Source organism: uncultured Campylobacter sp. (genome assembly GCF_938045205.1).
Taxonomy (GTDB): domain Bacteria; phylum Campylobacterota; class Campylobacteria; order Campylobacterales; family Campylobacteraceae; genus Campylobacter_B.
The window spans coordinates 1-56,335 of record NZ_CALIMY010000159.1 but is presented as its reverse complement, the minus strand read 5'-3'; the positions used below and the strand labels follow the sequence as shown (position 1 = coordinate 56,335).

General features: G+C 48.9%; 62 protein-coding genes and 2 pseudogenes (1 of these 64 cut by a window edge). 12 read left to right on the top strand and 52 right to left on the bottom strand.

The window, feature by feature from the left end; genetic code table 11:
- From tkt to infA, 15 genes are all read right to left on the bottom strand, one after another.
- A protein-coding gene (gene tkt, locus Q0198_RS09915; protein ID WP_297897620.1) for a transketolase crosses the window boundary here: on the bottom strand, positions 1–61 show its 5' end (the start). Its footprint begins 1,868 nt before the window's first position; the window shows 61 of its 1,929 coding nt (coding positions 1–61); the start codon lies at positions 59–61; its stop codon lies beyond the left edge, outside the window.
- A gap of 3 nt (positions 62–64) precedes the next feature.
- Positions 65–916: a polyprenyl synthetase family protein gene (locus Q0198_RS09910; RefSeq protein WP_297897617.1), complete on the bottom strand. Its 852-nt coding sequence runs from the start codon at positions 914–916 to the stop codon at positions 65–67.
- A 591-nt stretch (positions 917–1,507) separates the two neighbouring features.
- Positions 1,508–1,837, bottom strand: coding sequence for a YbaB/EbfC family nucleoid-associated protein (locus Q0198_RS09905; RefSeq protein ID WP_297880275.1), 330 nt, complete (start codon positions 1,835–1,837; stop codon positions 1,508–1,510).
- 2 nt (positions 1,838–1,839) lie between these two features.
- Entirely contained in the window at positions 1,840–2,187 is a 348-nt protein-coding gene (gene panD, locus Q0198_RS09900) for an aspartate 1-decarboxylase (protein WP_297897614.1), read from the bottom strand.
- 16 nt (positions 2,188–2,203) lie between these two features.
- Complete coding sequence (locus tag Q0198_RS09895) at positions 2,204–3,514, bottom strand: UDP-N-acetylmuramoyl-L-alanyl-D-glutamate--2,6-diaminopimelate ligase (RefSeq protein WP_297897611.1); 1,311 nt, start codon at positions 3,512–3,514, stop codon at positions 2,204–2,206.
- Positions 3,492–4,040, bottom strand: a complete 549-nt coding sequence (locus Q0198_RS09890; protein ID WP_297897608.1) for a histidine kinase — start codon at positions 4,038–4,040, stop codon at positions 3,492–3,494. The genes Q0198_RS09895 and Q0198_RS09890 overlap by 23 nt, the downstream gene beginning before the upstream one ends.
- Entirely contained in the window at positions 4,030–4,296 is a 267-nt protein-coding gene (locus tag Q0198_RS09885; RefSeq protein ID WP_297897605.1) for a NifU family protein, read from the bottom strand. Before Q0198_RS09885 ends, Q0198_RS09890 begins: the two co-directional genes overlap by 11 nt.
- Before the next feature lie 509 nt (positions 4,297–4,805).
- The gene (locus Q0198_RS09880) at positions 4,806–5,366 is read right to left on the bottom strand and encodes a L,D-transpeptidase family protein (protein ID WP_297897602.1); all 561 of its coding nucleotides are present in this window, start codon (positions 5,364–5,366) and stop codon (positions 4,806–4,808) included.
- A gap of 30 nt (positions 5,367–5,396) precedes the next feature.
- Positions 5,397–5,753 (bottom strand): 50S ribosomal protein L17, encoded by a 357-nt coding sequence (rplQ, locus tag Q0198_RS09875; protein ID WP_297897599.1) that lies wholly within the window; start codon positions 5,751–5,753, stop codon positions 5,397–5,399.
- On the bottom strand, positions 5,754–6,779 hold the full coding sequence (locus Q0198_RS09870; protein ID WP_297897596.1) for a DNA-directed RNA polymerase subunit alpha: 1,026 nt from the start codon (positions 6,777–6,779) through the stop codon (positions 5,754–5,756).
- A gap of 11 nt (positions 6,780–6,790) precedes the next feature.
- Entirely contained in the window at positions 6,791–7,417 is a 627-nt protein-coding gene (gene rpsD, locus Q0198_RS09865) for a 30S ribosomal protein S4 (protein ID WP_005869858.1), read from the bottom strand.
- An 18-nt stretch (positions 7,418–7,435) separates the two neighbouring features.
- Positions 7,436–7,828, bottom strand: coding sequence for a 30S ribosomal protein S11 (rpsK, locus tag Q0198_RS09860; protein WP_177387174.1), 393 nt, complete (start codon positions 7,826–7,828; stop codon positions 7,436–7,438).
- Between the two features lie 10 nt (positions 7,829–7,838).
- Positions 7,839–8,207, bottom strand: a complete 369-nt coding sequence (gene rpsM / locus Q0198_RS09855) for a 30S ribosomal protein S13 (RefSeq protein ID WP_005869856.1) — start codon at positions 8,205–8,207, stop codon at positions 7,839–7,841.
- Between the two features lie 3 nt (positions 8,208–8,210).
- Complete coding sequence (gene rpmJ / locus Q0198_RS09850; protein ID WP_005869855.1) at positions 8,211–8,324, bottom strand: 50S ribosomal protein L36; 114 nt, start codon at positions 8,322–8,324, stop codon at positions 8,211–8,213.
- A 172-nt stretch (positions 8,325–8,496) separates the two neighbouring features.
- Positions 8,497–8,715 (bottom strand): translation initiation factor IF-1, encoded by a 219-nt coding sequence (infA, locus tag Q0198_RS09845; RefSeq protein ID WP_005869854.1) that lies wholly within the window; start codon positions 8,713–8,715, stop codon positions 8,497–8,499.
- 186 nt (positions 8,716–8,901) lie between these two features.
- Here infA and Q0198_RS09840 point away from each other — a divergent pair, with 186 nt between their 5' ends.
- A complete protein-coding gene (locus Q0198_RS09840) occupies positions 8,902–9,774 on the top strand; it encodes a neutral zinc metallopeptidase (protein ID WP_297897593.1) in 873 nt (290 codons plus the stop codon).
- 252 nt (positions 9,775–10,026) lie between these two features.
- On the opposite strand, the gene Q0198_RS09835 is transcribed toward Q0198_RS09840, so the two are convergent.
- The 19 genes and pseudogenes from Q0198_RS09835 to dnaG form a co-directional block, all read right to left on the bottom strand.
- Complete coding sequence (locus Q0198_RS09835; RefSeq protein ID WP_297897591.1) at positions 10,027–11,745, bottom strand: AAA family ATPase; 1,719 nt, start codon at positions 11,743–11,745, stop codon at positions 10,027–10,029.
- Positions 11,738–12,250, bottom strand: a complete 513-nt coding sequence (locus Q0198_RS09830; protein WP_297897588.1) for a hypothetical protein — start codon at positions 12,248–12,250, stop codon at positions 11,738–11,740. The genes Q0198_RS09835 and Q0198_RS09830 overlap by 8 nt, the downstream gene beginning before the upstream one ends.
- A 177-nt stretch (positions 12,251–12,427) precedes the next feature.
- Entirely contained in the window at positions 12,428–12,955 is a 528-nt protein-coding gene (locus Q0198_RS09825) for a hypothetical protein (RefSeq protein WP_297897586.1), read from the bottom strand.
- Between the two features lie 121 nt (positions 12,956–13,076).
- Positions 13,077–13,676 (bottom strand): hypothetical protein, encoded by a 600-nt coding sequence (locus Q0198_RS09820; RefSeq protein ID WP_297897583.1) that lies wholly within the window; start codon positions 13,674–13,676, stop codon positions 13,077–13,079.
- Positions 13,677–13,800: 124 nt separating this feature from the next.
- A complete protein-coding gene (locus tag Q0198_RS09815) occupies positions 13,801–14,691 on the bottom strand; it encodes an NTF2 fold immunity protein (RefSeq protein WP_297897581.1) in 891 nt (296 codons plus the stop codon).
- Between the two features lie 121 nt (positions 14,692–14,812).
- The gene (locus Q0198_RS09810; RefSeq protein ID WP_297897578.1) at positions 14,813–15,793 is read right to left on the bottom strand and encodes a hypothetical protein; all 981 of its coding nucleotides are present in this window, start codon (positions 15,791–15,793) and stop codon (positions 14,813–14,815) included.
- Between the two features lie 106 nt (positions 15,794–15,899).
- Positions 15,900–16,574: a phosphoribosyl-ATP diphosphatase gene (locus Q0198_RS09805; protein ID WP_366112068.1), complete on the bottom strand. Its 675-nt coding sequence runs from the start codon at positions 16,572–16,574 to the stop codon at positions 15,900–15,902.
- Positions 16,566–16,886: pseudogene (hisI, locus tag Q0198_RS09800) on the bottom strand (phosphoribosyl-AMP cyclohydrolase); the annotation flags it as partial. The gene Q0198_RS09805 and the pseudogene hisI, both read right to left, overlap by 9 nt.
- Before the next feature lie 291 nt (positions 16,887–17,177).
- Entirely contained in the window at positions 17,178–18,257 is a 1,080-nt protein-coding gene (locus Q0198_RS09795; RefSeq protein WP_297897575.1) for an SPFH domain-containing protein, read from the bottom strand.
- 8 nt (positions 18,258–18,265) lie between these two features.
- A complete protein-coding gene (locus Q0198_RS09790) occupies positions 18,266–19,192 on the bottom strand; it encodes a branched-chain amino acid transaminase (protein WP_297897572.1) in 927 nt (308 codons plus the stop codon).
- Positions 19,193–19,670: 478 nt separating this feature from the next.
- Positions 19,671–20,795, bottom strand: coding sequence for a phospholipase A (locus Q0198_RS09785; RefSeq protein ID WP_297897569.1), 1,125 nt, complete (start codon positions 20,793–20,795; stop codon positions 19,671–19,673).
- Complete coding sequence (locus Q0198_RS09780; protein WP_297897566.1) at positions 20,785–21,330, bottom strand: molybdenum cofactor guanylyltransferase; 546 nt, start codon at positions 21,328–21,330, stop codon at positions 20,785–20,787. Before Q0198_RS09780 ends, Q0198_RS09785 begins: the two co-directional genes overlap by 11 nt.
- Positions 21,331–21,411: 81 nt before the next feature.
- Complete coding sequence (locus Q0198_RS09775; protein WP_297897563.1) at positions 21,412–22,188, bottom strand: hypothetical protein; 777 nt, start codon at positions 22,186–22,188, stop codon at positions 21,412–21,414.
- 254 nt (positions 22,189–22,442) lie between these two features.
- Positions 22,443–22,802, bottom strand: coding sequence for a nitrous oxide-stimulated promoter family protein (locus Q0198_RS09770; protein WP_297897560.1), 360 nt, complete (start codon positions 22,800–22,802; stop codon positions 22,443–22,445).
- Between the two features lie 101 nt (positions 22,803–22,903).
- Positions 22,904–23,911, bottom strand: a complete 1,008-nt coding sequence (locus Q0198_RS09765; protein ID WP_297897557.1) for an AI-2E family transporter — start codon at positions 23,909–23,911, stop codon at positions 22,904–22,906.
- A gap of 101 nt (positions 23,912–24,012) precedes the next feature.
- Positions 24,013–24,219, bottom strand: coding sequence for a hypothetical protein (locus Q0198_RS09760; RefSeq protein WP_297897554.1), 207 nt, complete (start codon positions 24,217–24,219; stop codon positions 24,013–24,015).
- Between the two features lie 204 nt (positions 24,220–24,423).
- A complete protein-coding gene (locus tag Q0198_RS09755) occupies positions 24,424–24,588 on the bottom strand; it encodes a hypothetical protein (RefSeq protein ID WP_297897552.1) in 165 nt (54 codons plus the stop codon).
- A 37-nt stretch (positions 24,589–24,625) separates the two neighbouring features.
- Entirely contained in the window at positions 24,626–25,609 is a 984-nt protein-coding gene (locus Q0198_RS09750; protein WP_297897549.1) for an argininosuccinate synthase domain-containing protein, read from the bottom strand.
- 9 nt (positions 25,610–25,618) lie between these two features.
- On the bottom strand, positions 25,619–27,739 hold the full coding sequence (dnaG, locus tag Q0198_RS09745; protein WP_297897546.1) for a DNA primase: 2,121 nt from the start codon (positions 27,737–27,739) through the stop codon (positions 25,619–25,621).
- Between the two features lie 60 nt (positions 27,740–27,799).
- Here dnaG and Q0198_RS09740 point away from each other — a divergent pair, with 60 nt between their 5' ends.
- The 6 genes and pseudogenes from Q0198_RS09740 to Q0198_RS09715 all read left to right on the top strand — a co-directional run bounded on the left by Q0198_RS09740 (position 27,800) and on the right by Q0198_RS09715 (position 33,693).
- The gene (locus Q0198_RS09740) at positions 27,800–28,825 is read left to right on the top strand and encodes a tetratricopeptide repeat protein (RefSeq protein ID WP_297897543.1); all 1,026 of its coding nucleotides are present in this window, start codon (positions 27,800–27,802) and stop codon (positions 28,823–28,825) included.
- A complete protein-coding gene (gene rnhA / locus Q0198_RS09735) occupies positions 28,803–29,225 on the top strand; it encodes a ribonuclease HI (RefSeq protein WP_177387132.1) in 423 nt (140 codons plus the stop codon). The genes Q0198_RS09740 and rnhA overlap by 23 nt, the downstream gene beginning before the upstream one ends.
- 398 nt (positions 29,226–29,623) lie before the next feature.
- Positions 29,624–30,286, top strand: a pseudogene (gene rnc / locus Q0198_RS09730) (ribonuclease III); the annotation flags it as partial.
- Positions 30,287–30,531: 245 nt separating this feature from the next.
- Complete coding sequence (gene aroC / locus Q0198_RS09725; protein ID WP_297897539.1) at positions 30,532–31,647, top strand: chorismate synthase; 1,116 nt, start codon at positions 30,532–30,534, stop codon at positions 31,645–31,647.
- A gap of 130 nt (positions 31,648–31,777) precedes the next feature.
- The gene (locus Q0198_RS09720) at positions 31,778–33,070 is read left to right on the top strand and encodes a hypothetical protein (RefSeq protein ID WP_297897537.1); all 1,293 of its coding nucleotides are present in this window, start codon (positions 31,778–31,780) and stop codon (positions 33,068–33,070) included.
- Positions 33,070–33,693, top strand: coding sequence for a hypothetical protein (locus Q0198_RS09715; RefSeq protein WP_297897535.1), 624 nt, complete (start codon positions 33,070–33,072; stop codon positions 33,691–33,693). The genes Q0198_RS09720 and Q0198_RS09715 overlap by 1 nt, the downstream gene beginning before the upstream one ends.
- Before the next feature lie 179 nt (positions 33,694–33,872).
- Here Q0198_RS09715 and Q0198_RS09710 read toward each other — a convergent pair whose 3' ends face one another.
- Complete coding sequence (locus tag Q0198_RS09710; protein WP_297897532.1) at positions 33,873–34,139, bottom strand: hypothetical protein; 267 nt, start codon at positions 34,137–34,139, stop codon at positions 33,873–33,875.
- 16 nt (positions 34,140–34,155) lie between these two features.
- On the opposite strand from Q0198_RS09710, the gene Q0198_RS09705 reads away from it, so the two are divergent.
- The 3 genes from Q0198_RS09705 to Q0198_RS09695 all read left to right on the top strand — a co-directional run bounded on the left by Q0198_RS09705 (position 34,156) and on the right by Q0198_RS09695 (position 36,611).
- Positions 34,156–35,007: a hypothetical protein gene (locus Q0198_RS09705; protein ID WP_297897529.1), complete on the top strand. Its 852-nt coding sequence runs from the start codon at positions 34,156–34,158 to the stop codon at positions 35,005–35,007.
- A gap of 77 nt (positions 35,008–35,084) precedes the next feature.
- Complete coding sequence (locus tag Q0198_RS09700; RefSeq protein WP_297897526.1) at positions 35,085–35,699, top strand: hypothetical protein; 615 nt, start codon at positions 35,085–35,087, stop codon at positions 35,697–35,699.
- 519 nt (positions 35,700–36,218) lie between these two features.
- Complete coding sequence (locus Q0198_RS09695) at positions 36,219–36,611, top strand: hypothetical protein (RefSeq protein ID WP_295150746.1); 393 nt, start codon at positions 36,219–36,221, stop codon at positions 36,609–36,611.
- A gap of 579 nt (positions 36,612–37,190) precedes the next feature.
- Here Q0198_RS09695 and Q0198_RS09690 read toward each other — a convergent pair.
- From Q0198_RS09690 to recA, 7 genes are all read right to left on the bottom strand, one after another.
- On the bottom strand, positions 37,191–37,670 hold the full coding sequence (locus Q0198_RS09690; RefSeq protein ID WP_297897523.1) for a hypothetical protein: 480 nt from the start codon (positions 37,668–37,670) through the stop codon (positions 37,191–37,193).
- A complete protein-coding gene (locus tag Q0198_RS09685) occupies positions 37,670–38,758 on the bottom strand; it encodes a methyltransferase (RefSeq protein ID WP_297897522.1) in 1,089 nt (362 codons plus the stop codon). The genes Q0198_RS09690 and Q0198_RS09685 overlap by 1 nt, the downstream gene beginning before the upstream one ends.
- Positions 38,759–39,084: 326 nt before the next feature.
- A complete protein-coding gene (locus tag Q0198_RS09680; RefSeq protein WP_297897520.1) occupies positions 39,085–39,714 on the bottom strand; it encodes an NAD(P)H-dependent oxidoreductase in 630 nt (209 codons plus the stop codon).
- A 9-nt stretch (positions 39,715–39,723) separates the two neighbouring features.
- Positions 39,724–40,914 carry a hypothetical protein gene (locus Q0198_RS09675; protein ID WP_297897518.1) on the bottom strand — a complete coding sequence of 397 codons (1,191 nt, stop codon included), beginning with the start codon at positions 40,912–40,914 and terminating at the stop codon, positions 39,724–39,726.
- Complete coding sequence (locus tag Q0198_RS09670; protein WP_297897515.1) at positions 40,911–41,738, bottom strand: hypothetical protein; 828 nt, start codon at positions 41,736–41,738, stop codon at positions 40,911–40,913. Before Q0198_RS09670 ends, Q0198_RS09675 begins: the two co-directional genes overlap by 4 nt.
- Before the next feature lies 1 nt (position 41,739).
- Positions 41,740–42,990, bottom strand: a complete 1,251-nt coding sequence (gene eno, locus Q0198_RS09665) for a phosphopyruvate hydratase (protein WP_297897703.1) — start codon at positions 42,988–42,990, stop codon at positions 41,740–41,742.
- A complete protein-coding gene (gene recA, locus Q0198_RS09660) occupies positions 42,990–44,033 on the bottom strand; it encodes a recombinase RecA (RefSeq protein WP_297897512.1) in 1,044 nt (347 codons plus the stop codon). Before recA ends, eno begins: the two co-directional genes overlap by 1 nt.
- Before the next feature lie 296 nt (positions 44,034–44,329).
- Between recA and Q0198_RS09655 the strand changes: the two genes are divergently transcribed.
- Entirely contained in the window at positions 44,330–45,226 is an 897-nt protein-coding gene (locus tag Q0198_RS09655; protein WP_297897509.1) for a menaquinone biosynthesis family protein, read from the top strand.
- Positions 45,227–45,841: 615 nt separating this feature from the next.
- A complete protein-coding gene (locus Q0198_RS09650; RefSeq protein WP_297897506.1) occupies positions 45,842–46,633 on the top strand; it encodes a UDP-N-acetylmuramate dehydrogenase in 792 nt (263 codons plus the stop codon).
- A 146-nt stretch (positions 46,634–46,779) separates the two neighbouring features.
- Here Q0198_RS09650 and Q0198_RS09645 read toward each other — a convergent pair whose 3' ends face one another.
- The 10 genes from Q0198_RS09645 to Q0198_RS09600 all read right to left on the bottom strand — a co-directional run.
- Positions 46,780–48,816, bottom strand: coding sequence for a bifunctional alpha/beta hydrolase/class I SAM-dependent methyltransferase (locus Q0198_RS09645; RefSeq protein WP_297897503.1), 2,037 nt, complete (start codon positions 48,814–48,816; stop codon positions 46,780–46,782).
- Positions 48,817–48,854: 38 nt separating this feature from the next.
- Complete coding sequence (locus Q0198_RS09640; protein ID WP_297897500.1) at positions 48,855–49,409, bottom strand: DUF1287 domain-containing protein; 555 nt, start codon at positions 49,407–49,409, stop codon at positions 48,855–48,857.
- 7 nt (positions 49,410–49,416) lie between these two features.
- Positions 49,417–50,346, bottom strand: coding sequence for a phosphatidate cytidylyltransferase (locus tag Q0198_RS09635; RefSeq protein ID WP_297897498.1), 930 nt, complete (start codon positions 50,344–50,346; stop codon positions 49,417–49,419).
- Between the two features lies 1 nt (position 50,347).
- Positions 50,348–50,809: a hypothetical protein gene (locus Q0198_RS09630; RefSeq protein ID WP_297897496.1), complete on the bottom strand. Its 462-nt coding sequence runs from the start codon at positions 50,807–50,809 to the stop codon at positions 50,348–50,350.
- The gene (locus Q0198_RS09625) at positions 50,790–51,428 is read right to left on the bottom strand and encodes a lysophospholipid acyltransferase family protein (RefSeq protein ID WP_297897492.1); all 639 of its coding nucleotides are present in this window, start codon (positions 51,426–51,428) and stop codon (positions 50,790–50,792) included. Before Q0198_RS09625 ends, Q0198_RS09630 begins: the two co-directional genes overlap by 20 nt.
- Positions 51,400–51,657, bottom strand: a complete 258-nt coding sequence (locus tag Q0198_RS09620) for a hypothetical protein (protein ID WP_297897490.1) — start codon at positions 51,655–51,657, stop codon at positions 51,400–51,402. The genes Q0198_RS09625 and Q0198_RS09620 overlap by 29 nt, the downstream gene beginning before the upstream one ends.
- 235 nt (positions 51,658–51,892) lie before the next feature.
- Positions 51,893–52,495: a CDP-alcohol phosphatidyltransferase family protein gene (locus Q0198_RS09615; protein WP_297897487.1), complete on the bottom strand. Its 603-nt coding sequence runs from the start codon at positions 52,493–52,495 to the stop codon at positions 51,893–51,895.
- Positions 52,496–53,012: 517 nt separating this feature from the next.
- The gene (locus Q0198_RS09610; protein WP_297897484.1) at positions 53,013–54,053 is read right to left on the bottom strand and encodes a DUF3137 domain-containing protein; all 1,041 of its coding nucleotides are present in this window, start codon (positions 54,051–54,053) and stop codon (positions 53,013–53,015) included.
- Between the two features lie 127 nt (positions 54,054–54,180).
- Positions 54,181–54,759, bottom strand: coding sequence for a phosphoribosylglycinamide formyltransferase (gene purN, locus Q0198_RS09605; protein WP_297897481.1), 579 nt, complete (start codon positions 54,757–54,759; stop codon positions 54,181–54,183).
- Positions 54,750–56,335 (bottom strand): NAD(P)H-hydrate dehydratase (locus tag Q0198_RS09600; RefSeq protein ID WP_297897479.1); only part of this gene is annotated, 1,586 nt, incomplete at its 5' end. The genes purN and Q0198_RS09600, both read right to left, overlap by 10 nt.

The window sequence follows — 56,335 nt, the reverse complement described above, 5'->3', positions numbered from 1 at the left end:
TCATATCCGCGCTTAGAAATTTGATCGTGTTTGAAATTTTACTTAGCTGCTCGCTCGACATTTTTCATCCTTTCAGGTATTTTTCTATCAAATTTAAAACCAAATCGCGTAGGCTCGCATCATAGCCGCTCATCGCGCCGCTTACCTCATCTATTAGGCGCTGCTTGTAGCTCCTCGCACCCGCAAGACCTAGTAAATTTACGAAGGAATTTTTCGCGCCGTCCGCTCCTACGGGCTTACCTGCACTTACCTCGTCGCTCGTGGCGTCGATGATATCATCCTCGATCTGAAATATGAGACCTAGCTTTAGTCCGATTTTATAAAGCTCATGCGCGAGCTTGTCCTTTAGCCCGCCGATTATGGCGCCTAGCTCAAACGCCGCTGCAATCAGCGCGCCCGTTTTGTGCAGATGCAAAAACTCAAGCTCGCTTTGTTTTAACGGGCTGTTTTCAAAATGACAATCGATCGCCTGACCCAGCACCATGCCGCTGCTGCCTGCGTTTCGTGCTAGAGTTTTAATGCATTTTATCTTAATCTCGTCGCTTAGGTTCGCGCTCGCGGCGATCAAAAACGCGTCTGTATTTAGCGCATCGCCCACCAAAATTGCCGTGACTTCGTCGTATTTTTTATGCAGGCTCGGCCGTCCGCGGCGCAGATCCGCATCATCCATCGCGGGCAGATCGTCGTGGATAAGCGAGTAGGTGTGGATCATCTCAAGCGCCATCGCGATCGCCAGCGCGCCCTCAAAGCGCCGCTCATCCACCACCGAGACGACGCCTAGTAGCAGCTGTGCGCGAAAGTGCTTACCGCCCGCCTGCAGCATGTAATTGAGCGCCTCCTCGAAATACGGATGAAAGCTCGGCGCCTTCAGTTCGTTGCGCTTCAAGTAATCTTTAAATCTTTCTAAAATATCCATCGATCCTACCTTGCGGTTTTGATTTGCTCTGCTTAGGCGCGCCCTTGACGAATGCAAATTCGCGCCCTTCGAATACCTTTTCGTCGCGCAACTTAGACTTTGCTGTCGCGAGCCGTTTGTACGTCGCGTAGAAGTAATCATACCGCTTAAAATTTTAAATTTTAATTTCCCTAGCTTTACGCAGTGCGCGAGGCGAAGGATGCTCCGCTTTTTTGAGCCGCATCTTGTGCTCATTTACTCGCGGATGTCGCACAACGGCTCGCCTTGCTTTGTATTTAAGCTGCGCTAGCTAAATTTTACTTTGCGCCGCAGCTTAGCAGCTCGCCGAAATTTTAGAATTTGCCCTCGTGCCACCCGTTAAATTTGACCGATTTGCTAAGGTTGAAATTTAATAACCTAGCGTCAAATCAAGCGAGCCGTGCTTTATGCAAACCGTATCGCCACAAAATCTAAATTTAACGCCGCCTTATAAAATCGGGCTTCATTTAGTTCGCTATAGAAGCCGCTCGCTCCGTAAAATCCAAACCGCTCGCCAGGCGGGAAGTAGTCGCCCTCTCTAAAAAGCCTATTTTCACCATTTTTGAACTACGCTTAGCCCTTATTGCCAAGCAGATCACCCAATCCGCCGAGCCCTCCTAGCATGGACGCTGCGGCGCCTTTCTTTTCATTTTCGACGAGTTTTATCGCGTCGCCTATCGCCGAAATTAGCAGGATCTGCAAGCTCTCTTTGTCATTAAAAAGGCTATCGTCGATGCTCAGATCGAGCACCTCGCCCGCGCCGTTTAGCCTGATGGCGACCATGCCCGCGCCCGATTTTACGGTAAATTCCTTGCGCGCATTCTCCTCCTCGATCTGCTTAGCCTTGGCCTGCATCTGATCGAGCATCTGCCCCATTTTTGAAAAATCCATTCCCTCAAACATCTTTACTCCGTTATTTGGTTTTTTTCGTTTACTTGCACGATTTTAGGCTTGAAGCTTCTCGCTTTTTTGGCGCTCATCTGTGCGTAAGCCACGATGATGACGATGTCGCCGACGCATACTTTGCGCGCGGCCGCGCCGTTTAGGCAGATCTCGCCTTTTTTATCGCCGCGGATCACGTAGGTAGCGAAGCGCTCGCCGTTATTGACGTTTAGGATCTCGACTTTTTGGTACTCGCAAAGCCCCGCAGCCTCGATGAGCTCGGGTCCGATCGTAATAGAGCCTACGTAGTTTAGGTTGGCGTCCGTCACGCGCGCACGGTGGATTTTGCTTGATAAAATTTCGATTTTCATCGGCCGTCCTTTAAATTTAGTCTAAATTTGACTCGCCTTGCGCCGCGACTAGCTCGCTCACGACCTGTTTGTCGCTGAAAGGATGCTTCACGCCCTTGATCTCTTGGTAGGTCTCGTCGCCCTTACCCAAAATAGCGATCATCTCGCCGTTTTTGGCAAGATCTAGCGCACGCGCGATAGCCTCTTTGCGATCCGCGATCTTTAAAATTTTATCTTTTCGGCGCATCCCCGCGCAAATTTGCTTGATGATCTCATCCGGATCCTCGCTACGCGGATTATCGCTCGTGACGATGCAGATTTTAGCAAAGTGCTCGGCGATGGCGCCCATTTTCGGACGCTTGCCATGGTCGCGATCGCCTCCCGCGCCGAAAACCGCGATGATCTCGCCGCTTGCACGCAGCGCGTTTAGCACCTTTTCGATACCGTCTGGGGTATGGGCGAAATCGACGATCACAAGCGGGTTTTTATTTACGATCTGCACGCGACCCTCGACGCCGCCGAAGTTTGCCAGGGCTTTTGCGATCTTTTCATTCGGCAGCTTGGTTAGAATTTTAACCGCCGCAAACGCCGCGGTAAGGTTATAGAGATTAAACTCGCCGATGAGATCGCTTTGAAGCTGCGTATTATCGCCGTTTGGGGTGCGCACGAGTGCGTCGATACCGCCCTTTAGTCCGTATCCGCTTACGCCGAAGCTTGCGGCATTTTTGATGCCGTAGGTAAGGGCGTTTGCGGGATTAAATTTAATGTACCCGTCATCGGCGTTTATGAGTTTTGGCGCGTCGTCTGCGAAAAACGAGCTCTTGACCGCCGCGTATTCTTGCATGCTGCCATGATAATCGAGATGATCTTGGCTCAAATTCGTAAAAATTTTAAGCGCAAAATTTAGCCCTTCTATGCGGTTTTGCGCGATTGCGTGCGAGCTAACCTCCATGACGAAATACTCGCAGCCCTGCTTGCTGGCTTTGCAAAGATAGCTCATCGTCTTAAAAACTGAGCTCGTCGTAAGCCCCTTCTCATCGATCCTGCGCTCATTTATAAAGGCGCCGCGCGTGCCGCTTAGACCGCAACTAAAGCCTAGATCCAGCAGCGTCGAGTAGATCGCTGCTGCGGTCGTGGTTTTGCCGTTCGTACCGGTGATGCCTACGATTTTGATGCGCGGATCGATCTTTAAAAGCTCCTTTGCTTGCGCGATAGAGATGATCTGCGCTCCTTTTTGCGCCGCTTCAGGTGCAAATTTAGCGTTCGCGCTCGTGTGCATAAAAAAGCAGCCCGCCTCGCACTCGGCGGAGTTGTCGGTGATAAAGCTATTTTCGAGTCGTATTTTCATGATTTTTGATTTTTTGCATTAGCGCTTCGAAGCGCTCATCGCCTGCATACGCGGCAGCCGAGCTCTCGACGTAATTAAGCCCCATTTCGTAGTAGCCGTTTTCTATCAAATTTTCTAAAAATTCTATCATCTCGGTTTTGTCCGAAATGGCGATTTTAGAGGAAAAAATGATCGATTCAAAGGCGTCTTTAAAGCCTCTTTGGCCTACCGCGCGCATAAAATCGGCATAAGCTATAACGGCGATCTCATCCTCGGCGCCGGGTTCGGAGGCTGCTTCGTTCGCGATCTTTTCGTTGATGGAGTTTAAAATTTTAAAAAGCTCCGCGGTTTGAGTTTTGGGGCTGAGGTTGTAAAAATCAAAGAGCATAAGCGCCTCTTCGCGGTCTGCCAGCGCGGTCTGGCAAAGCTCAAGCAAAAATAGAATTTCCTCCTTGCCGCTTTTTTCGTATGCGAGCGAAAAATACAGCTTTGCAAGTTCGAATTCTCCGCGCGAAAAGGCCTTTAGCCCCAGTTTTTTATAGTTCAAACTCTTCGCCTTCGGGGATGTTTACGACGCTAAGCTCGGGGTGAATATCCATGCGAAGCTGGCGCTCGACGCCGTATTTTAGGGTCTGCGCACTTGCAGCGCAGCCGTGGCAATGCCCGGTAAGGCGGACATAGACGACGCCGTTTTTTATGCCTAAAAGCTTCATGTCGCCGCCGTCGTTTTGAAGCATTGGACGGATTAGCTCCAAGCTGCCTTGTACCGGAGTTAAAAGCTCTTCATCGCTAAATGGTATCATTAAAATTCCTTGTTTTGATTTTGGCGAATTATATCCAAAAGCGATAAAAAAAGGCTTATCGGGGATGAAATTTAATCCAAAATTTTGCGCGAGGACGCGGATTTCGCGTAATGGCTCGCAAAGAATTTTATACGGCGCGAACGGCGAGCCGCGATTTTAAAATTTTATCGATTCGGCAAGGATGAAACTCGCAAATCATCGGGCTTGCGTATATTTAAATTTAGACTATTTGCGTTATAAATTTGGGATAAAATTTTAGTTCGGTTGAGGGCTAAATTTGAAAAGGAATTTTGTTTGAGCGGTAGGTAAAATTTAAAGCAAAATGCCTAAATTTAATTAGGATAAATGCCGATACGATTAAATTTTTAGAAAAACAATCCTGCTTTTAATCACAAATTTCGCGACTACAAAAGCCTGGACGACGAATATTATTTTAAAGCTCGTAGATGAAATTTGCGCTATGTTTTATATCGATCGCGGCTGTGAAATTTTAGCGCGGGCGTGTGCAATCACGGCAAAATTTCTATCGGTGTGCCGATTTTTACATGCTCAAAAAGCTCGTCCATATCGTCATTGACGAGCGCTATGCAGCCCTCCGTCCAGTCGCCGAACGCCGCGATACTCTGCCCTAGGTAGCTAAATTTATTCGGTAGCCCGTGGATTTTGATATCGCCGCCTGCGCTCTTACCGAGGGATTTTGCGTGCGCTACGTCGGCTTTGTTCGGATAGGAGATGCCTAAATTTAGATGATACGCCGAGTTTGGATTTTTGCCGTTTATGGTGTAGTTGCCCTCCGGGGTTTTGCCGTCGCCTTGAACCTCTTTATGTCCTTCGGGCTCGCGTCCGAGGGCGATTTTGTAGCTTTTCGCGATGCCTTTTGAGGTCAAAATTTCAAGAATTCGTTTGGATTTATAGACGCGAATTTTAGCGATTTGCTCGCCGTCCAATGCCTGCTTTAGCGGAATCTCGGAGTTAATCGTTTCGATATTTTTATAGCTAAGATAATTGTCCAATGCCCACGCTAGGGCCGCAGCGATGATAACAAGCGGAAGTAAAATTTTAAATTTCATAGAAGAAATTTCGGGAGTGATCCCGAAATTTTATTTGTTGATTAGCTCGATATAAGCCATCTCTGCGGCGTCGCCCTTGCGTAGGCGAGTTCTGAGGATGCGAGTGTAGCCGCCGTTTACGCCTGCGTATTTTGGAGCGATCTCGGTGACTAGCTTATTTGTCGCAGCCTTATCCTGAAGCGCCGCGAAAACAAATCTATGCGCCTCGCTGTCGCCTTTTCGCGCGCGAGTGATCAGCTTCTCGGCATAGCTTCTTAGCTCTTTTGCCTTAGGAAGCGTAGTTTCGATCTTGCCGCTAGTAACTAAAGCGATGGTTAAATTTTTAAGCAGGGCGGCACGGTGAGACGAGGTACGCCCTAGCTTCCTATATCCGTGATTATGTCTCATTTATTGTCCTTCATTCTTTTGTCTTTGAGCCTTCAGCTCATCGAGCTTGCGTTTTAGCTGCTCTTTTTTATCGCCGAGCTCTTGGTTGCCGATAGGATAACCGATCTCCTCCATTACGGCCTTGATCTCCTCGAGCGATTTTTTGCCTAAATTTTTAAGGTCTTTAAGCTCGCTCTCCTCCATAATCGCTAGCTCGCCGATAAATCTAATATCCGCGCGATCCAGGCAGTTGAAGCTTCGTGCGCTTAGGCTTAGATTGCTAACGCTCTCGAAAAGCTTTGCAAACTCGGAATTTGCGGGGATCGCTCTACCGAAAGTATCCGCAGCACTGATATTTACGATGCCTTTGAAAACCGCCAGCTGCTGATACATCGCCTCAAGCGCGTTTTTAAACGCATCTATCGCGCTGATCTGACCGTCGGTAGTGATCGTAAAGATCACCTTTTCGTAGTCGGGATTATCCTCTACGAATACGTTTTCGATATCGTAAACGGCCTTGGTTACTGGGGTAAAAAACGCATCCAGCGCGATAAAATCAGCATCTAAATTTTCTCTGATCTCTTCGCTTGGGACGTAGCCGATACCCTTTTCGATGATGAGCGTAAATTTAAGATCGGCATCCTCGTTTATCGTAGCTAGATAAGCGCTTGGATTTACGATCTCTACGGCGTCGTTATTTAGGTCGCTGCCGTAAATTTCTTTAGGTCCTTTGAAGCTGTATTCTACGACCTCGCGCAGGGAATCGCCCTTGATTTTAAACCTTAAGCCTTTTAAATTTATGATAAAAGCCGCCATATCCTCGAGCATACCGCGCATGCTGTCGAATTCGTGGCTTACGCCTTCGATTTTAACCGCAGTCGGCGCGAAACCGACCGTGCTCGTATAAAGTAGCCTTCGTAAAGGATGAGCTAGAGTGACGGCATATCCCGTTTCAAAGGGATATGCTATGATTTTAGCAACATTTTCGCTGACATTCTCAACCTTTATTTCAGTTGGCATATGAGCTGATGTTGTGATTTTTCTCATATTAGCACCTACTATTTCGAGTAAAGCTCTACGATAAATCTTTCCTCTACAGGAATAACAACTTCTTCTCTCTCCGGAACTCTAGAAAAAATTCCGTATCTTTTCTCTTTTTCTACATCGACCCACGCTACGATGCCGGTCTGTGCAGTAAGATCCAGCGCTCTTGAAATTTGCGGGTTATTTTTACTTTTTTCGATCACTTCGATCTTTTGTCCTGCGCGGACGCTGTATGAAGGGATATCGACGCGCTTGCCGTCTACTAAAATGTGTCCGTGCGTAACTAGCTGGCGTGCAAAGCGTCTAGTCGTAGCAAAGCCCATGCGGTAAACGACATTATCTAGCCTCTGCTCTAAAAGCTGAACCAAGATCGCTCCGGTGTTACCCTCTCTGCGAGCTGCTTCGGCAAATAGTCTGCGGAACTGCTTCTCGCTTACGCCGTACATAAATTTAGCCTTTTGTTTCTCGCGAAGCTGTGAGCCGTATTCGCTTAGTTTGGCGCGTCTTTGTCCGTGCTGACCCGGAGCGTAAGGGCGTTTTAAAAGTGCGCTCTTGCCCGCAAGCCTTCTCTCGCCTTTCATAAATAGATCGACGCCGAGCCTTCTTTCTAATTTTTCAACCGGTCCTGTATATCTAGCCATAAATTTCTCCTTTTATAATTACACGCGACGTCGTTTAGGCGGTCTGCAACCGTTGTGCGCAAGAGGAGTGATATCTTTGAAATACGTAACTTTAATCCCTTCTACGCTACCTACGCTTTTAACGGCGGTCTCGCGTCCACTTCCCGGACCCTGAACCTTGACGCCTACCTCTTTGATGCCGTGCTCTTTGGCTTTGTTTAGCGCGTCCTCGACGGCTTGTTGCGCCGCATAAGGGGTGGATTTTTTGCTGCCTTTAAAATTTAAAGCGCCCGCACTGCTCCACGCGATCGCGTTGCCCATCTCGTCCGTTACGGTAATCATAGTGTTGTTAAACGTAGCGGAGATGTAAACTATGCCTTTGGCGATATTTTTTCTGACGGTTTTTTTCTTAACTACTTTTTTTTGTGCCATATCTCAATCCTTATTTAGCTGCCGCGCCGACGGTTTTGCGTTTGCCTTTTCTGGTTCTGGCGTTCGTTTTTGTTTTTTGACCGCGAACAGGAAGGCCCTTTCTGTGTCTTAAGCCGCGATAGCCGCCCAAGTCCATAAGCGCTTTTATATCCATAGCCACTTGTTTGCGAAGATCACCTTCGACCATATAGTGTTCTTGGATCTCTTTTCTGATAGCGGCGGCTTCATCTTCGCTCAGATCGGCGACTCTTTTATCGTAAGAAATTCCTGCCGCATCGAGAATTTTTCTCGACGTAAATAAACCTATACCGTAGATATAAGTTAGTCCGTATTCAATCCTTTTTTTCTTTGGTAGATCTACACCTGCGATACGAGCCATAACTTATCCTTGTCTTTGTTTATGTTTTGGATTTTCACAAATAACGTGAACAACACCTTTGCGCTTGACAATTTTACATTTGTCGCACATTTTCTTAACGGATGGACGAACTTTCATTCCACTCTCCTAAAATTTTCTCCACTTTAAATGCAAACTGCACCTAGGTTTAATGAAATTTCAAAAGCGAAAGTATCAAACCAACTGTTTTCAAAATAGTGGGGATTTTGAAAACACTTCTTCCTACAGTTTAGTCGCAAAATCGCGAGTATATCTAAATTTAACTTTATCCTTACTTATAGCGGTAGGTGATCCTGCCTTTATCGAGGCTGTAAGGGGTCAGCTCAACTTTTACGCGATCGCCCGGCATTATCTTGATGTAGTGCATCCGCATCTTGCCCGCGATATGGCATAAAATCACGTGTTTGTTGTCCAGCTCGACCTTAAAAGTCGCGTTCGGCAGCGCTTCTATGACGTTGCCGTCGATCTCTATGACGTCGTCTTTTGCCACAAATTCTCCTTTCTTTTAAATTTAAAAAGGGCGATTATATAGAATTTAAAATTTTAAACAGCTTAAAAGAAATTTAAAATAAGCAAAATTTCAGATTTATTTCGCTACGCGCAGTATTTTGCAAAAGCAAGGCGGCGCTCCTTTTAAAATTTTAGTATAATGGCTCAAAAATTTTAAAGGAAAAACATGAAATGGCAAGACGGCAGACGAAGCTCAAACGTGGAGGATGACCGCTCAAGCAGCATGCATACGAGCTCGGGCTCGCTTGGGATGCTGATCCCGCTCATCAGGTTTTTGCTCGGCTCAAAGATCGGGCGCATAGTGCTTGTAATCGGCGTCGTAGCGTATTTTATGGGCTACAACCCTTTGGCGCTTTTAGACGGAGGCGCCAGTACGCAGAGAGAGCCGACGGACAGCCCGCAGGAGCAAGAAAAGCTCGCCTTCGTCTCGGCGGTGCTGGCTCAAACCGAGGACGTTTGGGGCGAGATATTTAAAAGTGCGGGCGCGCGTTACGAGGAACCAGGGCTTCGGCTTTTCCGCGATCAAATCGCAAGCGGCTGCGGCTTTGCGAGCGCGCAGACGGGACCTTTTTATTGCCCGAGGGACCATAAAATTTATCTCGATCTTAGCTTTTTTGACGAGCTTGCGAACAAATACAAAGCGGGCGGCGACTTCGCGCAGGCCTACGTCATCGCGCACGAAGTAGGGCATCACGTTCAAAATTTAGTCGGCACGCTGGAGCAGATCAATGCTCTAAAAAGGCGCGCTCGCAGCGAAGCCGAGCAAAACGCGCTTCAGGTCAAAGTCGAGCTACAGGCGGACTGCTACGCGGGGGTCTGGGCGCACTATCTCGCAAAAACAGGGCGCGTGCTGGAGGCGGGCGACATCGACGAGGCGCTAAATGCCGCCAGCGCGATCGGCGACGATACGCTGCAACGCAAATTTAGCGGTCGCGTCGTGCCCGATTCCTTCACGCACGGCACCTCGGCACAGCGCAAAGAGTGGTTTAAAAAGGGCTTAGCAGGCGGAATCCTAAAGGCTTGCTCGTTTGAGCCGTAAAGCGCGATATGCAAATTTAACGTGGGGCGAGACGAGACACTATATGACACACACTTGTGTGTAGTACAATATGAAATTTTATTCGCTACATATGTGAGTTCTACGATATCACGAGTTTTGACGTGTGATCGCCTACGGCGATAGCAGAGGTGACAAGGAGATGTTGGAGTTTGCCGACGAGGCGCATTATAGGGTGTTTGAGTGAAAAAAAGGAAAAGCCAAGACAAAAAAAGAGATCTTGGCTTTTAGTGGCTAAAATGTTGACAGGTAGTTGAACAGCTCAAAGAACTTGTCTTTGGTTTCTTCGTCTATTTTGATTTTGCCTTGCTCGACTTCATTTTTAAATTTGCTTGACATATCGCTTGATTTTGCATTCATTTCAAATTCATTCCTTAGCTCGGCACTAAAAAAATCTTCTATTTCTTTAAAATTTGGATATTTTTCTTTAAATTGTTCATTGATCGGTATTACTATAAATTTATCGTCATTTAACTGTATCATAGCTTGCCCCGCCTTGTCGCCATCTACTAAAAGTAGCGCTCTGCCGTCTTTTGCCGTTCTGGCTAGCGTTTTTAGTTCATTTGCTATTTTTTCTTGAGTAGGCGTAGCAACTGTATTTCTACTATTTTTAGTTTTATTATCCACCTTACCAAGTCCGCTTATCGGTAAAAACAGTAACTTCTCCTCGCTGTTTCGCTCTTTTTCGTACAAAAAATTCATAGCCGTTAGGTAGTTATAGTCTGTTATTCCCTCGACAAATATAAGCTTATCATTATATCCCACCAGACTAAGATATCCTGTGCCGAGACTTCTTTTTATTTCAGCTAAGGTGTCAGCTTCGTGATCTGGTATGATAGAAAAATCATTTATGATCGTGGAGCCTTTGTTATCGGATTTTACTATCTTTATCTCGTCAAGATGGCGAATATCTAAAATATGATTTGAGTGAGTAGAAACGATAAAGGTTATACCGTGTTTTTGTCCAAATTCTTTTAAAAATTGACGAATATCTTTTTGGGCTGGTATGCTTAGGTGATTTTCTACCTCATCTATTAACACTATATCGCCATTTCTTACGTTGTCTTGGTGTAAAAAATTAAAAAATAAGTTGAAAAATTTTTTGAAGCCAATACTTTGCTCACTTAGGCTTATAGGTTCACCGTTTTTGGTTATACCCAATGAAATACTTTCAGCTTCAAATATCACTTCAAATTCATAAATTTCATTATTTACGGTTTTATAATATACCTCATTAAATCTTTTATTTAAGGCATTTTTTATACGTTCGTTTATATCTTTTTCAGCTCTTTTATAAAAACTAGAGGTTCCTTTTTCTCTAGATTTTTCATAGGAGGTTTGTACCCTGGCTATTTCTACATTGGTGGCCTTAAATAGTGCTTGAAAAAAATGACTATTTGCTATGCTGCTGGGCTTTGTTTGCAAGTCTAAATTTTTAATTTCCTTTTCTTGATAAAAAAATATATTTGGCATTTTTCCATCATCTTTTTTAGTTTTATCCATAGCTATAAGGTCGGATGGAATTTTTCTTTTTCTATTGTCATAGGGGTTTATTGATTCATAATATATATCGGAAACATCCTTATCTTCGCAAGAAGTTACGATAAATCTATAGATATTATCTTTATTTGGCTTCTTGTATATTTTTGATTCATTTTCCCGATGATCTTTTAATTCTTTTGTATTATCAAAATTTTCCATTATAACACCAGTGCATTCTTTGGATATTTGCACATATTCGATACTTGCCTTCCCTGCAGTGTCAAAGAAATTTGGCTCATCACCTTTATTTATAGCTCTGCTTTGTAAAGCATATATGGCAGAAAGCACATTGCTTTTACCGACGTTATTTTCGCCTAAAAGGACTATTAGCCCACCATCTTGCGGTATTTTTAGCTCCGCAGGCGCATCTATTCCTATATTTCTATAGTTTGAGATACTGATTTTACGCATTTTTTTCTCCTTTGATATTTAGCTTAAATCCGAGCGCATTATAAAATTGCTTTAATGCTTCCAGTTTTTTATCATTATCATCGCTTAGCTCTTTTTTTCGAGACCTATTATTTGATGTTATTATTTTTTCACATTCGAGTAAATAACTTAAAATGGGATCGAAAATATCGACTTGAGTTAACTTTTCTATGAAATTTACCTTCACTTCGTTGTCCTTTTTTAGTAAATTTGTGATTTGTTGTTTTTTATCTTCGTTGCTTTGATTTTCTGGCATCGATATATTGTTTAATATAAACGATATGGCATCCATTTTATTAATGTCATTTTGGCATACATAGTCAAAAAATCTCAAAATTTTAGAGTCAAATTTATCTCTTTGTCCGATTTCGTATAGCTCTATAAATTTATAAGCCGTAGGGCGGGAAATTTTTAAAAGCTCCGCTAAATCCACCAATCGCAAATCTATCTCTTTTAATCGCTCTCTTAGCAGCTGTCTTTTTACCATTGTCGCCTCTTTAATTTTTTAGAATCATAGCTTATTTTATATAAAATGTCAATATATATTTTACATATTATGTAAAATATATATTATTAAAAGTTTAAAGAATTTAATAATATAATTAAATCAAGATAAGGTTAAAGCAGTTATACTAAGCTTAAAATTATCCAAGTAAATTCTACGTTATACAAAACAAGAAAGCGGATATTTTGCGGCGTTTTTGTTCGTGAGTGCGGCAAGGACTAGGGCGATAAACTCGTCGAAGTTTTGCGCGATGATCGAGACGTCTTCGTAGATCGGTTCCGCGCCGAATACGATCTTGCCTGCGTCCGCGCCCTGCGTGAGGATGCCTGCGAAGCAGCGTTCGCCCCTGACCGAAAACAAAAACGGCAAGCACCCGCTCCAAAACGCGCTCACGGCGGCTCTTTCCGTATCGTTAGCCGCGCACTCCAGGCTGTCTTTTTCAAAATCTTCGTAGCAAAATTCCGCCTCGTCTGCGCTCGGTGACGCATAATCCCTAGCGGATACGAACCAAACGGCGTCCGCAGCGTCATGCAAAGTCTCAAAAGAGCAAACGAAGCGGTAAAAATCTTCGCTTAAATTTTTAAATTTGCCGCCTAAAAATTCGCTTTGCGGCGGGCAAATTTCATCCCTGCGCCGCATCTGCCAGCCGTTTTGCGCGAGCGCGTCTATAAGTTCGTCAAAAATCATCTCGCCTCCCGTAATTTGGCGCCGATTATAGCATTTTACTCGGCGCAGCGACTAAATGCGGCTAAATTTATAAAATTTTGCCTGCCAGCCGCGCATAAAAAGAGAAATTTTATAAATTCGGCTAAAAATAAAATGACGTTTCCAAATCGCCGCTAAATTTAGGCTCGGCAGAGGGTGTAAGCCGCAGATGAAAAACGGGCGTATCGCTTAAAATAGACGTATCGCCGAGGGGAGTGGGCGCACCGCTAAAATTTGTGCCTCGGTATCCGCCTAAAATTTCCAAGCGGTACCGACCGCGCTTTACGCGAAAACTCAGGCTGTTTTGCTCGCTAATGCAGCTCATATCTTTAAAATAGCCGATGCCTGCGATCTTTAGCGTGCCCGAGGAGTGAAAAACCCAGCCGCGAGAGATGATTTTCGCTTCGTTTTGTGCGAATATCTCCTCGCTCGCCTCGCCCACGGTAACCGCAAAATCGTAATAATCGCTGCGGACGCCCGATATCGGCACCGCGATACCCTCTTCTGTGACCGCGCCCCCGTGCTCGGTCTGCGTAAAATAGGCAAGAACATCGCCGCTCGCAAGCCCGTGCTCATCCAGATAGCGCGCGAGTAGCGCGGGCTCGTACACCACGAAGCCGCCCAGCTCGGAGAAAATTCGCCTTTTCATTCGCACCTTTCTTTGATCGCCGTGCGCGTCGTACGCAGAAATTTTACCGCTCATTTGCCCTCTTTATCTTTGTTTTTGCAGCGCCGATGAAATTTTATCACAGTGCCCGCGGCAGGCTAAATTTTATCTCTGCGATCGCGCCGAGAATGAAATTTAAACCCCGTTTTGCGCTCAAATTTTACAGCCCGCAGTTTTTGCCGTCCATGCCTTGGCATCTGTCTACGAGCCAGCGCCCGTCCTTACGCACGAGTAGGAAGCGTCGCGCAAAGCCATGTTTGTCCTTGGCGTAGATGTAAATTTTATTTTTGCTCTCGCATTCGGCGTCCGTTAGCTCGTACCCACCGTAGGTGCCGCCCTGCATCATCGAAAACGAGATGCCCTCGGGGCGGAAGCCGCTGCGCCTAACGGGCGTACAGTAGCGCGCAAAGAGCTCATCGCATCTGCGCTGCACCTCGCCGTCGTCCAGATCATCAATTCGCGATGTGGCAAATTTCTCCCATTCGCTCATCGCTGCAAAAAACGCGAGCAGCGCATCGCGCGCCGCCGCCAGGTCATATGGATCAAGCTTCTTTTTGCTCTTTGCGACGTCTCTTTGCGCCTGCTCAAACTCCGCAATCTGCTCCTTGCTAAACTGCCCGCCGTCTAGATAAAACTGGATTTTCGTATCCGCTACGGCTAGTAGCCCCGCAAAGCTCACGCGCGAATTGATTAGGCGTAGTGATTTTAGCTTCGGGATTTGCACGATCGCTTTTAGCCCCTCGTCCGTGATGCTGACGTTTTCGATACCGATGTGCTCGAGCTTAGCGTGTGCCGCAAAGTATCTAAAGCCCTCGCCGCTTATCTTATCGCTATCTTGCAAAAACAGATACGCAAGCTTCGGCAGCGTGGCTAGATGCTGTAGTGCCGCGTCCGTAATCGACGTGGCTATAAAGCCCATATTTACGAGGCTTTTTACCTCGCAGATGCGGCGCACCATCTTGTCGCTTAGCGCGACATTTTCGTAGTGATGGCCTTTGCAGTAGCGCTCGCTAACCGCGTCCAAAGCCTCCTGCATCGTGATCTGCCTCATTAGCTATCCTTTAAATTTGATTTTAAAATTTTAGTGAAATTTTATGATTTGCGCAAGCGCTTAAATTTACGCGCGGATTTGCACGCCGTCGATGTGTTTTGAGACGCCGCGCCGACGAGCGCTAAATTTCAGCCGCCGTCCACTCGCCTAAAATTTTACCAAAATCCTCTATCGTCGCGGCGAAATCATACTTAAGCCTGCTTTGCTTTTGCGCGATCTGCTTTAGCGCCGTCAAAAAATACTCGCCCATCTTTCGCTTTTGCTCCATGGGCGCTAGCTCGCTAAACTCGCGCTCGAAATGTATCAGCGCGCCCGTTTTGCCCGTGTCTTTTCTAAACGGCGAATACTCAAATCTATTTCGCAAAAAGTAGCCGCCCGCCCGCCGCTCCTCCTCGCTCATCATCTCGCACAGTAGCTCCCAGGCGCGCTGCGAGCTTAGGCGCGGCTTATCGGGCGCGATGATGTAGTTTGTTTTGCAGCCGTCATCCGAGAAGCTAAATGCGCACGATAGCTTTATGTAGTTGATCGCGCAGCCGTAAATTTCGGGGCGCATTTTGGCATTAAGCGCCGGTTGTAGATCCGCAAAGAGGCTTTCTATCACGGCGCGCGAGTTTTCGTAGCAGTTGCTGATAGCGCGCGTGATGCGGACTGGATTTTTGGCTATCCAGTTGCGCTGGCTGTTTAATTTGACGTCTTGTATGTCCTCTTTTACTGGGCGCGAGAGCGTTTTGCCCGCCGCGTCCGGGCTTTCGTGAAAAAACGTATCGCCGTCTTGCATCGTAAGCCCCGTTTTGCGTTTCGACCACATAGCTTCTACAAAGCGCGCCTCGCCGTGCGCATTTAAAAAATAGGTCATCGCATAGCCGTTGTAAAATTTCCCGCGCAGCGCCTCCAAGCTCTCGCGCTCGCCCCAGCCTACGATCGCTAGGCATTCGCAAATTTTAACGGCCCTGTTCCACTCGCTAGCGTTTTTATAAAAGGCGTAGCGGTCAAATTCGCCCAGCAGCCGCTCGCGGATTAAAATTTGATCCTGGGCGCGCAGAAAAATTTCTAGTTCGGCGAGGTTTTCTATCTCATAAATTCGCTCTAAAATTTCGTTCATTTTCGACCCTTAATTTGCGTTCGCAGCGTAAAATCGCCTCCGAGTTTTATGGCTCGCTTCAGGCGCGCTTTGCTCTAAATAAACTCGCGGTCGCCGCAAGGCAGAATTAGCTTTTTTCGCGGCTGCGCTTTTCCTCGATGCCGCTTTGCCCTTGCCTGCGCGCTAGTTCGTCAAGTAGGGCGTCTGGATGGATATTGTGCGCCGCAAGTGCGAGCAGAAGGTGAAATAAAAGATCCGCTCCCTCGTAAATCACGTCGTATCGCGGCTCGCCCGCTCTGTGCTCGCCGAAGCTTTCGTGCGCTACGTCCGCATAAAGCTCGCTGCGCGAGAGGTCCTTGCACGCCAGCGCGAACTCGCACGCCTCCTCGGCAATCTTTTTGAGATAGGCGTTTTCGCCCTTCGCATAAAGCGAGGCGACGTAGGATAGCGCGGACTCACCGTTTAGCTTGCGATCCAAGCAGACGTGATAAATTTCGTCCAAAATGCCGTACGGGCTTTTTTCTGTAGAGTTTTTTAGCGCATAATTTTGCGAGACGGCGTATAAATTTTGCTCGCTGCACTCTGCGGCGGAATTCGTCGCGATGAAATTTGCCGCCGTAAAATTTTGTGTCGCAGAGCTTTGCCGATCGCAATAGGCAGTGGAATTTTGAGGCATAAAATTTTGCCCTGCGCGGGAATTCGCGGAATTTTTCTGCGCGAGAGAGGCTGCAGAGCCGTGCTCTGCGAAATTTATCGCGCCGCAAGCGCTCGAGCTCCCCACATTTTCGCCGCATTTTTGCAGCGAAATCTCTTTGAAAAAACAGCTTCGCGCGCCCGTGTGGCAGGCGGATCCGCCGCATTGCTCGATTTTAAGCAGCAGCGCGTCGTTGTCGCAGTCCAAAAAGGCGGATTTTACGAGCTGAACGTGCCCGCTCTCTTCCCCCTTTTTCCAGATGCGCCCCTTGCTGCGCGAAAAGTAGTGCGCGTAGCCGGTACGCAGCGTCAGGCTTAGCGCCTCTTCGTTCATATACGCGAGCATCAAAACTGCGCCGTCGCCCGCGTCCTGCACGATCGCTGGGAGCAGCCCGCCTAATTTTTGCCAATCTACCTTCATCTTTGATCCTTAATTTGCGAAGTCGAGCGCCTTAAATTTAGCCGCCGCACGCGGAATTTGAGTTGTGAATTTACGAAGCGGCACGCCTCGCAAATTTAAAGGACAAATCTAGCGGCTAAATTTTAAGCGACCGCTGGGTTTAAACCGCGACGAACGCGAGTTTTGCTCATCGCGAGTTTTTGCATTCGCCGCTAAGCTTAACTCACAAAAACGTGAGTTAGACTTATGCGCTAGGAGCGACTTGCTATCAAATTTAGTTCGCGAAATCGGGGCGCATAACCGCCTGAAATTTTAATGTTCCCGCTCGATGGCGCTTTGCTTCGCCTTATCTTTCGTATCGACCCAGATATTAGGCACCGCACCGCCCGGCGTTAGGAAAATTTTCGCGTCGCTGTTTTCGCGCAACGCCTCGTTAAATTTAGCCTGCGTCTCGATCTGCTTGAGGCTTAAAAGATTTGCGTCCAAGCTCTTTGCGACCTCTTTGTTGGCGTAGGCTTGCGCGTCGGCTTCGATCTTAGCGGCATCGGCGCGACCTTGAGCCTCGATTTTAACGGCGTCTGCGTTACCTTTGGCAAGAGCAGCCTTTTTAAGCGCCTCTTGATTTGCGCGCTCGACCTCGTATTTGGTGCGCTCGGCCTCCTGTTTGGCGATCTGCACGCGCTCGATCTGCTCCTTTACCTTTGCGGGCAGGATGATCTCTCTAAGCTGCACGGCTAGCAGATCCACTGGCGAATTCGCCAGCGCTTCGATATTTTTGCGGATGCCGTCGTCGATCGCTTTAGCGATCTCGTCGCGTTTGGTAGGCAGCTCCTCGGCGGCATAGTTGCCGATGACGCTACGCACGACGTCCTTTACGCGCGGATCGATGATCTTATCCTCCCACAAAAAGCCCCACTCGGCGATCGTGTTGGGCGCCGTGGCTTCATTGAGCCTGTATTGCACGGTGATGTCGATGCTGACGGGCAAATTTCGCGAGTCTAGCACCGAAAGCGAGTTTTTACTAATGATACCGCCCGCGGTGCCGCTTTTAGTAGCGATACCCACGCTCATATCTTCGCTGCTAGTGTAGTTGATGATACGCGTACGAGTATCTACGACGAATACGTCCTGTATGAACGGCACGAAAAAGTGAAGTCCCGCGCCAAGAGGCGTCGGATCGTATTTGCCTAAATTTGACTTGATCCCCACCTCACCCGATTGGATCGTGACGAAGGGTTTTGAGATCACGAGCAGCGCGATTATCGCGATTATCGCGTAAATCACGCCGCTAAACTTACCCATTCCTCCAAAATTAGGAATTTTAAAATTTAAATTCCCGCCTTTTTTGTCGCTATTTTTCTTATTAAAATAATCATTCAAATCCGCTGGCATGCGCGTCCTTATTTAACGTATGTGAGCCAGTGCTCAAATTTGGGGTCTTTGCCCGTGACTACCGCGAAATACACCTTTTGCAAGCGGCTCGTGACCTCGCCCATCTCGCCCTTGCCGATGATCCTGCCGTCGATGTTGCTAATCGGCGTGACCTCCGCGGCGGTGCCGGTAAAAAACGCCTCATCCGCGGCATAGAGCTGATCGCGAGCGATGCGCTCTCTGCGGACCTCGTAACCCAGGCTGCACGCGATTTCGATAACCGAGTTTTGAGTGATGCTCTCTAAGCTGGTGTCGTTCGGCGGAGTGATGATGAGCCCATCTTTTACGATAAATAGGCACTCGCCCGGTCCCTCTGCGACGAAGCCCTGAGGATCGAGCAGTATCGCCTCATCGTATCCCGCATCGACCGCTTCGAAATTTGCCATCTGCGAGTTAAAATAATTCGCGCTCGCTTTGGCTTTTGCCATCATCGAAAATTGCGCCGGCTTCATCCACGATGAAATTTTGGCTTTAATCCCTTTGCGTAACGCCTCTTCGCCCATATACGCGCCCCATTGCCACGCTGCGACGATGACGTTTACCGAGCAGTCCTTGGACGAAACGCCCATCGAGCCGTAGCCGAAGTACGCAAGCGGGCGAATATATACGGTCTGATCGAAGCGGTTTTTCGCGACGACGTCGATCTGGGCCTGACGAAGCTGCTCGAAGCTAAACGGAAGCTTGATTAGACAGAGTTTTGCCGAAATTTCAAGCCTGCGAGTGTGCTCGTCTAGGCGAAAAATCGCGTAGCCTTTGTCGGTCTTATAAGCGCGTACGCCCTCAAATACGGCGTTTCCGTAGTGCAAAGAGTGCGTCAAAACGTGGGTAGTGGCCTCCGCCCATGGGATTAGCTTGCCGTCTTTCCAGATGAGCTCGGCCTCTTGAATTTGTGCCATTTTTTGATCCTTTTGTTTAAAATTTAATCTGCGATTTTAGCTAAAATAATATTAATTTCTAAGAAATTCTATCGGTTGGGCATCCGGTGCGGCAGGCGAAATTCCGTCCGCAAAATTTAAGGCGATTTGCACCGCTAAATTTTGCTTTTTAAAATTTAGCGGCGCGGAGTAAAGAGCTGCGAATTTCAGATTTCGTGCAGATAAAATTCCGCGCCGTTTGGCTAGCGCGTGAAATTTTATGCGGGCACGGAGGAAAAGGCACGGCGAGGATAGAATCCCATCCTCCGTATCTATGCAGCGGATAAAATTTTACCCGAGTAATAGTCGCGAATAAATTTTACGCTCGTGCCGTAGAATAAAATTTCACAGATAAAATTTCAAAAGCAAATTTTATCGAGATCTTCGTAGGATCAGCAAATTTACCCTACCGCGAATAAAATTTTGCCGCAGAATTTCAAGCTTTTTCTAGACTCGCCTCTTAAAATTCTACGAACGAAAGCCCGATGCCGATCTTATTGACGCTGCGTTTGTAATCCGAGAGGCTCTCGCCGTAGCCGTTGAAGTAGCGCAGATAGCCGTAAAATCCGCTATTAAAGATCGGAAAGCTGTAGTTCAGCTCGATCGCGCCGCGGTTACTGCCGTCAAAATGTAGGTTATTTCGCCACAGAGCGCTAAGTCGCTGCTTGCCGAAGGTGTATGATGCGCGCAGATCGCCGTAGCCCATATAATCCGCTATGTCCTCGTTCGTGCGGTCCAGCCAAAAGGCATACCAGGCTCTGGGGGTGATCGAAAATCCGCCCGCACTCCACGTGCTTTGCGCGTAGAGCCTATTCCACGAGCGCGATTCTGCGCCGCCTTTGCCGTTTGACTCATGCAGAGCACCTATTTTTAGCTCATCTGCAAACGGTACCGGCGCGCTAACGTATAGCTCGGGGCGATAGTTGCTTTCGCGAAAGGGGGCGCTATCCTGCGTGATCTGCCACCAGGAATTTTGCGCGTAAGCGAATGAAATTTTCTCTCCAAGTCCCAGCGCGTCGTATGTGATCGGGCGCTCGAAGCTAAACTCAAAATGCAGCTCATCCGCCTTACGATCGGGCTTTTTGCTGAAATCGTGGGTGAAAAGCATATAGATCGGCTCGTAGTATTTAAGCCCTAAAAATCCGAAATTTCGGCTATTTTGCTCGCCTTGCGGCGCGGAATCCAACGCAGCGGAATTCTGCGAGAGCGAGGCGGAATTCGATGATTCTAAATTTGACGCAGAGCCTGACGCAGCCGAGCCTGCGTCTGTGAAATTTGACGAAGTGGGTTTCGGCGCGGAGGAATTTTGTGCGAAAGAATTTTGCGACTCAGCGGAGTTTAAAACGGCGATATCGTCGTGCGAAGCGCGGTTTTCTGCGGACGAGGTAGAATTTTCTGCGACTTTTCGGCGCGACTTTTCGCCCCTTTCCGCCAGACTTACCGCGGCGATCTTTTTGTAATAGATCATCGCGTTTTTGTAATCGCCCTTGGCCTCGTATTCGCTAGCCTTTGCGTATAGTTCGGAGAGATCTTGCGCGGCTAGACTCATGGCGCAAAGCGCGAGCGCTAAAGCTTTAAATTTCATATACGCCCTTTAAATCGTTTTGATAATTTATATTTAAAAACTGCTCTTTATTTTTGAAATTTAGCACTTTGGAATTTGCAGATCCAATGAGCGCACCGATCTTGTGCTCTTTCGCGCGGTAGAGCTCAAGCGCGCGCGGCGCGAGAGCTGCGTCAAAAAATCCGCACAGGCTATGTCTGTGCGCCTCGTCGCCCGCTACGCAAATTTGCCCCTCTTGCTCGCTAAGAGCGCGAATGGTGGAAATTTCTACAAAAGGCATGTCGGCGGGGATGATAAAAATGCGCTCGCCTCTAAAGGGCTTTAGCGCCGAATACAGCGCGCCCATCGGCGAAAATTCCTCAAATTCGTCGTAGATCATAGGAAGCGGCGGGTTAAATTTAGAGGTTTTGGCGCAGGCGAAAACCCGCTCAAACTCGCGGTTTAAGCGCGAAAAAAGAAAGTGCGTCATGCTGGGATGCCCGCGGAATGGAAACAGCGTTTTATCGCTGCCGAAACGCGAGCTTTTACCGCCGCAGAGAATGACGCAGGTTTTCATAGAAATTTCACCGGCTTTCATCGATTTTATCGCGGCGAAATTTTAAATTTGAAAGTAAAATTTACAAAAAGCACGGGCATATCAGTCTTTTTGCATATATTTGGCTTTGCCAAGGGCGTTGTTTGCGATGAATTGATAAAGGCTCGGCGCCTGAAGCTTGGCTAACTCGGGGTATTTGGCTTTAAGCGTCTTCCAGATATCATAGACTCGCATACCGCTTGCGTAAAGCTTCATAATCTCGCTAAAATGCGGATCATAAAGGCTCGGCTTTTTATACAGCGAGAGTTTGCGGTCGGTATCCAGCACTGCGTTTGCCTCGATAAAAGCTGCCAGATCGCGCTCGCTTACTTTGGCAAAATCCTTTTCGTAATGAGCTTTCATATATTTTAAAATTTCTTTATTGCTAACGCCTTGGAAATGCATTTTCTTGATCTCGAAGCGATATGCGTATAAGAAATCCTCGCTTTTTTTGGCGGTTGCGCGAAGTCTTGTTTTTTCATCTTTGAACGTCACGGAGATGAAGTGCGTAAGCCCGGGTGCAGTAACGGCGTTTTTGAACGCTTCGTCCTCCTCGCCGATCTTTTTTAAGATCGCCTTGACGGTGTAGCCCTCGGCAATAAGGTTTGAAATTTTATCTTTATAAGGTTTGTAGTCGAATCGCACGCGCCTAAAGCCCGTCTCGACACTGATTTTTTTATAGATCCTCGCATGCTCTCTAGATGTAAAATACCTCGATTTCAGCCCTTTGCGGAGTTGTTCGGCAACCGCGGTAAAATCGTCATAATCGGCTATAGACGCGATTAATTCCTTTTCGTTTACGACCCTGCCGTTAACGACCGCGATGGTAATGACCTTCATATTTTCTCCTTTGATTGGGTACAATTCTAACTTAAAACTATAAACTCAAATTTAATTATTTATTATCAAGGATTGCGGAGGATTTGCGTTTGCAAGGCAGAATTTTACGCGCTAAAATTTAGTATTTTGATTGATTTTTATATCTTTTTTGCGCTTGTTCTCACGCCGCTTTTTTATACTTTTTTGCATAAGGATGAAGCGAGCTTGCAAAGATAAATTTTACCCGCAAACTCAAGCTAAATTGCCCGTACAAATTAGCTTTTTTTAAACGAAAAAAGCTTTTTGATCTTCGTAAGCCCAAGCTTCATACCACTATATTTCATCATCTTAGCCATATTTACCCACATTTCACGCTCGTAGCACGGATGCGGGCAGTGGTGACAGCGTGGCTTTTCGGTATGCGGGCAGGCACCAAGGCGCGCGTAGGCATAGCGTAGCATCCGCTCGCAGTCGCTACAGAGATGAAAGTGCGTTTGCACAAGCCCCTTATCGTCTTTGTAGTCATGAAGCACGGCACCATCTTTTTTGAGCGCCTCCGTATGCTTACCATCGCAGTAAATTTGGATAAATTTCGTCACCGTGTTTATTTCGTAAATAAATTTTTCGCTCGTCATATTTGATCCTTTGGACGGATTTTATCTAAAAGAGACAAAAATACTCTTGAGCGCGCTCAAGTTAGAATTCATAGAATTTTAAAATTCCGCGGAATTTCGCTTTATCTCTCGACCTTGTTGCTTAATAGGGTCGCGATGAAGCGTGTTTTGTCGTTTGAGGCAAGCGCGATTTGTAAGCTCATCGTAAGCGGCACAGCCAAAAATAGCCCGCCGATACCAAGCACGAAGCCCCACAGCAGTAGCCCCGCAAGTACGCTGATCGTTGAAAGCCCGAGCCCTTGCCCTAAAAATCGCGGCTCGATGATATTTCCGATCGCTACGTTTACGACTAAATAGATTGCGATAGTCCAGATGCTAGAGCTTATATCCATCGTAGCTAGCGTCACGAAAAGCGTCGGAAAGACCGCTACGATCGAGCCAATGGTAGGGATGAAATTTAGTACGAAAGCTAAAATCCCCCACAGCGCGGCATATGGGACACTAAGAGCCCACAGCCCGAGCCCGATGAGCGCACCGGTGCAAGCTGAAGCGATAGTTTTGATTAACAGATATTTTTTTAGGCTGGAGGCGAATTTCTTCACGAAAGTGTGCGTAGCGCGGCTACTTTGCGAAAAATAACGGATTTTTTCGTCGATCACAGAGCTCTCAAAGACCATAAATGAAACCATTATAAAAATGAAAAATCCCGTCGAGACTATCGAGCCTGTTTTGCGCAGTAGTGCAGATAGCTGTGCGGCGGCTTCGCTCGGATCGATGCCTAGGCTTGCGACGTTAAGCTCTATGCCGAATCGAGAGAGCTTCGCACTCACGCCTCCTAGCACCTCTTCAAATTTTGCTTGCAGCTCGGGTAGGCGCGCTGAAAACTCCTTGATCGCATCGAAGATGACTGCGCCGAAAAACACTATAATCGCCACGAAGGCAAAGGTAATGATGAGGAAACTAAAGACGCGCCCGACGCGGATCTTTTGGACGTAGAGCACCAGCGGCGAGACGAGCACCGTGATGAAAATAGCTAGCAAAAATGGCACGACGATAGCCTGCGCGGCTTTAAGACCAGCCAGGATGATTACGACGCAGGCAACCGACATCAAGGACATTTGAAGCTTCAAGGATTCTCCTAAATTTGACATTTTCGCAGAGCTTTTACGCGAAATTTTGATAGAAGGATTTTAACTAAAATTCCATAAATTTATGACTAAAATTTTATATATCATTTCTTATCCCATAAATTCAGTTCACTTTGAATTTCTATCTTTATATAATAAGAATTTTCTGTAATACCTGCAAATTTTGCCAATATTTTTGTCTCATCGGAGGAGCTTAAATGTACTGGAAATGATTTTGCTCCATTAGAAAGCAGCCAAATAGTACGCGTTATTCCATCAGAAAATGAACAAGCGTACTTTATTTCTTTCACATATTCCTTTTTAAAAAACGGAATACATCTTGCTTTTATTGGTGCATAATACTCATCAGAATAGCAGCAAACTCTAGCCAATGGTGCAGGATTGTCAAGGTCGTGCTTAAAACCCTTTTCTGCCCAACTATATTTGTAATCGCCTCGCTAACCATCTTCCGTTTTATTGCTTATTTCTTTATCTGCATCAATTTTACTATTACGTCATAATTCTAAGAATTTTATGCTATCAACAAACGCAATATCTCCAGTGTTATTTGTAAATGGGTGGCACATATATACAGATTTTTGGTTTTTAATTTTTAATTCAAAAACAACACGTTTTTCTTCAACTATAATATTTATACCGGGAAAACGTTCAAGCTTCATATTGCACTCCAATCCCTATATTTATTGACATGGCTTATCATACAAAATACTCGCGCGCGGCATCCTTGCTCTCAAAGGGGCTCGTGCTCAGCTCGCTACCCTCTATGAGCAGGGCGTAGCGGCGCGCGGCGTCCGTTTTGGCGTATGTTAGCGCCAGTCTCGCCGCAAGCTCTCTATCCGTCTCGCTCGCGCCCCTACTTAGCAGGCTTAGCGCGCCCACGACGTTGTCTTTAAATTTTATCTCGCTAAATTTCGGATTTTGCACTGCGGCAAGCTTTTTGTTGTCGCTCTCGTCGCGTCCGATTATGAGCTTGGCGCCGCCCGGCAAGCGCAGATGGCGTCCAAATTTTAAAATTTCAGCGTCCTCAGGCGTTTCGATCTTTTCAAATTTTACCGCATCCTTGATCCGCTCGCTAAAGCTCTGCACGGTCAGTAGACAGCCTCCCGCTGGCGTTTCGTAATCCTCAAAGCCGAACTCCGCCGCCAGCTGCATCTGCTTAGTGCGCCCGCGCCCGCTGATGTCAAGTAGCGCGTCGCGATCGATCCAGCCCTTGATCTCGGGCGTCGTGGGCGGCAGCAGTTTCGCGCACAGCGGGCGTAGGATCAGCCCCTCCTCATCGCCGCTAAGCCCACCGACCTGAGCTAGAGCCTGCGCGCGCTGGCTCATCGGGCGCTGTCCGAGCACCTCGCCCGTGATGATGAAGCTCGCCCCTTCGCTTTGCAGCATCGCAAGCGCAGTCTTAAACATATATCCGTGGCAGTCGATGCAGGGGTTGAAGTGCTTGCCGTAGCCGTATTTGGGCTCGAAAAGCACCTGCTGCAGATATTCGCTTCTGATATCGACGCTTTTAAAATCCGCCCCCGCGGCTGCGGCTCTGCGGCGCATGATCTCGCTCTTATCATCCTTGCCACTAAATCCGATATCCATATTCAGCGCGAGTACCTCGATGCCTTGCAAGACGATGAGTTTGACTGCGAGCATGGAGTCAAGCCCGCCGCTAAAGAGCGCCAATGCCTTCATTTCGTTCCTTTACTTGAGTTGATTGATCTTTTTTTGATACTCTAAGATTCGCTCGATCTTGTCGGGCGCGTCGGAGTTTTTGAGCTTTTGCATCAGATCTTGCAGGGCGTTGCGGCGTAAAATTTTGCACGCGTCGTTAAAAAGCGCTGCGCCGCCGATCGGCAAAATTTCATCGTCCAGCGCAAGCGCGCGCAGATTTTCGCGGGCTTCAGTTTCGGCGTTTTGAGCATTTTGGAAGCTTTGAGCGCTTTGAATATTTTGAGCTGCGGCCTCCCTCTCGCCCTGCTTCGCGACGTTGTTTACTTCTTGCTTCTCGCCGCCGTTTGCGCCCTGCTGCGCGGAGGAGCCTTTTAAATTTACGGCGCCTGCGGAAGCTTGCCCGTCAAAATTTTGCTCGCTAGAGCTTTCGCCGCCTTTTAAATTCATGCCCTCGCCCCTGTTAAAATTTTCTCCCGCGCCGTCTGCAGTAAAATTTTCGGAGGCGCTACCATTCGCATTACCGCCCTCGCCCATGATGAAATTTTTAAAATTCCCACCGCTGCGAGCGAAAGCCAAAAACGCCTCGAAAATATCGCCGTGCATACGAAAATCACGCCGCTCCAAGCAGCCGAGCCCGAGCTCCGCCATCTCGCCATCAAGCAGCATCGATTTTATGATCTGAAGCTCTGCGATCTCCTTGCGGCGCAGTAGCGTCCGCCCGAGCCTCGTCGAAGCCGCAGGCGGCGCAGAGCTTTCGTAGCGCGCCGTGTTTTGCGCGCGAATAAAATTTCCGCCGTTTAAGCCCCCGCCGTCTGCGCCGTGCCCTCCGTAAGCGCCGAAATCGCGAGGGCCGAAGCTCCCACCCTCGTTAAAATTTCGCTCCTCAAAGCCCGCGCCGAAATTTTTACCGCCGCTAGAGAGATTAAACGAGCCCGGCGAGACGTTTAAAATTTGCGCTACTAGGCTCTGATAGGACTCGGCTAATACGGGACCGAGCGCTGCGGTAAATTCTTTGATCTCATTTAGCGCAGCCTCTTTTTGCACGGGGCGGGCGAGGTCGTATTTTTTAGCGATTCTTCGGATCAGAAACTCCCCGCTCTCCATGCCGCTAGCATAAATTTGCTCTAGCTCGCGCACCTTGCCCGCGACTATCATATCCGCAGGATCGGCACCGCCGCCGATTATAGCGACGCTTGAGTCGATCTTATTCAGACACAAAAGCCGCGCCGATTTTATCGCCGCATTGATGCCTGCGGCGTCGCCGTCGAAGCTAAGCACGACGTTAAGCTCCGCGCGCTTTATAAGTGGCAGATGAGCAGGCGTCAGCGCCGTGCCGAGCACCGCTACGGCGTTGTCGATGCCCGCTTGATGCAACATGATGACGTCCATGTAGCCCTCGGTGATGATGAGGGTTTTTTTAGCGATCGCGCTTTTTTTCGCAAGGTCAAACGCGTAGAAAATTTTAGATTTATCAAACAGCGCGCACTGCGGCGAATTGACGTATTTGGCTGGGTTGCCGCTTATCGTGCGGCCGCCGAAGCCCACGAGCTTGCTTGCGTGGTTGTAGATCGGAAAGGTAATGCGCTCGATGAAGCTAGCGTAGAGCCCGCGCTCGTTTTGCTTCACCGCGCCCGCATTTAGCGCGTCTTGCGGCGGAATTTCTTCGTTTTGCAAAACCCTGATCGTCTGCGCGCTAGCTCCAGCGTAGCCAAGGCCGAATTTGCGAATAGTCGCATCGCTTAGGCCGCGCTCGTGCAGGTATTTTACGGCGGCGGGGTTTTGATAGAGGCAGCTTTGGTAGTAGGCGTTTAAAATCCCGAGCACCTTCTTCTCTTCGCTGCGCTCCTGGACTTTAGCGCCGGTGTATTGCAGCGCGAAATTATACATCCCCGCAAGCTTTTCGACCGCTTCAGGGAAGCTTATCTTTTCGTAATCTTGAATAAATTTAATCGCGTTGCCGCCTGCTTTGCACGAAAAGCAGTGAAAAATTCCAAGCTTTGAACTCACGCTCATACTTGGGTGCGAATCGTCGTGAAAGGGGCAGACGCCCACGAAATTTGCGCCGCTACGCTTAAGCGGGACATATTTTTCTACGACGTCTACGATATCTACGGTAGCCAGCAGATTTTCTATGCTTTCGTTTTTAATCATAAGCGAAATTATACCCGCACTTTGCTATAATTGCCCTTTATTTTTGCGACGAGGTTTGATTTGGATAATTTTTTCTTAGACGATCGCGACCCGATTTTCGGGCTTATCATGCTGATAAGCATAATCTTGCTAGTGTCGATTCTAAGCTACATTTGGGGAGTTTTTTCTAAAAAAAACGAGAGGCAGAGCCTAGAGAATTTCATCAAAAAATTTGACACCCTAGACGCGCTTAGCACCGAGCACAGACAGCTTTTGGCAAGCCCGCAAATAGACATCCCGACGCTTGGAATTTTGGCTAGCTCTTTCGTCAAAAGCGGCGACTTCGAGCGCGCGATAGAAATTTATCTAATCGCGCTAAGTAAGGCTAGCGGCGGCGTGCAGAGGGAATTTATCCTTACCAATCTCGGTATCGTATATTTCAAAGCGGGCTTTTTAGGGCGCGCCGAAGAGGTGTTTTTACAGGCACTGAAGCTGCGCCCGAGAAACAAAGAGGCTCTTACACATCTTACGGTGATTTACGAGCGGCTCAAGCGCTTTAATGAGGCGCTTGAGGTGCTTGACGCGTTGCGCGAGCAGGACGCCGAAGTATATGCTCAAAGCCAGTTCGAGCGCGCTCAGATCATCGCAAACGACGCCAATACGCCGTTTAATAAAAAGATCGCTAAAATTTCAAAGCTAAACTTCAAAGGCGCGGGGCGATTTTGTATGGAGCTTTTTATCAAAAACAAAGAGCCTATGGAGGGCTTTGACCGCTTCCCGCCGATCGAGCAGGCAATCGATCTGATCTATGATTTCCCTGCGGCGGTAAATACGCAGGATGCGGAGTACAGCGCGCTTTTTTACGCGCTTGGAAAAAGCGATCAAAAGCCGCAGAGCGCGAGTAAAATTTTTGAGATCAACGCGCTTATGGCTATGAAAGACGCGGGCTTTGAGGACGCGGGGCTTAGCTTTAGCTACACCTGCGCGAAATGCAAAAGCTCGGTGGGGCTCTTCTCGCACCGCTGTCCGGTCTGCTACGAGCTAGGCAGCATGGAGATCAGAGCGCAAATTTCGGAGAAAACCGGTGAAATCGGTCAAACTTTTTAGCGACGGCAGCTGCCTCGGAAACCCTGGAGCGGGCGGCTGGGCTTATATCTTGCAATACGGCGACGCGATAAAAAAGGCAAGCGGCGCGGAAGCGATGACAACGAATAATCAAATGGAGCTAACGGCCGCTATAATGGGGCTTAGCGCGCTTAAGCAGCCCTGCCGCGTCGAGCTTTTCACCGATAGCGAATATGTCGTGAAAGCGATAAATTCCTGGCTCGCAAAGTGGGTCGTTACCGATTTTAAAGGCAAGAAAAACGCGGATCTATGGCGCAGATACCTTGCGGCGGCGGCACCTCACGAGATCAGGGCCTCGTGGGTCAAGGGGCATGCGGGACATCCGCAAAACGAGGAGTGCGACGCTATGGCTCGCGCGGCGGCGGAAGCGATAAAGGGCTAAAATTCTGCGGCGAAGCTCGCGGTTACGCGGATTTAGCATAGATTTACCCGCGTTTGCTTTGCACGCAGAGCCACTTCGGCGTAAATTTTATCGCCCGAAGCTAGTTTTAGTGCGTCGTTCACGTAATCGGGTTCTTGTATTTGAGGGCAGGCGCGTTTTTGGCGAAGATTAAATTTGCGGCAAGTGAGCTTCGGCGCGGCTTGCGTTAGAATTAGCGGGCACGTTTAAATTTTTATTCGTCGCAGATCGTCGCTAGCGCGCTTCATTCGCCGCGTTAGTGCAAATTTAGCGCAGATCCCGCTCGCGTTCGTTTCGCTTGCGTAGGTTTTGTTCGCACTGGATGTCGTTTGCGTGCGGACCGCCGCTGATTTCGTAAAATTTTATAAAAAAGGGCAAAGATGCAAAATTTAGAAAAACTACAAGAAAAACTGGGCTATAAATTTAAAAATTTAACTCACCTTAAGATCGCTCTTACGCACAAAAGCGCCAAAAACGGACACAACAACGAGAGGCTGGAATTTTTAGGCGATGCGGTGATGGATCTGATCGTGGGCGAGTATCTTTTCAAAAAATTTAGTAGCGACGAGGGCGATCTTAGCAAGCTGCGCGCCGCGCTCGTGAACGAAAGCAGCTTTTCTAAATTTGCAAAATTTTTGGGCATCGGCGAGAACCTGAATATGTCGCTGTCCGAGGAGCGCAACGGCGGGCGCGAGAAGCCCTCGCTGCTTTCGGACGCGTTTGAGGCGATAATGGGCGCCGTCTATCTTGAGAGCGGGCTGCAAAACACCGCCCGCATCGCGACTGCAATCTTAGAAATCCTCTATCCGCGCATCAGCTTTAACGAGCTCGTTAAAGACTACAAAACCGCGCTGCAAGAGCTCACGCAGGCAAAATTCGGCGTCACGCCCGAATATGTTCTTTTAGGCTCGAGCGGCCCCGATCACAAAAAAAGCTTCGAAATGGCGGCGCTTGTTGGCGGCAAGCGACTCTCATCCGCCGTGGGAGCGAGCAAAAAGGAGGCCGAGCAAAAATGCGCGCAAATCGCGCTCGAGCTTTTACAAAGCAGCGCCTCGCACGGTGCTAACGCGACAGATGGCGAACAAACGGTATGCAGCGATGATAAGCAAAGTGGCGCAAGCCGCACACAGGACGACAAAAAAGGCTCACGAGGCGGCGGACGAGCGCGGGGCAGCACAAAGAGCGATTGCGCCGGCACATCGGACGACACGCCAAGCGCTAAAAAAAGCAATGAGCGAAACAAAAACGCCGAACAAAACGGACGCGGCGGCGATCAAGGAGACGCGCTATGAATACCTTCGGCGAGAGATTGCGCCTTAGCACCTTCGGCGAGAGCCACGGCGCGGCGATCGGCGGCGTTTTGGACGGCTTTCCGGCTGGCGTGGCAATCGAGATTTCAAATATCCAAAGCGAGCTTGATCGCCGCAAACCGGGCGGCAAATACGCTACGCCGCGCAAAGAAGCCGACGAGATCGAAATTTTAAGCGGAATTTTTGACGGTCGCAGCACCGGCGCGCCGATCGGATTTATCATCCGCAGCGCGAATCAGCACTCGAAAGACTACGAAAATCTCAAGGATATTTTTCGCCCCGCACACGCCGATTTTACATATTTTGCCAAATACGGACTGCGCGATTACCGAGGCGGCGGACGGGCAAGCGCGCGCGAAACCGCCGTGCGCGTGGCTGCGGGAGCGTTTGCGCAGATACTGCTAAATCACTTTAAAATTTCCGTAAAAAGCGGAATCTACGGCGTGGGCGAAATTTACGCGGAAAATTTGGACTTCGACTTTGTGCAAAACAGCGAAATTTTCGCGCTCGATCCCACTGTGGAGGGCGCACAGAAGGAACTAATCCTAAGCATCAAAAATGCGGGCGATAGTATCGGCGGCTGCGTGCTAACGCGCGTTACGGGCGTGCCTGCGGGGCTCGGCGAGCCGCTGTATGGTAAGCTGGATGCGACGCTTGCGGGCGCGCTGATGGGCATAAACGGCGTAAAGGCCGTACAGATCGGCGCCGGAGCGAAAGTAAGCACGCTAAAAGGCAGCGAGAATAACGACTTTATGCACGCTAGCAAGGATGCGATCCGCACCAACGGCGGCAAGATCGACGCAAATTTTGCGAGCAACAACGCAGGCGGGATCTTAGGCGGCATAAGTAGCGGCGCGCCGATCGAGATCACGACGCATTTTAAGCCGACCCCGAGCATTTTCATGGCGCAGCACAGCGTGGATGTGCACGGTGCGGACGCGGTCTGCGAGCTGCGCGGGCGGCACGATCCGTGTATCGCCGTGCGCGGCAGCGTCGTAGCCACCGCGATGGCGCGGCTAGCGATCGCCGATGCGCTACTGCTAAACGCGAGTACGACGCTGGGGAATTTAAAGCGAATTTACGGCGAGGATTAAATTTAAACGAACAATCCTTCAAATTTTGCGGAATTTAATGAAATTTCAAGGGCCGAGCGATGAAATTCCAGCGAGCAAGCGGGCAAATTTTAAATTTACGCGGTAAGCCTATCGCGACAAGGAGAGCAAAATGAGACTTGAGCGTATCGGCGAGGACTCGGCGCTGATCGCGCGCATAGAGGCGATCAACGTCGCGGCGTTCCCCGAAATCGAGCGTATCAGCATAAAAAATTTTTTAAAAATGTCGCGCAAAGGACAGCTTGAAATCGCGGCGATTTTCGAGGATTTTAGCGCCCTAAGCGCTAGTGGCGCGGCAAATAAACATCGCGCGGCGGCGAGTGAAAATTTATGCGTGGGATCGCAGGATTGCGGCGAAGCGAGCCAAAATCGTGACGCTGCGGGTAAAAATTATGGTGCGAATAACCGCAGCGCGGCAGAATTCGCCTCTTTGAATTCCAAAAATCGCAGCGTGGTAGGTAAAAAATCTAATGCGACGTGTGAAAAATCCAGCTTGGAAAGTAAAAATCCCAGCGCAGAGGCAAGCGAAAATTCAAGCGCGGCGGCGCAAAATTTAAGGGGCGAGGAGCTGGTTGGCTTTTTCGTCTATAGGACCGAGCAAACATACAAGCGCGCGGTTTCGCACCACAAACAGCCGCCACCGCGCCTAAATGCGGATAAAATTTTAAGATCCAAAGCCCATAGCGGCGCAGAATTTGAAGGCGAAAAGGATGAAATCCCAAGTGGCAAAGTAAAATTTTCAGAAGCAAAATTTTTTAGCGTTGCAAACGGCAAAATCGCGAGCCAAGAGACGCAGCCTCTTAGCGGCGATGAAATTTTAAACGCGAGCACAGATAGTAAAATTCCGATCGACGCGGACCATTCGATTTGCGGTGCGGGCGGCAAAATTTCATCAAGCGCTAGAGGGGATGAAATTTCATCAAGTGCTGCGGAGAGCAAAATTTCGTCAGGTACCGCAGAAAGCGAAATTTCATCAAATGTCGCAGAAAGCGAAATTTCTCGCTACGATGAGAGTGAAATTCCAAGCGGTGGGGGGAGCAAGATTTTTTACGTGGCCTATCTCGGCATCGATGCGAAATTTCGCGGGCTGGGGATCGGCTCAGGGCTGCTCGCGCTCATCGCCACGCAAAATCCAAGCGCGCAGATCGTCCTTGACGTCGAGCCGCCGCACGAGGACGCGCCCAATCTCGCGCAGCGCCTGCGCCGCATAGAATTCTACGGCAGGCACGGCTTTCGGCGCTGCGGCAAGTTTTTCAACTACGCGGGGCTAAGCTTCGAGATCCTTGCCAAGCCGCCGCTAAGCGCGCCGCAACAGGGCTTTGACGTAGCGAGCTTCGTGAGATTTATCGGTGCGGGCAATAAATTTAGATTTAAAATCACCGACGCGCCGCTATACAAAAACTAATGCAAAAGCCCGAATTCAGCCTCATCTGCGACGATACGTTTTATAGAATTTTCTCCGCCTCTATCCTTGCGTTTTTTTGCATTTTTATCTCTTTGGACATCGGCGGATCGGGAGAGCTGTTTTACACGGACAGCCCGCTACGCTCGCAGCGAGCCAAACCTAGTTTGACGATCGTTTTTGTGTTTTTAGCGTTACTTTATCTGCGAAGCGGTAGCAAAGAGGCGGCGCGCGTGGAATTTGACGAGCTTAAAATATCCTTTCGCAGAGGGCTAGACAAATACGATCTTATGCTTGGATGCGTTGATCTGATAGAGCCGTCGTTCGGCTTCGTGCGGACGTTTCGCGTGCCGTTTATAAGCTACGAGCGGTTTTTGAAACTGCAAGAAATTTTAAAATTCTTGCTTCTTTTCGCATACGTCGCAGGCGTGTTTTTGACGATAAAATTCGGCTTTGCCGAGGCTGCGATCTATGCAGCGGCGGGCATTTTTGCGATTTTGATCGCCTCAAAACTCGTCGTCGCGCGGAGGCTAGACGGACGAGCGGGGCTACGACTGCGCGATTGCTTGCTACTGCGCGGGAGGGACGATACGGGCGCGGCGGTATTTTTTTTGCATCCGTCCTAGCCGCGCCGAGCGCGAAGCTTTACGCATATATTTTTTGAAAAATTTCAGCTACGACATTAAGGCGTGAAATTTTTCGGTTTTCAGCGTAAAATTTAGACCCGCGGGATGTCTGGCTACGGCTAAACGTAAACGAAGCGCAAAGGCGGATGCTGCGCGAGTATTTCGCGGCGAGATTGGGGTTAGGTTTCGAGCAAAATTTTGTCCGCGGCAGTCGCAGATGAGATCACTCGGCACCCGAAGTAATCCTCGAAGTAGTCGCAGACAAGCTCGCTCTGTGTCTGAAAAGCCCCATAACTAGTCGCAAAGATCCACATTGTCCGTCCGCTTAACGAGGATGATCGCCGCTCGTCGCAACTCGCCTCGCCGCAAGCGCCTCCGCAAATACCCCGCATCTTTAAACGCGCCGAAAGCGAGACGACGATAAAATACGGTTCGTCAAAGATCATACCGAGAAGGAATTTTATGCGAGATTACGACAAAGAGCCGATCGAAATCATAGATAGGGCGGTTTACTTTCAAAACAATATCGTTCTTTTTCTTTCACTCGGTTGCCTATATAAAATATTCAATCTAGAAGTTACTCCGTTAAACTTGAAATTTTACACGCATTTTAGTGCCGATTTAGTTATGTTTATAGTAGTGGTCTTTTTATTGTTGCCGGCTACACTACTTTGGCCTATTAAAAGAAAGGGCAGCCCCGCGTATTTTTTATTGGAAAATAATAAAATCAGCTATATAAATGCTTTCGACGATAAGCCCGGATCACTAAATCAGGCGTTGAATGATTTTTATTTTGTCAAGAAAGAGGAAATAATAAAAATTTGCAATGCCTGCGATATAGATAAGGTGAGTTTTTGCATTATATCAGAGCTATACGATAGCTACGGAAGATTTCACTATTTTTCGTCATACGAGCTGTATAAAAAATCGTCCATAGGGGTACACATAGGAAAGGCTGTATTGTTTTTATATCATACGATAAATTTCATATTATTCATCTTGCCGTTTAAAATTTATATGCTGATAAGAGCGGGCGAGCCTTTGGGTTTAATCCGCAAAAATATCGTGTTAAGGTTCAAAAATAGAAATTACTTCCTTATAAATATATATTCTAGGCGAGATCTAGATGAGATACTAGAGTATTTTAAGCAAAAAGGCGTCCAAATTATGGATAAAGTGGTCTTTATGCCGCAGGCGCAAAATAAAGGCCTATTTACCGACAAGAACGAAATTTGGAGCGATGATTTTAGCGATACGCAAATTCCAAAAGACACGTTTAAGCGAAAGCTTAGGCGATTTTTTAGCTTGGATTAAAGAGCGATTCCGCCCGTTTCAGCGTAAAATTTAGACCCGCGGGGTAGAATTACAAAAATTTTTACATGGAGCAAACAATGAAAAATTTCTTTCTAGCCGCAATAGTTTGCGCGCTTTTTAGCGGTTGCGCATATGAAGCACAGTTTAATCAAAACGCCGATGTAGCGCCGTTTGACGACACTATAAGCGCGACTAACGCCATGCAAAGCGCGCTCATTTACATTCCTGGCGAGCTAATGGGGACGAAAAGCTACGCCGCAAGCTCGAAGCTAGGCAGAGACGATGAGCTTAAAATCGACGTCGGCGAGTTCGTCGCAGGCGAGGCAAAGCGCTTCTTCGGCACCTACCTAAGGCGCGTGAGCGTCACCGACGACGAAAAAGCGCTGCAAGGCAAAGGGCTCGTCATCGCGCCTGAGCTTAGCTCATTCGGCTTTGGCTTTTACAGCTCCGACGGCATCGACGTTTCGGCAAAGCCCTACGTGCGCTACAATCTACGCTTAAAAATGTTTAAAAACGGAAAGCCGATCTACAACCAAAATATCGCCGTAAATGAGCGCAACTTCGGCGAGGAGGAGTTTTTCGGCGGCGGCCAGGGCTCGTACGCGCAGATCGGCGGGATTTTCCAAAAGGCAATGGCGAACGACTACGCCGTACATGCTAGAGAAATTTTGGACGTAATCAACGATAATTAATCGCGCTTGCGCCTTTGTGCGTGGTAAGCGGCATCTGGTCGATTATTTTTGCCTGCCGTCTTGTGGTAAAATTTGTCGCGGCGATCTTACGGCACGCGCTTGCAGATCGTCGCACCTAAGCTTTATCGAGCGATATAATTAGCATGGCTTTAAGGCGCCCATAGACGCGCTTTCTTGCAGGATTTACTCAACTGCAGCATTAATAAATCCTTTTGATACCGAGTTCGTCGGTTACTCTAAGCATCGAATTTATTTCGCAAGCTGAGTTAAATTCCGTAAAATGCACTATGAAATTTAACTCAGCAGTTCGTATTTAAGTGCGGCGAGCCGACAAATTCCTCACCTTGACATACCGCCTAATTCCGTATTTTAGGGCCAAATCCTGCAAATAAATTTTTCGCGTTCGCTGCTACGCTTGCATAAAATTCCATATTTGCAGTACCAAAAATTCGATCTAAATTTAAAGCACCGATTAATATTAATTTTTATATCATTACTAAATTTTTTAAGGAGAGAATTATGAAAAAGTTTTTATTACTTCCGTTTGCTTTCGCGGCGCTTTTTGCGGCACCAAGCTGTGATAATGTTCAGCTCAAAGCGGCCGTGGAAGGTATCAATAAGAGTGCGCCGATGCGAGTCGATGAGATTACCACTTTAACGGGCGCCGAGTGCAAGGATGGTAGCTTCATCTATAACTACGAGCTAAATGACGGCATGGGGATGAAATTTGACAGTGTCGGAAATGATCAAAAAACCGTGATACAAAATGTCATAGATAGCCAAAATAAGCAAATTTTTTGCAATCAGATGAAGGTAATGCATCCGCTAATAAACAGCGCGATATGGAGCTATAAGATAAAAAGTGGCGAAGAATTTATAAGGGTAGAATTTAAGCCTAGCGACTGCAAGTAGGGCTTGCGCGAGATTTAAAATTTAGCGCGGCGTGAGTCTTTGCCTGCTTGCTCGCGCCGAATTCGTTTAAAATTTATCCGCTTCGCTTTTGATTTCGCCTGTGCAAAAGCAACATGCTAAAATCTCTGCTTAGCTTTTACAGCGCCGCCGCGTATAGCATGGCGCGGATCAGCGTGCATTTTGCCGTCACAAAGCGCTAAACGCGCCGAGTCTTTTTTAAGCCGCGATCTAATTTTGCGTCAGATTCTGCCAGTGGCGTTTTTCATTAAAATTTGACTATTTCACGCGGGATTATATCTGTGCGGCAGCGCAAACACCACGTAAAGCTTTAATGCGAAATTCTATAAGTTGCGTGGAATTTTATTTGAAACAGCATCATAGATTTTGAGTTAAAATTTTAGGATTTATTGCGATGCTGCACCTGCTGCGATGAAATCTTGCTAAATTTTATCCGCGACCTACTCGCATAAAATTCTGCGTAAACCATGAGCTTGCTTGCGAGCTTACAAGAGGCACCAGCTGCCAACGCGCCGCCGCACAAAACGCGGCTAATCAAATGCCTCGCTTAGGTTTTAAAATTCACCGCGCACAACTGCTTTTATCCAGCGCGATTTTTATCGGCGGCAAGCCCTCTATTTCGTAATTTAACACCATCGTTTTGCCGAGCTCCCGCAGGCGCTGCGAAAATTCCGTGCTACAAAAGCTGACCTTCGCCTTGGCAAACAGCATCTCTTTTAAAATTTCCGCATCGCCCGCATCCAGCGCGCTGAGGTCTAAATTTGGCGAGCTATTTAGCGCGTAATCGTATATGAAGCTACCCTCTTCGCATGCGGCGCCTTTTAAAATCGTAGCATCGTCGATCCTACGCGGTGCGCCCTCGTTTATCCGCGCTAGCGCATCTCGCACCTGCTTGCTTTCGCAGAAGTTTCGCTCCAGTTCGCCACGTTTTTTCTCCGCATAAAATTCCATCGCCACATTTGCCAAAATTCCGATTCCAAAAAGCACTAGTAAAATTTTAATCGGCTTATTTAGCCGCGCGCTTAAGCTTCGCGCGTCCATCATCGCGCCCTTTCGCAACACAGCAGCGTGTGTCCGACGCCGAGCCCGTCGTGAATTTGCGAAATTTTAAGCCCGGCACGCTGAGCAAATTTAATCATATCGTCCGAGTGATAAATTTTGCTATTGCCGTTTGCCATCGCGGCGAAATACACGCTGATCTGCGTCATGCTATACGCGGCTGTTTCGTAGCGCTGTCTGTCCCAAAACGGCTCCAAAATATAAAGCCGCGCCTGCTCGCTCATCGACTCCGCCGCGCGCGCGAGGATGCTTACGATCTGCTCCTCTGCAAAGCAGTCCAAAAACTGACTAAGCCAGATCGCGTCAAAGCCGCGCGGAAAGCGCGTAGCGGGATCTAACAGATCGGCCGCAAGCCCGTCTATGCGCTCTGCATCCTTCGCGCCTGCGACGGCGTCTTTCATCATCGAAATTTGCCCCGCAAGATCCATTATCGTGACGCGCACATTTTCGTCGTAGCCTACGCACCGCTTAGCAAAGCGCCCCGTGTTGCCGCCCACGTCTAAAATTTTATCCGTCTTGCGCGAGAAAATGATCTTTAACGCGGGCTCAAACGCCAAATCCGAATAAAAATGATCAAACGCGAGCCAGCTTTTGCGCACATGCGGCGGTAGATGCGAAAGTGCCTCGTAGATCGTAGCCCACTGCCCAAAAACCTTTAGCCCCTCTGGTTTGCCCGATTTTAGCGTCTCTTCGAGCCTAAAGAGCCCCTCGTAGCACACGTCGTGGATAAAGTCCATATCCACACCGACGAGCTCGTCGGTGAGTAGAAAATACCCCGCCTTGCTGAGCCTAAATTTCTCGCCGCACAGCAGCACCGTGCCGATGCTAAGTGAACTTTCCAAAAGCAGCTTTACGGCGTATTCGCTAAGCGAGAGTTTCTGCGCGATCTCACTTATGCTTAGCCCGTCCCGCGCCTCATTAAGCGCGCTTAAAATTCCAAATTTTTTCATCAGCCTGCTTACCTGAAAAACTACAGGCGCAAAGGCGATCTCATTCGCCGTCCGCTGCGCCTCGCCCGCGCTTTGACGCTCGGCGCCGTAGCGGTCTAAAAGCTGTTTGGGAAGTTTCATTTTTGATCCTGCTTATGTAAATTTCGCAAAATTTTAGCAAAAAATTTTAACTTTTCTTGCGCCCGCTAAGAATTTGCGCATATCTTATAATTTCGCGATGAAATTTTAAAATTCCGTCTTAAAATTTAAGTCGTTTTGCAGCTGTATGTTTATTGAGATAGATTTTATTTTGAGATCCTAAAAAATTTTAAATCTCGCCGCACAAAATTTATGGGCGAGAAAAAGGCTAAAGCGCGATAAATTTCTAAAAAATGCGTGTGTTGCTTCACACACCAGCTTTAGACTTTTACGCGCTGTAAATTTAATACTCTAAAGCCACTTTTGACTTATTCAATCCACTTTACTACGTCATCCATGCCGCGGCGGATCTTTTGCGGCTGCGGGTTTACGCGGTAGCCGAAAGGTACGAGTAGCGCCACGCGGCGATCGTTCCAATCAATGCCTAAAATTTTATTTAGCGCTGCGCGATCAAAGCCCTCCATCGGACAGCTGTCGATGCCGCGGCTTGCGGCCTCGTTCATCATCGCAAGTGCTGCGAACATGCACTGCGCGTGCGACCAATTAAATAGCTCCTCATCGTCGTTGTGAAAATAACCGCTTAAAAAATCTTGATAAAATTTATGCCTGTCGCCGATATATTTAGGCGCTTCATCTTTTTTACGCGTAATCATTCGCTCGATATAATCACTTCCTAGCTTTATGTCCTTGATCTTTGCTAAAATCACGACCAGATGTGAGCAAGAGGTGATCTGCGGCTGATTCCACGATTTTTCGCGGATCTGCTCGCGCAGCGCCTTGTTTTGCACAACCAAAAAGTCCCATTGCTCTAGCCCCGTAGAACTAGGTGCTAAGATTCCTGCCTGCAAAATGGCGTCAAAATCGACCTTACCGATTTTTTTGTTCTCGTCAAAAATTTTGCACGCGTGGCGAAATTTCATAATCTCTAAATGTGTCATAGTCTCTCCTTAATTAGAATTTTTGTAAATCAAATACCCGCCATCTTTGCGTCTGATGCTGAGGTTACCCTCATGTGAGCGCACGCCGATACGGTAGTAGCCGTCCTCTTTGGTGACGTTGATGTCGCTAAAGCCGCCGATATTTACAGCAAAGCTCGCGCCGCTAAGCGGGATCTCTTGGCGCCAAAACTCCGCTTCAAGCGCGCCCGAAACATTTGCGTCGGAGCTTTTGAAATCATCTGCAGTGATGATCTGGATATTATTTTGGTGGATCACGAATCTCAACTCATCGTCAAATTTAAGCGTCTCTAACGGCAGCTCCAAACGCGGCGCGAAGCTAGGCGTGATGCCACTTTGCGAGGCCTGCTTTTGTAAATTTGGATCAGTCGAAGTAACCGAGACGTCCAGTGCCCTATGTAGCGTGGGTTTGGCGCTCGCACTTAGCACGAAGTCATCGTGCCAATCAATCGAGCGATTGATATCAACGATCTTTTCGTGCAGAGCCCCGTCGTCGTCCCTATATCGCACGATCAGGCTTTCGATCGTAAGGGCGTCGGAGGGAAGCGCAAAGGTTTGCTGCGTAAAATTTTTAGGCGCGGGCGTATTTTGCGACGCGGCGGCGGAGCTTTGCGCCGGATTGGAATTTTGCGAAGCAGATTGCGCGTTTTGTTGCATAGTGGAGTTTTGCACCGTAGAATTTTGCACTGTAGAATTCTGTGCCGCCTTAAAATTTTGCGCTATCGTAGAATTTGGCTCGCTTACTTCTGGCACGATCGGTAACTCATCAGGAGGCGGAAGCATCGCAACTGAAGGCTGCGCAGAAGAGTTCAGTTCGGTTTTCATGGCTTGCGAAGGAGCACCGATGCCCGCTTTGAGCGCAGGAGCTTTTTTTTCGGTCTGCGAGAGCCGTGCGCTCACGGCTTTTTTGGCGACGCTTACTTTAATACTGGAATTAGCTTCTGCAGCGCTTTTTTGCATTGCTGCGGTAGGGCTTTTAGATGTTTCAGGTTTCATTACAGCTTGCTTTTTAGCGCTTGGGCTTTGTGCACCTGTCTTTGGCTCTTTAATCGCCAAATCGGTAGAATTTTGTTCTTTTGCTGCGGTGATGCTAGGTTTCGTAGCGTTGGAATTTGCGCTATTTAAATTCTCTGCGTTTAAAAAAGTGCAAAGACCTAAAATTAGCAAAGAAATTTTTCTCATTTTTTAAGGTCCGGATCGAGCGAGCGACGCTCTAAATAAAGCTTTTGAAGCTCAGCGTTTTCCTCTTTTAGCCGCTCGACGTCGGTGAATAAAAACGCCTTTTCTTTTTGCAACTGGCGCAGCACTTCAAACGATCGCTTGCCAAATAGCACATCACCCACGAAGATGCCTGCAAAAACAACGCAGACGATCAGCGCAAGAGCTGCAAAAATCTGCTTAAGCGGTGAAAACGGATTGATAAAATTCAGCCGTTCTTTTAAATTTTTACGCTTTTTTAAAGCTTTTTTAGCGGCGGGGGCTGCATTTTGCGGCGCAAAAGAAAATCCTTGCGTGGCAGAATTTATGTCTTGCGCCACAAAGCCCGTGCCTTGAGAGCTGTAGTCTACGCTCTGAGCCACAAAATCCGCGTCGTTTGGGAAGTGGTTTTCTTTCGCGTATAATTCTGCATTCTTTAAATTACCACTCCCAATAAATTCTGCGCCGTAAAAGCCCGCATCTGCTTGCACGCTGCCTTCGTAGTTTCCGCTTGCAGCAAAGCTTTTGCCACTTAAATTAGAGCTGCTGCTTGTGGTATCAGAGGCAGAGCCTGTTTCGTCTACGCCGCGTGAGGTTCCGTTGCGATTTTTGCGGAAGCCAGCCCCTACCTCGCTAAAGCCTCCGCCAAAATTTTCATCGCTATAAAATTCTTCATCGTCAAAAAAATCGTCCTCGTCAAAGTCTGCGTCTAAATATCTGCCTTGCGTGTTTGCGTAATCCGCTCCGTCCGCATAGGTGCGCTGCGCGCCGCCTTTTAAGCCCCGCTTGGACTTTTTTTTAAAAAACATTTTAAATTTTATTTCCCAAAAACTCGTACGTCTCGCGCTCGATCTCAAGCAGGCGGTTGTATTTTGCGTTGCGTTCGCTTCTTGAGGTCGCGCCCGTTTTGATTTGGCCCGTATTCATCGCGACGGCGAAGTCCGCGATAAAGCTATCCTCGCTCTCGCCGCTTCTGTGGCTCATCACGCAGCGGTAGCCTTTGCGCTGCGCTAGGCGGATCGTCTGCATAGTTTGGCTGACGGTGCCGATTTGATTTGGTTTGATTAGGATCGCGTTGCCTACACCTTTGGCGATGCCTTCGCGCAAAATTTTCTCGTTCGTTACAAATAGATCGTCGCCCACGAGCTGCACTTTAGAGCCAAGCCTGCTAGTTAGCTTCGCCCAGCCCGTCCAGTCGTCCTCGCTTAAGCCGTCTTCGATCGAAAATATCGGATACCTCTCGCAAAGCTGCGCGTATCGCTCTATCAGCTCTTCGCTGCTAAATTCCTTGCCTTCAAGCTTATATTTGCCGTTTTCGTACAGCTCGCTAGCTGCGACGTCGAGAGCTAGTTTGATCTGCTTGCCTGCTTTGTAGCCTGCTTTTTCGATAGCTTGCATGATGAGCTTGATCGGCTCTTCGTTATCGTTTAAATTTGGCGCAAATCCGCCCTCGTCGCCAACTGCCGTGCTATGGCCGGCCGCGTTTAGAAGGCCTTTTAGCGTGTGGTAAATCTCGCTCGCCGCTCGCAACGCGTCGCTAAATTTATCAAAGCCAAACGGCATAATCATAAATTCTTGAAAATCCACGCTGTTGTTCGCGTGCGCGCCGCCGTTAATTATATTAAACATCGGCACCGGCAGTACGCTAGCGTTCGCGCCGCCTAGGTAGCGATACAAAGGCACGTCAAGGCTTTTGGCAGCCGCGCGCGCTACCGCCATAGATACGCCAAGCACGGCGTTCGCGCCCAAATTTGAGTAGTTATCGGTGCCGTCAAGCTCGCGCATTTCATCATCAAGCGCCTTTTGATCGAAAGCATCCAGCCCGATCACGGCTTCGGCGATCTGCGAATTTACGTTTTCCACCGCTTTTAGCACGCCCTTGCCGCAGTATCTATCGCCCCCGTCGCGAAGCTCCAGCGCCTCGCGTTTGCCCGTGCTTGCGCCGCTTGGCACTACCGCGCTTGCTACGGTGCCGTCGCTTAGAGCCACGGTCGCCTTCACGGTCGGGTTGCCGCGGCTATCCAACACCTCTATCGCATAAACATCTTCGATATAAATCATCATTCATCTCCGCTTTGTAAATTTTCTTCATCGTCCGCGTCCGCGCTGAAATTTACGCTACCCATCTGCTCGCGGATCTTTGCCGTGATCTCTTCGGCGACAGCAGGGTTATTCTCTAGATAAATTTTAGCGTTTTCGCGCCCTTGACCTAGCTTAGTGTCGCCGTAGCTGAACCACGCGCCGCTTTTATCTACGATGTCTAGCTTGACGCCGTAATCGATCAACTCGCCCACTTTGCTGATACCCTTGCCGAACATTATGTCAAATTCCGCGATCTTAAACGGCGGCGCCACCTTATTTTTCACGACCTTGACTTTGGCGCGGTTGCCGATGCTCTCTTCGTTTTGTTTCAAAGTAGCGATCTTGCGTATGTCTATGCGCACCGAAGCGTAAAATTTAAGCGCATTGCCGCCGGTCGTCGTCTCGGGCGTGCCGTAACCCATCGCGCCAATCTTCATACGGATTTGGTTGATAAAGATCACCGTTGTATTCATCTTGTGCACGACGCCGGCGAGCTTGCGCAGCGCTTGGCTCATAAGTCGCGCCTGAAGCCCCACGTGCTGATCGCCCATATCGCCCTCGATCTCGTTTTTCGGCGTGAGTGCAGCGACGCTATCTACGACGATAAGATCGATCGCGCCACTCTTTGCTAAGGTTTCTACGATGTCGAGCGCCTGTTCGCCGAAGTCGGGCTGGCTGACGTAGAGATTGTCGGTATCGACGCCTAAATTTGAAGCGTATTTGACGTCCAGCGCGTGCTCGGCGTCCACGAATGCGCAAATTCCGCCCGCCTTTTGGCACTCAGCGATGATGTGAAGCGTGAGCGTCGTCTTTCCCGAGCTCTCCGGCCCGTAAACCTCGATGATACGCCCTTTCGGCACGCCGCCGATGCCAAGCGCGATGTCAAGCCCCACCGAGCCCGTAGAGATGGCGTCTATCGGCTCGACCTGCTTATCGCCTAGTCGCACGAGCGTACCCTTGCCGAAAGCCTTGTCGATCGATTTTAGCGCCGCATCCAGCGTCTTCTTCTTTCCCTCGTCCATGTTTTTCCTTAAAAATAAATTCGCTTGATTTTACCAAATTTGAAATGAATTTTTGATTATTCGCTCAAATTCGGCGCAGCATTGGAATTTGAAATTTTTAAGGAGCGCAAAAGCTCTGTGCGGCATGCGGAGAGTATTAAATTTACACTTCTAAGCACGCTCGGTTTTCACGTTTTTCTTTAGAAATTCCGCATTTTTATGAGGGCTGCAGCAAAATTTCACTATAATTTCGCAACATTTTGGAATTAAGCTGCACGCCGCGCGCGAAATTTAAAGCGGAGCAAAAAGGATAAAATTTGAAGATTTTTAAGCATATAAACGTCGCTCACTCGCCCGACGCGGATGATATTTTTATGTATAAGGCAATTGATTTCGGTTGGGTTAGTTCAAAAAATCTAAAATTTAGCGCCACGGCGCTTGATATCCAGAGCCTAAACGACGAGGCGCTCAAGGGCACTTACGAGGCCACGGCGATTAGCTTTGCGTTATATCCGCTCATCTGCGAGGAGTACGCGCTTTTGCGCACGGCGGTGAGCTTCGGCGAGGGCTACGGCCCAAAACTAGTCAAGAAAAAAGGCGCGGTTTTAAAGCGAAATTTCAAAGTCGCGCTCAGCGGCAAACACACGACCAATGCCCTGCTTTTTCGCATGGCATACCCGCAGGCGCGCGTGATCTATAAAAATTTCCTAGACATCGAGGGCGCGGTCTTAAGCGGCGAGGTGGATGCAGGCGTGCTGATACACGAGAGCATTTTGGACTTTTCGAACGAGCTTTGTGTGGAGCGCGAGATCTGGGACATCTGGAGCGAGCTAGCGGGCGAAAATCTACCGCTGCCGCTGGGCGGTATGGCGGTTCGCCGCAGCCTGCCGATAACGGACGCCATCGAGTGCGAGCGCGTGCTAACGGAGGGCGTGCGCATCGCCACCGCGCATAAGCCCCTTTTGTCGCATATGCTCATGGAGCGAAATCTCATCCGCGTGGACGACGCAAAGCTCGAAAAATATCTGAGTCTTTATGCCAACGAGGCCTCGATCGAGCTCTCGGGGGTACAGATAAGAGCGGTGGATAGGCTGTTTGAGCTTGGTTACGAGCGCGGATTTTACCCTGCGCCGATTAGCGCGCAGGAGAATTTTATCCCGCGCGAATATAATGAGATCCGTTTTGCGGACTGCGGCGGGCAAAATCCGATGTAGGGTCGAGCGAGATTAAAATTTTAGATTAAATTTTTGGCTCTTGTTTCGGGTGAATTTTGCTCGAAACACTGCCCCTTCGTTTCGGCTAAATTTCTAGGCGTTAAGGGGTTTGCGCCTCGGCTAAAATTTACTTCGGCGTAAAAGCAGACGCGCGGTGGAATTTTATATCGCTTTTGCCGTAGCGGTAATGTATCACCGCTTTTGGATTTAGCCGCGGAGTGCAATGTGGATTTAAAATTTGCGCGCAAATTTAACGCCGAGTCTACCGCGGATCGCCGCCAAGTTCGTCAATCGACCGCGTCCTGTGGCGCCATTGTCGCGGTGCGATGTTCCGCCTCAAATTTACGGCTACGCGGCGATGAAACTTTGTACGCGGAGGTACATTGCGCGGCTGTATTTTGTGCCGCAGGGTGCGAGCTGTACGTGCGACGTAGCGCGCCGCTGAAAACGTATCGAAAGCGAGCTAAATTTAATCGTAGCAGCACTAAATTTTAAGATAGCGTTCGCGTTTCGCACCGTGCGGTGCGGCGGTATCGCTAAATTTTAAAACAATACGCGGCGAGCATGAAATTTTAAATTTACGAAACTAAAAAATGAAATTTAAAAGGCAAAATTTTGAAAACAAAGCAGATAGATTTTAGCAAATACACCTCTGTGCGCATCGGCGGGAGCTTTGCGGTGCAAATTTTAAAGGACGAGGCCGATTTTGCGGAGTTTGAGAGCATATCGGGGGGCGCGATCATCGGTGGCGGCAACAATCTGCTTATCTCGCCCGCGCCGCCGCACCTTGCGATGCTAAGCGAGGAGTTCGACCGCATAAGCTTAAGCGGCGATGTCCTTAGCATCGGGGCTGCGACGAAGTCGGGCAAAATTTATAACTTCGCCAAAAAGCAGGGTCTCGGCGGCTTTGAGTTTTTGCGCAACATCCCGGGCACGCTCGGCGGGCTAATCAAAATGAACGCGGGGCTCGCCGGCGCGAGCATTAGCGATAGCCTGCTTGCCGTGCGCCTGACTCGCTGCTGGGTAGAGCGCGAGCGAATAAGCTTCGGCTACCGAAGAAGCGGGATCGAGGAGCCGATTTTGGGCGCCGAGTTTAAAATTTCACGCGGCTTTGATGCCGAACTCGCCGCGGATTTCTCCGCCAAACGCGCCAACCAGCCAAAGGGAGCAAGCTTTGGAAGCTGCTTTAAAAACCCGCCGAATGACGCCGCGGGCAGGCTGATCGAAGCGGCGGGATTAAAAGGCCACGCGATCGGCGGCGCGAAATTTAGCGAGCAGCACGCCAATTTCATCATAAATTTCGGCGGCGCGAGCTTTGAGGATGTGATTGCGCTCATAAATTTAGCGCAAAGCCGCGTTTTTGAGGAATTCGGTATCGAACTGGAAACCGAGGTCGTGGTGCTATAAAAGAAAATTCATATATTTTGCCCCCGACTAAACTTACTCGGTCGTCCATTCCGTCTTTTTGCACTGGATTTTTTTATGCTTTGAAATTTTAAAATACCGACGAAATCGTCAAATTTAAAAGCGCTCAAAAGACAAGCCGCTAAAGGCTAAATTTTAACGGCCAAACTCACGCTAAATATCCCATCCCCATCTATCCATTCACGCACCTTTTTAAACCCCGCCTTTTCCACGAGCTGATCCATCTCGGCTTGGCTACGGCGGCGCATGATCCACGCAGCGCCCTGCCTGTGGCTAGATAGAGCGCGCGCGATCATCTCGAGCTGCGGGTGCCACGGCTGGTTGGTGTAGATGAGGTAGCCGCCGCTTTTTACGCTGCTTGCAAAGCCTTGTAGCGCGGTGCGCACGACCGAGTTATCTGGGAAAAGTTCAAACAGCCCCGACACGACGCCTAGCGTATATGCGTCCTGCAGACCCTCGTAGCTAGCGGCTTCGAATGCATTTGCCTGCGTAAAGCTCGCGACGTCCTGCAGCCCGCGCTCTTTTATCATTTCGCTGCCGGCTTTTACGTTTATGTCGCTGTAGTCGCGCAGCGTTATGCGCTCAAATTTATGCCCCTGCGCGGCGTCTAGTATGTATCTGCCGTGTCCCGAGGCGATGTCTAGCAGTCGTAGCGGCTCGCCTCGCTCCTGCAGCTTTGCTACGGCTTGATCTATAGCTAGCTTGATATTTCGCTTGCGCTCTCTGATGCCGCGCCAGCCGATGGCGTTTAGGTAAAATTTATCGATAAATTTGAAAAATTTATTCGCCCCTTGCGGCTCGTTTCGGTAGACGTAGTCAAGCGTACTGCCGCTATCGTAGCCCGTATTTTCGCCGATCTTTAGCCCGCCGACCCACGGCGAAACGGCTTGCATAAATACCCGCTGGAATTTAAATCGCAAATTTTTCAGGCTAAATCTCGGTAGCGGCGTAGCCAGCCTATCGGCCTCCTCGCGGCTAAAGCCGTATTCGTCCGCATGCGTGCAGTCCACCTCGCTAAAAGGCGCTCTAAACCTCTCGCCGACAAACTCTCGCACTATCTCAAACGCCCTCTCCCGCTCGCTCTCGCCCAGCGTATCGTGGTAAAATCCCTCTAAAACCTCGCGCCTTTTTACGCGCGCGCCAAGAGCGTTGTAAAACTCGTGCTGCGGGGCGTGCTCCACGACCCAATCATCGCCCGAGACCAGCAGTAGCGTAGGCGTCGTGATCGCGGCGGCGTCCGAAACCACACGCTGCGCCGCTTCGTAAAGCCCCAGCAGTATGCGCACCGAGATCGCGCGAGTGATGAGCGCATCGGCGTCGTAGCTTGCCTGGCGCTCCTTGTCGTGCGTGAGATAGTGCGCCTTGACGTAGCTGTTTACGAAAAAATTTCCGCGGGCGCGGTAGATCGCCTTTAGCCCCGCTCTAGCAAACGGTACGTAAAGCTTCACGCTAAACGCGGGACTAGCCAGCACCGCGCAGCGAACGCGCGGAGCGTAGTCGTGCAGCCACGCCGAGACCAGCACCGCGCCCACGCTCTGGGCTATCACGGCTAGATTTTGCGTCTCAAAGCCAAATCTCTGCTCGATATGCGCTACAAACTCGTCCACGTCGGCGATGAGGCGGCCGATACTCGGCGCGTCGCCCCGCTCGCCCTCGCTCCTGCCGTGTCCGCGCTGATCCCACGCAAAATAGCTCAAACTCTCGTCCGCTAGCCCCTCCGCTACGTGCGTCGTCCTGCCCGAGTGCTCGTGCCCGCGGTGAAATATCGCTACGGCTTTGGCGTTTGGCGCGGCTTTAAATTTGAGATTTTGTTCGGCGTTTTCGCTAGGCGTCTCGCTCAAATTTGACGCAGCGCATTTGCTAGTCTCGTTTAAATTTGAGTCTGCGTTTTTGCCGCCGCTTGCTAAATTTTGCTCCTCAAATTTACCCGCACCGCCAAAATCAGGCTCCGCATTTTTATCCGCGCCGCCTGCTTGCTCGCTAGCCAAATTTGACGTTTCGTTTGTAGCCTCGGCGCTCAAATTTGACCCATCAAATTTACCGGCGTCGCTCAAATTTATTTCGTCTGCGCCCGGGTTCTCGCACGCTACGTCCGCAGCCAGGCGGTATCTGTAAAATATCCTCGCCCCGTCGCTCGTTATAAAATAGCTCTCTTTAAACTCCATTTTTCGCCTTTCTCGCTTAAATTTATCGATTTTTCTACTTATTTTATCCTAAAATGCCCCGTTATCTCGTAAACATTTAGCGCGTCCTCTTCCTGCGCGCCAAGCCCGATGTTGTGGATCACGAGCGGGGTTTTGCTAGCGGCAAATTTATCCGAAACTATACCGATGTGCGGCCTGCCGTTATCCAGCCGCCACGTCACGATATCGCCCGCTTTAAACTCGCCCTTCGCCTCGTAACCCTTGCGTTTTAGATAAGTCGCGATGTTTGGCACGCGGCGATGATCGATGTTTTTGTCGGTCTTTTTCGCGCCCCAGTTTTTAGGATAGGAGCTAAAATTTGCGCTCATATCCTCGTGGATGAGCCGCTGCAGATCGATATCCTGCCCGCGCAGAGCTCTAACCACGACGTCGGTGCAAACGCCTTTTATCATATCCACGTCGCCCATCGGATAGGCTAGCCTCTCGTACGAAGGATCGTAAAACAGCGTCCGTCCAACCTGCGCCCTAGCGTCTTGCACGAGCTTTCCGGCCGAAAACGCAAAGGCAAAATTTGCCGTCAGCGCTAAAAGTAAAATTTTGATCCAAATTTTCATCAAAACCTCATGCGTAAAAGTATCTAACTATGTGAAAAAATATCGGCGCCGCAAAGCACAGCGAGTCCATACGGTCAAGCATCCCGCCGTGCCCACTGATCATATATCCCCAGTCTTTGACGCCCAGATCGCGCTTGATCGCCGACATAACAAGCCCTCCTAAAAAGCCCATCATACAAACGGCAAGCCCGATAAAAAACGCCCCCACCGCGCCAAAAGGCGTGAGATGATGCAAGCACGCAGCCAGCGCGCTAGCGCTAAGAACCCCGCCCGCAAAGCCAACCACCGTTTTAGACGGACTGATGCTAGGAGCGATCTTGCGCTTGCCAAAAAGCTTGCCCCAGATGTACTGCAACACGTCGCTAGCCTGCACGACTATGATCAAAAACAGCATAAGCTCCATGCTACTGCCCTTCTCAAGGTCTAGCAAAAGAAGTGCGGGGATGTGCGAGATACAAAAGACGCAGATCATCAGCGCCCACTGGATCTTCGTCGAGCGCTCTAAAAAATAGGCCGCATCGCCGCAAATAGCCGCCAAAATCGGCAAAAACAAAAATCCGTAAACCGGGATAAATATCATCGCCATCGCGTACCAGTCGGCATAGATAAATATATACTGCATGGGCAAAATCACGTAAAAGCACGCCACGAGCGCGATGTGATCGCCTCTGCGGATGTAAATGAGCGACAAAAACTCGCGCAAAGCGGCAAACGAAACTAGCAAAAATAAAAATATCACGGCGTTTTTGCCCATATACGTAAACGAAAAAATCACCAAAATCATCGCCCACCAAGCGTTTATGCGCGAGGTCAAATTTGAGACGGTTTTGTTTTCGGCGCCAAATTTTGCCTTTAGGATAAAGGCAACGGCGCTAGAGACGACTAGCACCGCGATGAGTCCTAAAAATAGATTTAATATATGATTTTGCGGGTTCATTTTAGGGCCTTTGGGTTAAATTTGAAGCTAAATTTGACATCTGTTTTGAAGCGCCCGAACGAGTCAAATTTACGCGCGTTTGGTTTGCTCTGCGGGCGGCTTGCTTGATTAAATTTGTTAGCGAAAAAAGCTCGCGCCTTGGGCTCGCGCTTGGGTCAAATTTGATTTGTGGAGAGGCGAGCGTTTTGATCCGGGTTTCGCGTTTAAATTTGACGCTTTTGGCCGCCGCTTTAGAAGGCTCGCCGTCAAATTTGCCGTAAAAATCGGTCGCAAATTTACCTCGCTCGTTTGACCGCTTTATCTCGCGCTCAAATTCTTTACGACGAGTGCTGCAAATTTCATCTCCAAGCCCCAAGCCGTCGCAAAAAATATCGACCGAATTTTCTCGCGTGCTTGACGGGTTTGCGGGGCTTAAATTTACCCCCGCAGTCAAAGTCGCCGCGCTAGGCTTTTGTTCTATCATTTTGCGTATCGCTCATCGCTAGCAGCGCGTCCTGCGCCTTTTGTAAAAACTCGCCCTTGCCCTCGCCGCCGTAGGTTATCTCCTCGCCCACTATCAGCTCGCAAAGCAGCGGAATGGGTATCATAAAGCCCTTGGGCAGGACGTTACGCGCGTTTTTGATCCAAATCGGCACCAAAGGCACGGAGGGGCACTCCTGCGCCAAACGAAACACCCCGCTTTTAAACGGCTGTAGCGCGAGATCGTCATCCATCTTGCGCGTGCCTTCCGGAAAGATGATGAGAGAGTGTGTCCGCAGCGCGTCGCTCATTTGCGCTAGCGCTTCTAGCGGATCTTTGCGGCGACTTATTAGCACCATGTTAAATACGTTTTTAGCAAGAAACCTGCGCACCGGCCCGCTCTCCCAGTACTCCGCCGCCGCGACGGGGCGCACGCGCTTTCTCACGCGGTAAGGCAGCGAGACGAAAATCAGCAAAAAATCGCCGTGGCTAGCGTGGTTGGCGTAGTAAATTTTAGTACCCTCGCCGATATTTAAAAGCTCCTGCGGCGGTCTCACGCCCGTAATAAATATCGTGATGCGGCAAAGGATAAAATCAAGTGCGGCCGCTAAAAAATTTTTCATCTTGTATCCTTTTTACTCTTTTACTTTTCAAATTCACTTTTTGCGGCGCCCTCAATTTTGCGGTTGCGTGCGGCAAATAAGCTTCTCGCCCTCCTTGCCGAAAACGAGCGTTTAGACATAAATTTGAGGCGATTAAAGCCGATACGGTTTTAAGTAATGCCTGCAATTTGCCGCTTTTACTACTTGCTTTTGTTTCGCCGACTTTGATAAAACGCTCGAAATTAACCAAGCGCGTTTTGCGTGCCTAGCGTCTTTTAAAACGTCTAAATTAAGTAGACAAATTCGTCGTGATATTTTATCCTCGCCTCAAAAAATCTCGTAAATTTAAACAAGCCCAAATTTATAACGATTGTGTGCCTGCGCCGAGGCGAGCTTAAAACTTTTGCAATTATATCAAATTTAGACAAATTTACCTTGTGTAGATTTTGGAGATAGATATTAAATTTATCCTCATCCGAGGCGCCTTATTCCCCGCTTTTTAGTCCCATCCTCACGCGGTTTGCGCAAGTAAGCGCGAGTAAAAATATCGCGGCGTAAAGTACCAAGCTAAACCACTCCGGTAGTCGCCCAGATAGCGCATATACCGTACCGATAAGCCCGAATATAAACGCGCGGTCGCTCTTGCCCATAGGCCCGTCGTATCGCCTGCCGCAACCGTGCACCTGCCCTAGGACGCCCAAAAACTCACTCATAAAAGATAGAAAGATAACGAGCGCGATAATGCCCCAGTCAAACGGCGCCACGAAGGCAAACGGCAGATACAGCGCGGCGTCCGAGATGACGTCCGTGGCTTCGTTTAGGTAGCCGCCCAGCGGGCTTTTTTGATTAAACTCGCGAGCCAGCATGCCGTCGATGGCATTTAGCGCCATACGCAAAAACATCCAAACGGGCAGCAGAAAGAATAGCGTCGAAATTTCGGCGAATTTTATCAAAAGTCCGCCCAGCAGAACGGAAATGACGCAGGCTGTGATCGTGACTTGATTTGCGCTGACACCCGCGTCGTAAAGACGTCTTACTAACGGACGAAGTAAATTTTGAAATTTGGGCTTTAACTCGTAAATCGTCATGAGGACTCCGAAAATTTGATTTTCGTATTGTCGCTTAAAAATACTTGGAGGCAGATTAAATGTGTGGTTGGCTTTTGTGTGAGCTTTTTAATCGTCGATTTTTAAAAGCATTAGGATGGCGAAATGAACGATGCAAATATGAGTAAATTATCTCTTCTATCATTGCCGCGATGGGCGCTCAATTTTTTTGACGCAGGCTCGCGACGGTAAAAGTAGCGTTTACGGCACGATTATAGGCAGCGTGGTAATCTCCTTATGGAAAGCGTACGGTGCAATCATCACCATATCAGTATCCATCTTTGCTCAATTCCTCTATGTGGACCGCAAAAATTTATAAATCGTATGGGATTTCATCGCGATAGGTTTCAAACTTCGCTCTCCGCCGCAAATATAATAGACCTTGTCGCGAAAATTCTAAATCATAGCGGCGCCGAGCCGGGAAGAGTACTTTTAAATTTTAAAATTTCGCGGTAGAGTAAGACCTCCGTATTTGCGGATTTAAGGTCAAATTTAGAATTTAATCCTGCCAGATATTTTCGTTTAATTTCAGACTTTTTACGATGGAGAGAAAGAATAGAAGCTCGTGCTTGATAGACGCGGCGGGATCGAAGTTAAGTACGCTGCGATCTACGCTAGGCTCGAAACTATCGTATCCCGTGCGGATAAAAATATAGACGTTTCTATCCGAAAAGCTTAATCTGATCGATCCGCCGGCACCGCTTCTAAAGCGAAGCAAGCGCCGCATAAAGGCGGGCGTGAGGGCGTACATTGCAGACACGGCATCGGCGCTATATACGCTAAACGCGGAGCTAAACTCGCTATCGTCCATCGCGATCTTCTTAAGTCCGCTGAGTGTTGGTCTCGCGCTGAGCAGCGGCAAGATCACGGCCACCGAGTTTATGCGCTTTTTAAATTCCGCGTAGAAAAATATCCCCCTGCTGCTACGTCGTTCGTCGGTGTGGCTCACGCAAACATCCGCAAAGCTGAAAAACACTCCGTCATAGACGCCGGAAATTTTATCTTCGCAATCAAGATATTTTACTCCGTCTGGAAACAGGCCGCTAGCGCGCAGATACGCCGGTCGAAACGAGCCTGAAATTTCGTAGCGGTAGCCTAGGCTCGCGATATAGGGCGCAATATATTGGTGTTTAAAGGCGCGGACGAATTTTTTGGATTTATTATATTTGATCCGCTCCAGCGCGGCATCCGCGATATTAAACAAAGAAAGGCAGATGGTTACGAGTGCGATGACGAAGCGTAAGGTATCATTCTCGCATATTTCTACGCTTTTGGCAAGTATCCACAGCAAAATGCAAAAGATAAATACGCGCACTATATTTGCATCTTTATTCACTACTCTAAAAGAGATGCTGCTGCAGCTAAATACCACTATGATCCAGCAGAGGCCTACTGCTGCTTCTTGATCTCTAAAATTGAAAAATAGCCACAACGCCGAGGCCAGCACCGCTAGTACTATTATCGAAAACGCCGTACCTTTGTGCTGCTCCGCCTCATCCAAGATGCTAAGTCTTAGTTTTTCCAGTTCGTTTGCGGTCATCTTTCTCTTTCTAAATTTAGCTAGCAAATTTTAAAGCTTAGCCTCGAACCGCCCCTAAATTTAAAAAACTAAGCTTTAAAATTTACAAAATTCCGCGGAATTTCGATCTTTAAATTTAGCGTAAAATTTAGCTTCGGCACAAAATTTCTACGATCACCTGCGGCAATAGCTCATGCTCAATCTCGTGGATTTTGGCTTCGTAAGCTTCAAGGCTCATTCCCGCGCTTTTTTCAAACGCGCGCTGGGCGATGATCGCGCCGCCGTCAAGCTCCTCGCTGACCCAGTGCACGCTCACGCCGCCAACCTTCATGTCGCTCTCAAAGCTCTGCTCTATTGCGTGCGCGCCCTTAAAAAGCGGCAGCAGCGACGGGTGCAGGTTTATCGCGCGAACTCTGCTTGTAAAAACGGGTGTGAGAATTCGCATAAAGCCCGCAAGCACGGTAAGCTCCGCGCCACTTTTTTCGATCTCGCGCACGAGTGCGGCGTCGAACCTCTCGCGGCTAGCGAAGTCTTTATGATTTAGGATCACGCTTTTAAGCCCGAATTTTGCGGCTTTTGCTATGCCTCCCGCGTCCGCTTTGTTGCTTAGCGTTAGCACGACTTCGATTTTAGTTTCGCCAAAAGTTTTGCCGTGCAGCTTCTGCAAGATCGCCTCTAAATTTGAGCCGCTGCCGCTAAAAAGCACGGCGAGCTTTTTCACAACCATTTTACCTCCTCGATGAGATCGAGCGGATTTAGCGCGTAGGAGTTTTTGGCGAAGGCTCGCGCGGCGAGTGCGTGGGCTAGGACGCCGCAGATTGAGGCTTGCAGAGGCGAGTAGCCTTGCGCGAGCAGCCCGCCGATGAGCCCTGCGAGCACGTCGCCGCTGCCGCCTTTTGCGAGCGCGGCGTTGCCCTTATCGCAGACATAGATGACGCCAGCTTGGGCGATGAGCGTGTTCGCGCCCTTTAGCACGAGCACGCCGCTAAATTTTTCGCTCCACGCCCGCGCAAGCTCGAAGCGGCGCTCTTGCAGCTCGCTCACGCTAAGATCTGCGATACCCGCGATCTTTAAAAGCGAGCAAAATTCCTTTGGATGGGGCGTTAGGATTAAATTTGAATTGGCGTTTAGCAGGCTTAAAATTTCGCTCTCGTAGCACAGGTCGGCGTCGATGACGCAGCTTTTGTCCCGTAGAGCGGCAAGATCGATCTTCCGCTCCCCGAGACCACAACCGCAGACTACGACCCGCGCGGCATTGAATGAGCTTTTCTGCATCAAAATCGGGCTTAAGTTTAATGGCTCATCGCTAACGACGCTAACGAGCCCGCTGCCGATCGCGTGAGCCGCCAGAGCCGCCATCTGCGCCGCTCCGCTCATCTGCCCGCTTACGACGTAGGTGTGCCCGAAGTCGCCCTTGTTGGTGTTTTGCTTCCTGCGTAGCGGCAGCTTCAGATCGCTTTTTTGAAGCAGAAAATATTCGCTCTGCTCCTCAAAATTTTGGCGCGAAATTCCAAGATTTGCGACCTTGATACGCCCTACATAATCCTTCGCGCCGTCCGAAAACAGCGCGAGTTTAAGCGCGCCCATTGCGATCGTCAAATCCGCACAAAACGCACCGCCTAAAATGCGCCCGAGCTTGTCGATGCCGCTTGGGATATCGACTGCGATTTTTAGGGATTTTGCGCTATTTGCGAGAGATAAAATTTCGCAAATTTCAGCGCTTAAGGCTTTGTTTAAACCGCTACCGAAAATCCCGTCGATTATGCAGTCTGCGTTTATAATCTCATCGCGCAAGCCGCTCGGCTTGCCACATTCGTTGTCTAGATTGCCGCACTCGTCGCCGTGCTCCGCGGTTTCAAATTTGGCGCTCGTAAATTTTGCGCTTAATTTATCGCCGCCGCCTGAAATGTCCGCGCCGTTCAGGTTTTCCCGCTCGCCCCGCGGCTTGTCATCACAAGAGCCTGCATCCTTTAAAGATGAGCCGCCTGCGCTTTCATGCGCGCATATATCCTTGCTAGACGCGCTGTCTGCGTGCTTGCAAGCATTTTTTGCGCTTGCGATATCGATAAGTCTAACGCCCGCAGCTCGCGCCGCTTCCGCTTGAAATTTACCCGCCGCGCTTCTGTTTTGAAGCACGCAAAGCGCGGTGCAGCTAAAATCGCCGCTTAGCTTTCGCAGCGCCGCCATCGCGTCCGCGCCGTTATTTCCGCCGCCGCAAAGCGCCAAAATGCGCGAACCCTTTTTGAACCGCTTTCTGATCTCGCGCTCGATCCTGCCTGCGGCGTTTTCCATTAAAATTTGCT

Bases quoted from the DNA above. Each gene is read 5' to 3' on its own strand.
- Q0198_RS09910 (WP_297897617.1), bottom strand. From the start codon at position 916: ATGGATATTTTAGAAAGATTTAAAGATTACTTGAAGCGCAACGAACTG.
- Q0198_RS09905 (WP_297880275.1), bottom strand. From the start codon at position 1,837: ATGTTTGAGGGAATGGATTTTTCAAAAATGGGGCAGATGCTCGATCAG.
- panD (WP_297897614.1), bottom strand. From the start codon at position 2,187: ATGAAAATCGAAATTTTATCAAGCAAAATCCACCGTGCGCGCGTGACG.
- Q0198_RS09895 (WP_297897611.1), bottom strand. From the start codon at position 3,514: ATGAAAATACGACTCGAAAATAGCTTTATCACCGACAACTCCGCCGAG.
- Q0198_RS09885 (WP_297897605.1), bottom strand. From the start codon at position 4,296: ATGATACCATTTAGCGATGAAGAGCTTTTAACTCCGGTACAAGGCAGC.
- Q0198_RS09880 (WP_297897602.1), bottom strand. From the start codon at position 5,366: ATGAAATTTAAAATTTTACTTCCGCTTGTTATCATCGCTGCGGCCCTA.
- rplQ (WP_297897599.1), bottom strand. From the start codon at position 5,753: ATGAGACATAATCACGGATATAGGAAGCTAGGGCGTACCTCGTCTCAC.
- Q0198_RS09870 (WP_297897596.1), bottom strand. From the start codon at position 6,779: ATGAGAAAAATCACAACATCAGCTCATATGCCAACTGAAATAAAGGTT.
- rpsD (WP_005869858.1), bottom strand. From the start codon at position 7,417: ATGGCTAGATATACAGGACCGGTTGAAAAATTAGAAAGAAGGCTCGGC.
- rpsK (WP_177387174.1), bottom strand. From the start codon at position 7,828: ATGGCACAAAAAAAAGTAGTTAAGAAAAAAACCGTCAGAAAAAATATC.
- rpsM (WP_005869856.1), bottom strand. From the start codon at position 8,207: ATGGCTCGTATCGCAGGTGTAGATCTACCAAAGAAAAAAAGGATTGAA.
- rpmJ (WP_005869855.1), bottom strand. From the start codon at position 8,324: ATGAAAGTTCGTCCATCCGTTAAGAAAATGTGCGACAAATGTAAAATT.
- Q0198_RS09840 (WP_297897593.1), top strand. From the start codon at position 8,902: ATGAAATGGCAAGACGGCAGACGAAGCTCAAACGTGGAGGATGACCGC.
- Q0198_RS09835 (WP_297897591.1), bottom strand. From the start codon at position 11,745: ATGCGTAAAATCAGTATCTCAAACTATAGAAATATAGGAATAGATGCG.
- Q0198_RS09830 (WP_297897588.1), bottom strand. From the start codon at position 12,250: ATGGTAAAAAGACAGCTGCTAAGAGAGCGATTAAAAGAGATAGATTTG.
- Q0198_RS09825 (WP_297897586.1), bottom strand. From the start codon at position 12,955: ATGATTTTTGACGAACTTATAGACGCGCTCGCGCAAAACGGCTGGCAG.
- Q0198_RS09820 (WP_297897583.1), bottom strand. From the start codon at position 13,676: ATGAGCGGTAAAATTTCTGCGTACGACGCGCACGGCGATCAAAGAAAG.
- Q0198_RS09815 (WP_297897581.1), bottom strand. From the start codon at position 14,691: ATGAGGCAGATCACGATGCAGGAGGCTTTGGACGCGGTTAGCGAGCGC.
- Q0198_RS09810 (WP_297897578.1), bottom strand. From the start codon at position 15,793: ATGAACGAAATTTTAGAGCGAATTTATGAGATAGAAAACCTCGCCGAA.
- Q0198_RS09795 (WP_297897575.1), bottom strand. From the start codon at position 18,257: ATGCCAGCGGATTTGAATGATTATTTTAATAAGAAAAATAGCGACAAA.
- Q0198_RS09790 (WP_297897572.1), bottom strand. From the start codon at position 19,192: ATGGCACAAATTCAAGAGGCCGAGCTCATCTGGAAAGACGGCAAGCTA.
- Q0198_RS09785 (WP_297897569.1), bottom strand. From the start codon at position 20,795: ATGAAATTTAAAGCTTTAGCGCTCGCGCTTTGCGCCATGAGTCTAGCC.
- Q0198_RS09780 (WP_297897566.1), bottom strand. From the start codon at position 21,330: ATGAAAACCTGCGTCATTCTCTGCGGCGGTAAAAGCTCGCGTTTCGGC.
- Q0198_RS09775 (WP_297897563.1), bottom strand. From the start codon at position 22,188: ATGAAGGTCATTACCATCGCGGTCGTTAACGGCAGGGTCGTAAACGAA.
- Q0198_RS09770 (WP_297897560.1), bottom strand. From the start codon at position 22,802: ATGACGAGCGAAAAATTTATTTACGAAATAAACACGGTGACGAAATTT.
- Q0198_RS09755 (WP_297897552.1), bottom strand. From the start codon at position 24,588: ATGAAGCTTGAACGTTTTCCCGGTATAAATATTATAGTTGAAGAAAAA.
- Q0198_RS09750 (WP_297897549.1), bottom strand. From the start codon at position 25,609: ATGAAGGCATTGGCGCTCTTTAGCGGCGGGCTTGACTCCATGCTCGCA.
- dnaG (WP_297897546.1), bottom strand. From the start codon at position 27,739: ATGATTAAAAACGAAAGCATAGAAAATCTGCTGGCTACCGTAGATATC.
- aroC (WP_297897539.1), top strand. From the start codon at position 30,532: ATGAATACCTTCGGCGAGAGATTGCGCCTTAGCACCTTCGGCGAGAGC.
- Q0198_RS09720 (WP_297897537.1), top strand. From the start codon at position 31,778: ATGAGACTTGAGCGTATCGGCGAGGACTCGGCGCTGATCGCGCGCATA.
- Q0198_RS09715 (WP_297897535.1), top strand. From the start codon at position 33,070: ATGCAAAAGCCCGAATTCAGCCTCATCTGCGACGATACGTTTTATAGA.
- Q0198_RS09710 (WP_297897532.1), bottom strand. From the start codon at position 34,139: ATGATCTTTGACGAACCGTATTTTATCGTCGTCTCGCTTTCGGCGCGT.
- Q0198_RS09705 (WP_297897529.1), top strand. From the start codon at position 34,156: ATGCGAGATTACGACAAAGAGCCGATCGAAATCATAGATAGGGCGGTT.
- Q0198_RS09700 (WP_297897526.1), top strand. From the start codon at position 35,085: ATGAAAAATTTCTTTCTAGCCGCAATAGTTTGCGCGCTTTTTAGCGGT.
- Q0198_RS09695 (WP_295150746.1), top strand. From the start codon at position 36,219: ATGAAAAAGTTTTTATTACTTCCGTTTGCTTTCGCGGCGCTTTTTGCG.
- Q0198_RS09690 (WP_297897523.1), bottom strand. From the start codon at position 37,670: ATGGACGCGCGAAGCTTAAGCGCGCGGCTAAATAAGCCGATTAAAATT.
- Q0198_RS09685 (WP_297897522.1), bottom strand. From the start codon at position 38,758: ATGAAACTTCCCAAACAGCTTTTAGACCGCTACGGCGCCGAGCGTCAA.
- Q0198_RS09680 (WP_297897520.1), bottom strand. From the start codon at position 39,714: ATGACACATTTAGAGATTATGAAATTTCGCCACGCGTGCAAAATTTTT.
- Q0198_RS09675 (WP_297897518.1), bottom strand. From the start codon at position 40,914: ATGAGAAAAATTTCTTTGCTAATTTTAGGTCTTTGCACTTTTTTAAAC.
- Q0198_RS09670 (WP_297897515.1), bottom strand. From the start codon at position 41,738: ATGTTTTTTAAAAAAAAGTCCAAGCGGGGCTTAAAAGGCGGCGCGCAG.
- eno (WP_297897703.1), bottom strand. From the start codon at position 42,990: ATGATTTATATCGAAGATGTTTATGCGATAGAGGTGTTGGATAGCCGC.
- recA (WP_297897512.1), bottom strand. From the start codon at position 44,033: ATGGACGAGGGAAAGAAGAAGACGCTGGATGCGGCGCTAAAATCGATC.
- Q0198_RS09645 (WP_297897503.1), bottom strand. From the start codon at position 48,816: ATGGAGTTTAAAGAGAGCTATTTTATAACGAGCGACGGGGCGAGGATA.
- Q0198_RS09640 (WP_297897500.1), bottom strand. From the start codon at position 49,409: ATGAAAATTTGGATCAAAATTTTACTTTTAGCGCTGACGGCAAATTTT.
- Q0198_RS09635 (WP_297897498.1), bottom strand. From the start codon at position 50,346: ATGAACCCGCAAAATCATATATTAAATCTATTTTTAGGACTCATCGCG.
- Q0198_RS09630 (WP_297897496.1), bottom strand. From the start codon at position 50,809: ATGATAGAACAAAAGCCTAGCGCGGCGACTTTGACTGCGGGGGTAAAT.
- Q0198_RS09625 (WP_297897492.1), bottom strand. From the start codon at position 51,428: ATGAAAAATTTTTTAGCGGCCGCACTTGATTTTATCCTTTGCCGCATC.
- Q0198_RS09615 (WP_297897487.1), bottom strand. From the start codon at position 52,495: ATGACGATTTACGAGTTAAAGCCCAAATTTCAAAATTTACTTCGTCCG.
- Q0198_RS09610 (WP_297897484.1), bottom strand. From the start codon at position 54,053: ATGACCGCAAACGAACTGGAAAAACTAAGACTTAGCATCTTGGATGAG.
- purN (WP_297897481.1), bottom strand. From the start codon at position 54,759: ATGGTTGTGAAAAAGCTCGCCGTGCTTTTTAGCGGCAGCGGCTCAAAT.